This is a genomic window from Hymenobacter rubidus (genome assembly GCF_016734815.1).
Taxonomy (GTDB): Bacteria; Bacteroidota; Bacteroidia; order Cytophagales; family Hymenobacteraceae; genus Hymenobacter; species Hymenobacter rubidus.
Genome location: NZ_JAERQF010000023.1, coordinates 1 through 57,062 on the forward strand (window position 1 = coordinate 1; position 57,062 = coordinate 57,062).

Here is a 57,062-nt window from a genome sequence, read left to right on the forward strand (position 1 = left end):
CGGGCACGAACTCGCGTCCTTACTCACCCTCCACTTTCACCTGCTCGATTCGCAACCCACTTCGTGACGGGTATAATATGCTTTGCTTAATGAAGAATGAGGAATGAAGAATTTGGCCGCAACGCCCGAAGGACGGAACATTAGGCGGGCATCTTCCTTATACTCATTCTTCATTCTTCATTCTTCATTCTTCATTCTTCATTAAGCGAAGCGTTCAAATGGAATCTCTGCAAGGAAAAATCGCCCTCGTAACGGGTGCTGGCAAAGGCATTGGCCGGGCCGTGGCCCTGGCCCTCGCGGCCGAAGGCGTGCAAGTAGGCCTGCTGTCGCGCACCGATAGCGACCTGCAAGCCGTGGCCGCCGAAATTATTGCGGCCGGTGGCTCGGCTGCTACAGTGGTGGCTGACGTGGCCGACCGCACGGCCGTGAACGTGGCCGTGGCCAAAATTCACCAAGACCTGGGCCCGATTGACATTCTCATCAACAATGCCGGCATTGGCCATTTTGCCAAGTTTTTGGAGATGGAGCCGGAGCAGTGGGAGCACATCATTCAGGTGAATGTGTTCGGCACGTACTACGCCACGCGGGCCGTGCTGCCTGATATGATTTCGCGCCAGACCGGCGACATCATCAATATTTCTTCTACTTCCGGGCAGCGGGCCGCCGCTGGCACCAGCGCCTACAGCGCCTCCAAATTTGCCCTTATGGGCCTCACCGAGGCGCTGATGCAGGAAGTGCGCAAGCACAACATCCGCGTCACGGCCCTCACGCCCAGCACCGTGGCCACCCCCCTGGCCATTGGCAACGGCCTCACCGACGGCAACCCGGAGAAGGTGATGCAGCCGGAGGACTTGGCTGAAATCATCGTGGCGCAGCTGAAGCTGAACCGACGCATCTTCATCAAAGAAGCCGGTATGTGGTCAACAAACCCGTAATTCGGGCCTGAAACCAAGTTGGAGTGGCCCCGCAGCTTTAATGCGGGGTCGCTCCGGCTACGCCAATGTCACGCCCATGTCAAGCCCGAAAACCCAGGAACAATTAGCTCAGGAAAAACAATTGGTGGCGGCAACGGCTGCCGGCTGGGTGCGCGATGGCATGGTGCTGGGGCTGGGCACGGGCAGCACGGCGGCGCCTTTCATTGAGCTGCTGGGGCAGCGGGTGCGCGAAGAGGGACTGCGTATTCAGGCCACGGCCACGTCCAAAGCCAGCGACGAGCTGGCCCGCCGCGTGGGCATCCCGATGGTGGAGCCCCGGCGCGGCCTGCGCTTCGACCTAACCGTGGACGGGGCCGACGAGTTGGACACCCAACTGCGCCTCATCAAAGGGGGCGGCGGGGCTTTGCTGCGCGAGAAAGTCATTGCTACCGCTTCGGATTATTTGCTCATCGTGGCCGATTCGTCCAAGGCCGTGGCGCAGCTGGGCCGCTTCCCGCTGCCGCTGGAAGTGGTGCCCTTCGCCCTACCCTGGGTGATGGATGCCGTGGCCGCCCTCGGCGGTGCTCCCATAGTGCGGGTAAACAAGCTCAAGCCGGATGAATTGGCCCAATCCGACCAAGGTAACCTGCTGGTCGATTGTCATTTCGAAGCCATTGCCGACCCGCAGGCGTTGGCGCAGCAGCTGCAACCCATCCCCGGCCTGGTAGAGCACGGCCTGTTCCTGGGCCTGGCGCGGGCTGCCGTGGTGGTGCAAGGTGAGGCAGTGCAGGTGCTGCGGCCCGGCTTAGCGGCAGTGGCAGCGACCACCTTTGCCGACCTGCCGTAGCGCCTCAGCCTGATAAGGTCATCCTTTTTCCGATATTTTATGCCCGATGCGGCTCGGTTTTCACTGCCGGCGGTGCCCGCCGTGCTGCTCTCCATTGTGAGCGTGCAGGGCGGGGCCGCCATTGCCAAAGGCTTGTTTCCGCTGCTGGGTGCGGCCGGCACCACCAGCCTGCGCATTGGCTTGTCGGCGCTGGTGTTGCTGGTCGTGGTGCGCCCGCGGCTAGGGGCGTTGCGCCCGGCGCAGTGGCGGGCGGTGGTGCCCTACGGCCTGGCCCTGGGCCTTATGAATTTCCTGTTCTACTGCGCGCTGGCTCGCATCCCGCTGGGTTTGGCCGTAACGCTTGAATTCGTTGGGCCGCTGGGCTTGGCGCTGGCCGGCTCGCGCCGCTGGACCGATGCCGTGTGGGCCGTGCTGGCTGGAGCGGGCATCGCCCTGATTGCGCCCTGGCACGGCCACGGCCTCGATTTGCCGGGCCTCGCCTTTGCCCTGGCCGCCGGTGGCTGCTGGGCCATTTACATTGTGCTGGGTCGGCGCACGGCGGCCGTGCTGCCGGGCCAGCAAGCCGTGGCCATCGGGATGCTGTTTGCGGCTTTGCCGGTGCTGCCGTTCGGAATAGCTAGCGGTAGTTTGCTCGGGCTGACGCCACACTTGCTGCTGTTGGGCGTGCTGCTTGCGTTGTTTTCCAGCGTGCTGCCTTTCTCGCTCGAAATGCAGGCGTTGCGCACGCTGCCCACACGCACGTTTAGCATTCTAATGAGTCTGGAGCCCGTGGCGGCGGCCATTTCCGGCTGGCTGCTGCTGGGCGAGCGGCTGCTTTGGGGCCAGTGGCTGGCCGTTGGCTTTATTGTGGTTGCCAGTGTAGGAGCAACTCTAACAACGAGTAATCAGCCTTCAGCGGTTGCTTCAGTTGATTAAAGCGGTTTCGGGGTCGCAGCAAGTAGCGCGAACTTTGTAGTTCGCGTCGCCGCGCCGTTCGGTTGTCGTTCTGGGACGCGAACTACACAGTTCGCGCTACTGCCGTTGCTTCTGACTGTACACGGGTGCCGAAATCGCCCTAGGCTACATGGTTTGCCAAAAAGCCCCTCATGCTGAGCGCAGCCGAAGCATCTCTACCGAGAGAGTAATTCAATTACTGCTGCGGTAGAGATGCTTCGGCTGCGCTCAGCATGACGTTCCTTCTTTGTAGCGCTAGTGCAGTTCTGCTCCCGCTGCCTTGTCCAAAAACCAGTGCGCCTCGCCCTCGGCGGGTGCGATAAGCTGCGCCGGATACTGCTCAATATCCCGTTCGCCCTTCAGCACACGGCGCACGGCCGCCGCTTTGTCGGCCCCGAAGACGAGGAAGGCCACGGCGCGCGCCTGGTTGATGAGTGGAGCCGTGAGCGTGATGCGTTCGGCGTTTAGCTCTTCTACAAAAACGGCTTCGGCGCTGGCGGTGGCAACGTGCAGCACGGCCGTGTGCGGAAACAGCGAAGCAGTGTGCGAATTATCACCCAACCCCAACAGTATCAGGTCGAAGCGCGCTGCTTCCGGGCCGAAAAAGTTGTTGATGGCCTGGGTGTAGGCCTGGGCGGCCTCCTCGGGTTCGAGCCGGGTGTTTACCGGAAAGACGTTGGCCGACGGAATGTGCAGCGGGTCGAGCAGGGCGGTTTTGGCCATCAGGAAATTGCTCTGTGGGTCATCGGCGGGTACGTCGCGCTCATCGCCGAAAAAGAAAAAGACCTGTGCCCAAGGCACCCGCTCGCGGTAGGCGCCCGAAGCCAGCAGCTCGTACAGTTTTTTGGGCGAGCTGCCGCCGGAAAGGGCCACCGTAAACCGGCCGCGCGCCGCCACCGCCTGGTGGGCCTGCTCCACAAAGAAATCGGCCAAGTGCTGCAATACTTCGGCAACCGAATCGAAAACGTGCTGGGGCATGGCTATTTCTTCCCGTTAAGCGGCAGCGTAAACCAATGGAAGCCGTCGCGGGCCACCAGCGCTTCGGCCACTTCCGGGCCCCACGAGTCGGCCGAATAGTTGGGGAAGCTCATGCTGGGGCGGTTTTGCCAGGACGTGAGGATGGGCATTACCAAATCCCAGGCTTCTTCCACTTGGTCGCCGCGCATAAACAGGGTCTGGTCGCCGAGCATGGTGTCGAGCAGCAGCGTTTCGTAGGCCTCGGGCGTTTCGGTGGTGTAGGTGCCGTCGTAGTCAAACACCATGTCCACAGTGTTCAGCATCATGTCGAGGCCGGGGCGCTTGGCCTGCACTTGCAGGCGGATGCTCATCTCGGGCTGAATGCTGATAATGAGGCGGTTCTTGCGCCAGCCTTCCGCCGTTTCGGCCGGGAAAATAACGTGCGGCACGTCCTTGAACTGGATGGTGATGATGGAGGCCGAGCGGTGCAAACGCTTGCCGGTGCGCACATAAAACGGCACCCCTTGCCAGCGCCAGTTGTCCACAAAAAACTTCACCGCCGCGAAGGTTTCGGTGCTGGACGTGGGGTTGGCGTCGGGCTCTTCGCGGTAGCCGGGCACCTGTTTGCCCTCAATCCAGCCGGGGCCGTACTGCCCGCGCACCGCCGACTCACGCACCATTTCGGGCGTGAAGCGGCGCATGGCCCGCAGCACGTCCACCTTGCGGTTGCGCACCTCATCGGCCGTAAAATTCACAGGCGGCTCCATAGCCACCAGGCACAGCAGCTGCAGCAGGTGGTTCTGAATCATGTCGCGCAGAGCGCCGGAGCCGTCATAATAGCCCGTGCGCTCGCCCACGCCCAACTGCTCGGTCACCGAAATCTGGACGTGCTCGATGGTGTTGCGGTTCCAGAGCGGCTCCATGATGGCGTTGGCGAAGCGGAAGGCCATGATGTTCTGCACCGTTTCCTTGCCCAGGTAGTGGTCGATGCGGTAAATCTGCCGTTCCTCGTAGTGCTCGGCCAATAGCTGGTTCAGGGCCCGCGCCGACTTCAAATCGTGCCCAAACGGCTTTTCAATCACAATGCGCACGCGGGACGGGTCGTCCTCGGTGTGGCTTTTGGCAATGCCGGTGGCAATGATGGGGAAGAATTCCGGCGCCACGGCCAGGTAGTAAATGACGTTGGCCGGAGTGGCCCATTCCTGCTCAAAAGCGGCAATGCGCTGGCCAAATTCCTCGTAAGCGGCCGGCGTTTTCACGTCGGCCACCTGGTAGAATATGTGGGGCGCAAATTTCTCCCAGGCATCTTTTTGGGCCTTGCCGCTGCGCGAAAACTGGTTGATATCGGCCTGCAGCTTGGCCCTGAATTCCTCGTCGGTGAGCTTGGTGCGGCCCGTGCCGATGATGGCAAACTGCGCGGGCAGCCAGCCATCGAGGAACAAATTATACAGCGCCGGCGAGAGCTTGCGGGCGTTCAGGTCCCCGGTGCCGCCAAAAATGACGAATACGGTGGGGGGAATAGTCGTTTTGGTACTCATTGCGTTAGGAGCGGCGTAAGGAGAGATGATGGCAGGGTATGTAGAAGGCAAAAGAACGTCATGCAGAGCGCCGCGAAGCATCTCGCATGGGATAGTAATTTAAGTCGTCTGTCATCCTGAGCTTGCGAAGGACCTTTTCACCGTAGAACGATTTACAGTAATTCAAACGGCGCTAACAGGATAAGGTCCTTCGCTGCGCTCAGGATGACACACGGCGCACGCGAGATGCTTCGCGGCGCTCTGTATGACGTTCTTTTCTTAGTTGCGAAAGGCTAGCTGTTGGGCTTCACCGGCTCTTTGGTCGAGCCGTGCTCTTCCACTTGCGCATTTTGCTTGTTGGCGGCGTCCTCGTGCTCGGGCGTCCATTGGGTATGGAATACGCCTTCCTTGCCAATCAATTCGTAGGTGTGCGCGCCAAAATAGTCGCGTTGGGCTTGAATCAAATTCGAAGGCATACGGGCGGTGCGGAAGGTATCGAAGTAGCTCAGCGACGCGGCGTAGGCCGGCAGGGCCAGGCCCGCTGTGACTGCGGCGGCCACCACGGCGCGGGCACCGGGCACGGCTTCGTTCACCAGTTTTTGCACCTGGCCGTCCAGCAGCAGGTGGGCCAGGTCGGGCGTTTGCTGGTAGGCATTGAAAATCTCATTCAAAAAGCCCGAGCGGATGATGCAGCCGCCACGCCAGATTTTAGCAATTTCGGCCAGCTGCAATTCATACGAATAATCCTTAGATGCCTTGGCCAGCAGGTGCATCCCTTGGGCGTAGGTGATGACCATGCTGAAGTAGAACGCCTGCTCCAGCTGCGCCAAAAACGCCTCGCGCTCCACCGGGAGCGCGCCGGCCTCGGGGCCGTACAGGCCCGCCAGTTGCCCGCGCAAGGCCTTGTATTTGGATAAGTCGCGCATGGCCACAGCCGTGTCCACGGTCGGGAGGGGTACTTCCAGGTCCATGGCTACCTGCGAAGTCCATTTGCCCGTGCCCTTGGCGCGGGCTTCGTCCTTGATGTCGTCGAGCAGCAGGTGGTCGGTATTGGGCGCGATGAAGCCAAAAATGTCCTTCGTAATATCGAGTAGGAAAGACTGCAGGCGGCCCGCGTTCCATTGCGTGAATACCTGGCCGATGGCGGCGTTGTCCAAGCCCAGGCCGGTTTTCAGCACGGCGTAGGTTTCGGCAATGAGCTGCATCAGGCCGTACTCGATGCCGTTGTGCACCATTTTCACGAAGTGGCCGGCTGCGCCGGGGCCAATGTAGGTCACGCAGGGCTGGCCATCCACCTGCGCGGCAATGGCCTCAAACATGGGCTGCATCACCGCGTAGGCCTGCTTATCGCCGCCGGGCATCATGCTCGGGCCAAAGCGGGCCCCTTCCTCACCGCCGCTCACGCCCATGCCGAAGAAGTGAAAGCCAGCGGCTTCCACCGCTTTGGCCCGCCGCTCGGTGTCGGTGAAATGCGAGTTGCCGCCGTCGATGATGATATCGCCGGGGGCGAGTAGTGGCTCTAGCTCCGCAATCACGCTGTCCACAATGGGGCCGGCAGGCACCAGCATCATCACCGCGCGCGGGGTCCTGATGCTAGCCAGGAAGCCGGCCAGGTCCGGAAACCCTTCGGCGGGCTTGCCGGCGCCTTCTTTGGCCAGGAGGCCGATTTTGTTGGGGTCTTTGTCGTAGCCCGCTACGGAGAAGCCGTGGTCGGCCAGGTTCAGCAGCAGGTTGCGGCCCATGGTGCCGAGGCCAATCATGCCAAAAGAATGATTCGGGGAAGTTGTGCTCATCAGAAAAGAGGAAGTGTTAGAAGCAAGGTTCAGGTCAGCCAAACGAGTTACGGCAAAAAAAGGAGAAACCGATGCAAAAGTTTCGGCAAGGTCGGGATTGGAGAGCAGTAAAGAGTTAGTACCTTGACGCATGGTGCCGGCCCGCAGAGGTATTGCCGCCGCTGACAATGCCTGCAACCAGACGATATGGAAACCGCCGCTTTGCAAACGATTTTGCCCAGGGCTAGTTTGCAGGAGTGCGTGCGCGAGTACCAAGTGTTCCGGTTCGTGTTCGACAAGGGAACCACGCCGCCGCCCAAGCTGCACGCGCCCCGCCCTGAGCACTGCCTGACTTTTTATGCGCGGGAGGGCCAAAAATTCAGCAGCTTAGCGGGAGACGATATTAGGGAATACCCGCCGTGCGTGGTGAGTGGCCTGCTGAACCGCCCGATTTATCGGTATGGCGCCCACGATTTTTGGGCCATCAAAGTGGTGTTGCGTCCCGGTGCGTTTTTCCGGCTGCTCCACATTCCCGCTACCCACCTTACCAACACATTTATCAACGCCGAAGACGTGTGGGGAACACCGGTAAGACGCGTGTGCGAGCGGGTGGCCAATAGCACCAACCTGGCGGAGATGCTGGCCATTATCGAGGTTTTTTTGGAGTCACTGGCTCGAAAAACCCTGGCCTCGCCGCAACCTATTGATAGGGCGGTGATGAGCCTGGCTGGCGTTGGGGCCGCCCATTCCGTCGAAACCTTGGCCAATCAAGCCTGCCTGAGCCTGCGGCAATTCATCCGGAAATTTGAAGAGCGCATCGGCGTAAGCGCCACCACCTATCAGCGCATCGTGCGCTTCGATAAGGCCTTTCGCTTAAAAAACAACCGGCCGACTGCCGACTGGCTGTCCGTTGCGTTGGCCACGGGCTATTGCGATTACCAGCATCTGGCCAAGGATTTTAAAGCGTTTACCACCTTTACGCCCCCAGCGTTCTACGAAATCGAGCAAACTTCGCCGGAGCGAAAGTTCGGGCTGCACGAGGGGTGAGAATGTCACTTTTGTACCACCAGCGGGCGGCGGGCGGGGCCTAGTTTTGTTGCCATTACCTCACTTACTTATGGCAACGACATGGAACGCAGAAACTTTTTGGCTGCTGGATTGCTCGGCGGGGCAACTATGCTAAGCGCGCCTCCCACGGTTTGGGCCAGCGGCCCCGAAACCGACCCGCCGGCCGCGCCTTTTTACATCGCGCCCCGCGCCCCGCTGGCCGCTGGCCCAGGCAACGTGGACGTACGCACGCTGGTGCACGCCGTCCAAACCAACGGTCAGTTTTCGAACGTGGAAGTGGCCGTAGGGCCGAAGCAGATGGGGCCCGCCCCGCATTTGCACCACCACCTAGACGAGTTAATGTACGTGGTGGAAGGCACGGCCACGGTGATGATTGGAACCGAGATATACGAGGTTCAAGCCGGTGGCTGGAACTTTCGGCCGCGTGGCGTGCCGCACACGTTCTGGAACGCCACGAACGGTACTCTACGCTTCATTGACTGTTTTTTTAATCAAAATTTCGAGGAATACCTCGACGAGCTGTTCCACCGCATCATCCCCGACATGTTGCGGAAAAAGCTCACCCCCGCTGCCCCCGAAATAGCTGCCAGGCTAACTGCGCTGGACGAGAAATTCGGCGTAAAATGGTTTCCCGAACAGCGCCAGCATTTGGTAGACAAGTATGGCCTGAAGGCGTAGCGGCGGCCCCGCCGGGTGCCAAACGCCTACAAAATGCTGCACCACCCAGGCATCCGGTTGTATTTAGGCACGCTGTTGGCGCGGCCTGACTTAAAATGCCTTTATAGCTTATCAAAAGGGAAATCCTGAATCCGATATGATTGCCAGCCCTTAAAGTCGAAATGCCACCATTCGGCTGGCAGCACTGTGAAGCCGTGGGCTTCCATGAGGCGGCGGAGCAGGTCGCGGTGCTCGCGTTGTTCGGCCGTGCCGCCCGCGTAGGTGGGGTAAGAGCGGAAACTCATTTCGTCGTAGTCGCCCGGCATGGGCACCTCCCGGTTCGCGGCAATATCCCACAGGCTCACGTCGACGGCGCAGCCCCGGTTGTGGCGCGAGCCGAGCTGCGGGTCGGCCACGAACTCGTGCTTTTCCGGTGGGGTGCTGTCCCACATCTGCTTGGTGATGCGCCAGGGCCGGTAGCCGTCGAACACCAGCAGCCAGTAGCCCAGCGGCTTCAGCTCCGCATTCACCTGCACCAGCGCCTCGGCGGCCGGGCGTTGCAAAAAGGCCCGCGCCTGCGAGTAGAGTGGCCGGCCCATGAAATTGTGCGGGGTAGCGTAGCGAATATCCAGTTGCAGCGTGGGGTCGAGCGTGGTCAGCTCCACCAACTCAGAGGGTTTGAAGCTGCCGGTTTCGTGCGGCGGTTGCGCCGCGCAGCTACTGACAAACAGCGTTGTGCAAAGCGCCCAGCATTGTATGAAACCCACTTGTTCGATGCGAAGCATAGATTTCTTGTGCTATGAACTGCAAAATGCCCCAGCAATGTACATTGCTGGGGCATTTTGTTTGACATTCCGTTAGCTAATGACTCAGTTCGTGAGCCTAAGCGGACATTCTCGATTCTTTCGTTTCGGTGATTTCCGAACCTGCCGAGGTTTTGGGCGCGCGAATGCGGATAGTTTCCATTGGAGGTGCACCGGCATAAACAGGAGATACGTCGGCTGTGACAAAGGCACGTTTTTTTATAACGCCTGCTTTGGCCGTTGCAGCAGCACGGGTGCGCTCAGCAGCGGCATCCAGTTTCGCAACTAGTTCGTCGCGGTTTCGCTCGTAGCTCTTGCGCGAACGACCGAAAACAACAACCAGCGCTGGGTCGTGAATGGAAACTACAGTTTTCGGATTACGTGGCATCAGAAGGAGAAACAAGGTCAGGGTTGCGACGACACCAAGTTAGCAAAACTACGTCACTCAGTACGTGGCATGATTCGATAACGCAACGCCGCCCGTAGAGTTCAGTAGTGTACGCGACAATTACATAGTACCGTTTTTTGAATGCGAAAAAGCCCAAAACCCGGGTATGGGTTTCCGGCGTTTGGTACTCCCTGTCGCGAATGAAATAGGCAGTGTACGCACGCTGCTCAATCTCCAACAAGGAAATCATGTGCGAATGATGCGATTCCCGGTTGATAATGTGCTGCGCATTGGCCGCAATCCAAAACAACTCGTAACCTGGACCTGTGCGCTCAAGTCGGATTTTACGATTGTGACTGCGGTACATGAGCAGCTAAGGGAAGCAGAAAATTGCGCTACAAAATCCCACTCACAAAGCCCGGCGCAATGCCCAGCACAATAGTCAGCACCGCCAGTACCACCAGCGTCACCGCCTGGATGCCATCGACCGGCACGGACGTGGCATCGTCGGGTGCGGGCTGCATGTACATGGCAATGAGCGGGCGCAGGTAGTAATACAAACCTACCATGCTCATAATCACCGCAAACACTACGAGGCCGATGTAGCCCTGACCCACAGCGGCGGCCAGCAGGAAAAACTTGCCGAAGAAGCCGCCCGTGAGCGGAATGCCGGCCAGTGAGAGCATGGCCACCGTCATCACAAACGCCAGCAGCGGGTTGGTCTTACCCAGGCCGTTGAGGCCGGCGTAGGAGTCGTTTTGGCGGTGGTCGGTCACCAGTTTCAGCACACCGAAGGCTGCTACCGTGGCAATAGAATACGCCAGCGAGTAGAAGAAGATGGCGCTGGCGGCATCGCCGGTGAGGATGCCCTTGCTGGCTACGAGGCCGATGAGCAGGTAGCCGGCATGGCTCACGCTGGAGTAGGCCAGCATGCGCTTGGTGTTGGATTGAGCGGCCGCACCAACGTTGCCAAGCAGCAGCGTGAGGGCGCACATAGCCTGAATGGTCGGCATCCAGAAGCCCTGGGCGGCGGGCAGGGCCACGGCCAGCAGCTTGAGGAAGGCCGCGAAGCCAGCTGTTTTCACCACCGTGCTCATGAAGGCGGTGAAGAAGGTAGGCGTGCCCTCGTACACGTCGGGCGTCCAGAAGTGGAACGGCGCGGCCGATACCTTGAAGCCGATGCCAATAATCATCATCAGAATCCCGATGTAGAGCATCGGTTGCAGGCTGGCATTGGCGGGAGCGGCTACGGCGGTGGCAAGTTGCGAGAGGGCGAACGTGCCAGTAGCGCCGTAGAGCAGGGCAATACCGAAAAGCAGAATGCCTGTGGCAAACGCACCCATCAGGAAGTATTTCAGGGCAGCTTCGTTGCTGCGCGAGTCGCGCTTGCTGCTGCCGGCCAGCACATACATGCTGATGCTCAGGATTTCAATGCCCACAAACAGCATCAGCAGGTGGTCGTAGCCAATCATCATGATGGCGCCTACCAGCGAGAAGAGCAGCAGCGCGTAGTATTCAGCCAGGTTGGGCTCGCCGCTGGTTACATAGCTGCGCGAGAAAGGCAGCAGCAGGATGGTAGTGAGCAGCACGATGCCGGTGAAGGCCACCGTGTAGTTGTCCACCACCAGCATGTTGTTGAAGTAGGGGGCGTGCACGACGTTCCAGTCGGCATAGTTGGCCCCGAACACGGCCAGCAGCAGCAGCATGGCGCCGGGCAGCAGCACCTTGTTCGAGCGCAGAAAGCCCAAGAACAGGTTGAGGATGCCGAAGACGGAGAGGAGAATGATGGAGGTCATGGGCTTGCTTGGAGTCGGAACAACAGCGAGGAGCTGTCATCCTGAGCTTGCGAAGGACCTTATCAGGGCCGCTTCGTTGGGTTACTACTTCAAATCTGCGCGGGCGTGGTAAGGTCCTTCGCTGCGCTCAGGATGACAAATCCGTCATCCCGCAAAAAAACTACCGGCCGACCAGTGCCAGAATATTGGTTACGGCCGGCTCTGAGATGTGCAGGAACGAACCGGGGAATAGGCCCAGCCAGAACACCAGCGCGATGAGCGGCACCAGAATCAGCAGCTCGCCGCCGGTGAGGTCGGTGATGGTTTCTGAAAACGACGAGTCAGGACCGAGCATCACGCGCTGGAACATGCGCAACAGGTACACCGCCGAGAAAATGATGGTGAGGCCGGCCACCGCGCCCACCCAGGCATTGTACTGATATACGCCGGCTAGCAGCAGGAATTCGCCCACAAAACCGCCTGTGAGGGGCAACGCTACGGTGCTGAGCAGCATCACCAAAAAGCACACCGAGAGGATGGGCGTGCGACGGGTAAGGCCGCCCAAATCCGGAATAAAACGGGTACCGGTCCGGCGCTCAATGGCATCGGCGATGAAGAACATGCCCACTACGTTCACACCGTGGGCCAGCATCTGGATAACGGCGCCTTGCAGGCCAATTTGGGTGAGCGAGAAGACGCCGGCCGCCATCAGGCCTACGTGCGAGAGGGAAGAGTAGGCGATGAGGCGCTTCACGTCGCGCTGCCGAATGGCGATGATGGCGCCGTAGATGATGCCGATGACGGAGAGGACGATAACCGGCTTCTGCCACTGGCTCACGCCGAGTGGCACCACCGGCAGCAGCCAGCGCATGGTACCGTAGATGCCCATTTTCAGCATAATGCCCGAGAGCAGCATGGTGGCCGGGGCAGGCGCTTCGGTGTAGGTATCGGGCTGCCAGGTGTGGAAGGGAAAGATGGGCATCTTCACGGCGAAGGCAGCGAAGATGAGCCAGAACAGCCACGACTGCTCCGAGGCACTCAGTTTCAGATTATAGAAAGCGGTGAGTTCCGACGAATGCTGGGCCAGCGAGCCGGCGGCGGGGCCGGTTTGTAGATAGAGGTACACGAAGCCGGCCAGCATCAGCAGCGAGCCGACGACGGTGTAGAGGAAAAATTTGAGGGTGACGGCCACGCGGCGCTCGCCGCCCCAGGCGCCGGCCAGGAAATAAATCGGAATCAGGGCCACTTCCCAGAAGAAGTAGAACAGAAAGGCATCGAGCGAAGTGAAGACGCCGATGAGGCCCGTCTGCATAAACAGCACCAGGGCGTAGAACGTCGACGGGTTGTCGAAATCGCGCTTGAACGCACTCAGTAGGATGAGCGGCACCAGAAAAGTGGTGAGCAGCACCAGCAACAGGCTCAGGCCATCGAGCCCGAGGTGAAAGTTGATGCCCGCCGACGGAATCCAGTTATAATCGAGGTTGTAGGCGGCCGAGCCGTGGGCTTTGAAGTCGAAAGCGACAAAGGCCGCTAAAGCGAATTCAACGAGCGAGGCCCCGAAAGCGAGGGCGCGGGCGGCGGCTCCCTTAACGAATAGCAGCAGCAGCGCGGCGGCCAAAGGGAGAAAAAGCAGTACAGCAGTCAGCATCAGCAGGCGGATTGGGCGCGTTGCGGCGTGGGGAACCCACCCGCAAATTGTGCGCAAACTTACGCACTGACTAGGAAGGCACCACCGTTTTCGTGCAACTTCTGCTAATGGGCCACTTTGCGGCGCATCAGCACGCGTCCATTGGCGTCCAGCCACTGTGCTGTGTAAAGGCCCGGAGCCAGGGCGACCATCGAAACCGAAGTTTCGCTGCCGACCGTGGGCTGGCGCAGCACTTCGCGCCCCAACGCATCGAGCAGGCACACGCGGGCAGCCGTTTTATCGGGCTGGTGCAGGGTGAGGGTTTCGGTGGCCGGATTGGGGAAAGCCAGAAAACCGGCGGCTTCGGCAACGGCGGCCGTTGCGGTAGGGCGGCAGAACACGGCCATGATTTTCGTCCAGAGCTCGGTGTCAAAAGAAGACGCGGCGAGGCGGCTAGCCCCGGCAGTATTGCCCTGGCGCACCACTACAAGGCCCAGGCTGGGCACCACGTAAATTTTCTGGTCGTTTTTGCCAAGAGCGGCAAACAGGTCGGAGGGAGCCGAGGGAATGAGCGGGCCCGGCAGGGTGAGTTGCGAGCCGGGCAGCTTATAGCTGGGTTGGCCGTTCAGCCACCAGAGGTAGCCGTAGCTGCGGTTTAGGGTTTGGCTGGGCGTGGTCATGCGCCGGAAGTAGGCTGTGTCGGTCATGATTTGGGTGCCGTTCCAGGCGCCCCGCGCCAGAATGAACAAGCCGAAGCGGGCCATGCTGCGGGCTTTGCTGTAGAATACGTCGCTGGCCCACAGGCCCGTCATGCCGATGCGGGCACCCAGGCGCTGGTTGGTGTAGGCGGTAATGTTTGAAACGCCGCTGGCCTGCACCAGCACGTCCTGCAGGGTGCGGTAGGCGCCGGTGTGGTAGGCCCAGCGCGTGGCGGGCGTGGTGAGGTAGAGCAGGCAGGAAGGCGTGGTGCTTTCGTTGTCGCAGGGTGCGGGCGGCGAGTCATCGAGCCCGGTGGTCATGGTGAGCTGGTGGCGCAGCAGAATCTGGCGCTGCTGCGGGCGCGTGGCGCTGGTCCAGCGGCCAATGTAGCGCGAGGTGCTGTCGTTGAGGCTCAGGATGCCATCCTGCTGCGCCAAGCCCACGAGCGTGGCCGTGAGCGACTTGCCCGCCGAGGCCCAGTACCAGGCTGAGTCGGCGGTGTAGGTGCCGTAGTAATGCTCGACCACCATGCGGCCGTCTTTCAGAATAAGCAGCGACTTGCTGCTTTTGCGGCCCGCAAAGGCAATGAGCGAATCCAGTTGCGGCTGGCACCAGCCCAGGCTGGCCGGTGTGGCAGTGGCCCAGGTAGTGCCCGTGAGGGGCGGGAAGTACAGCGAGGAAGTCTGGGCCTGGGCGGTGCTTGTTTCAAGCAGTAGTGCCACCACAAACCCCAACAATAGTAAAGCGTTTTTCATCAGCACAAAGGTCTTAAGTAAGAGAGGTGTTTAGGCTAGACCTGTGGCGGTGCACTGCGGTTTAATGCAACGGGCAAATTGTGCGTTTACTTTTATTTCTTTTCCTGAGTAGCATGAATATTCCTGTTTTGCGGGTGGCGCGCCCGTCCGACAACCTGCCGGCCCTGCTCCGTTTCTATTGCGACGGCCTGGGAATGCATCAACTGGCGTCTTTCACTGCGCACAACGGTTTCGATGGCGTGATGCTGGGCCACCCACAGGCACCCTACCACCTGGAGTTCACGCACCAGCCCGGCCATGCCGTGGGCCGCGCACCCACTGCCGACAACCTGTTGGTTTTCTATCTGCCCGATGCCGCCGAATGGCAACGTGCCGTGCGGCGCATGGAGGCTGCCGGCTTTGCGCCCGTGCCGGCCTACAACCCGTACTGGGACCAGCTGGGCCGCACCTTCGAAGACCCCGACGGCTACCGCGTGGTGCTGCAACAGGCCGCCTGGACGCTGTAGAAACGTTAGGATGCTGTTTGAGTTAGTCGAAAACATTCCAGCCCGTCCTGCTGAGCGCAGTCGAAGCATCTCTACCGCAACAGTAAATGAATGAGTCCCCCGGTATAGATGCTTCGACAAGCTCAGCATGACCGTTTTTGGTTAACTCAAACAGCTTCGTAAGATGCCAGCCTTACAAATGCCTGCTCCGCCGCCTGTTGTTTCGCGCCTGGCGCCCACGCCCAGCGGCCACCTGCACCTCGGCAACGCCGTGAACTTCGTGCTCACCTGGCTGCTCACGCGGCGAGCCGGCGGCGTGCTGCACCTGCGCATCGACGACCTGGACCGCGCCCGCCTGCGTCCGGCCTACCTCGACAATATTTTTCGCGTCATCGACTGGCTGGGTATCGATTACGACCACGGCCCCACCAGCCCCAACGACTTCCTGCGCCATTATTCGCAGCTGTTGCACCTATCTGACTACAACCGTGTGCTGCGCCGACTGGCTTTGCAGCCCGGCTTGGTGCAGGCCAGCACCCGCTCGCGCACCAATGGCACGGAGGCCGCCGTGCCGCTCGAAACGCCGGGAGCGGCGTGGCGGGCGCACGTCCCCGCCGGCACCGAAATCAATTTTCCCGATGCCTGGCAGGGCGAAACCGCCGTGCCGCTCGGCCGGCTGATGCCAGACTTTGTCGTCCGTAAAAAAGATGGGGTCGCGGCCTACCAAGTGGCTTCGATAGTTGATGACTTGCGGCTTGGTAGCACCCTGATTGTGCGCGGGCTGGACTTGCAGCCCAGCACGGCCGCGCAGCTGTGGCTGGCTGGCCAACTGTCGGAAACGGCGGCTTTCAACGCCGAGCGGATTCGGTTTTGCCATCATCCGCTGCTGACCGATGCCGCAGGCCAAAAACTCTCCAAGTCGCAGCAACTGCCGCTGGATGCTGGCGTGCTGGCGCAGCAGCAAGAGCAAGGCAAGCAAGCCGTTTTTCAGTCCGTGGCCGGGTTGCTGAAGCTGCCAAGCGACGCCGGCGAAACCTTGGCCTCGCTCCATCAAGCCTTCCACTCGGCAGACGTTTAGATTTCCAAACTGTTTAGAAAGTCTAATTTGCCTACACGTCTGTCATCCTGAGCGCAGCGAGGGACCTTATCCCGTCAAAATAGGCGTTGTTCTGACGTGATAAGGTCCTTCGCTGCGCTCAGGATGACAACGATTTTGACTTTCTAAACAGCTTCTTCTTTTTCAGCGATTGAAACCTGAAGCAAAATTCGCTACCGTACCTCTTTCTTGAACTGCTCGGCCCAGTGGTCAGCCAACCGGGTGGGCTCCGGCAGCTTGTAGCCGCGCAGGCAGGCCAGCGTCAGGCGCGTGGCGGTGGCTTGGTCGCAGCGGTGGCCGGGGCTCACGAACAGCGGCAGCACCTTGTCTTTGCTCCGAATAACTTCCCCAATTAGCTCGCCGGTTTTGGCATCGAGCAGTTCCGAAATATTGCCGCGCTCGATTCCCGGCTCCTGGAAAACGCCGGTTAGCTTCTGCTTGGCCACCCCGAAGGTAGGCATATCGAGCAGCACGCCCAGGTGCGCGGCAATGCCCATGCGGCGCGGGTGCGCAATGCCCTGGCCATCGACCATGATAACATCGGGTTTGGTTGAGAGCTTGGCGAAGGCGTGAATGACATTGGGCGCTTCGCGGAAGGAGAGGAAGCCGGGCACGTAAGGCATGTCGACGGGGCCGTAGTTGTACACTTTTTCCACCAGCTCCAGCGAAGGAAATTTCAGCACCACGAACACCGACAAAATGGTGTCGGGCGTGGGAAAGGACGAGTCGCAGCCCGCAATGAGGCGCGGTTCCTGCGCCAGCGGCTCGTGGCGCACCCGCAGCCGCATTTCCTGCTGTTGCTGGGTGAGGCTGCGCACAAGAACGGGGTCGGGTGGGGGGCCGGGCGGGCGGTAATAGGCCATGGGGAAGAAGGAAAGTCGAACGAAAGACCCAACAGTAGCATCTTAAGCTAGCCGGGGGCGTACTAAGGGCCATACGTTTCTTCGCTCGCTATGTCTGATTCCTCATCGCACACCCAGGCCGAACAGCCCGCCTCCACCGGCTCCGGGCCGCTGCTGGAGCGCCGCTATTTCATCGATGTGGCCCGGCCGCAGCACCCACCGGCCCAACTCATGGCGCAGGTGCAGGCCGACGTGCCGCATTTCTCGCCCGATGCGCTGGCGAATTTCAAGAAAAAAGAAGGCTCGGACGGCCTCCTGAAGGTGGGCGACGAATTCAGCATCACCATTCTGGGCCCGTGGGATGGCTGCGTGCGCGTGACCGAAGTCAGTGCCACTTCCTTCGAATTTATTACCCTGGAGGGCCACCCCGAAGCCGGGCGTATTCGGTTCGAAGCACATTTGCTGGACGAGCGCCCCGATGTGTTGCGGTTTGAAATCCGCTCCTGGGCCCGTTCCCGCGATGGCCTTGTAGCCTTTGCTTACGACACCCTGGGCGGCGGTAAGCTGCTGCAGGAAGCCACCTGGGTCGAGTTTTGCCAGCGCGTGGCCCAGGCCTGCGGTGGCCAGGCATTGGGCGAGGTGGTGGTCGAAACCTTCCGCCACGACGAATCCGGCCACACCGACCATATCCGCCATGACTAGTCCATCTGCCGCGGCCCCGCGCGCCGCTACGCCGCCCCTCTGGGAGCAGTACCGCGCCCGCCTCGACGCCTACACCAACGCCAAGGTCAACTACGATTTTTCGCGGCAGAGCGAGTACACCAGCGCCACCGGCTGGCGCCTCGACGACTACGCCACCGACCTGCCCGCCGAAACCCCCGGCCCGCCCGAAGCTGCCGACTCCTTCGCCGCCGCCCAGGATGTGCTGCGCCGCTACGCCTTCCCGCCGCCCGACCTCATCACCGGCATTTTTAACCCCGACGGCCCGCTCGAAAACCGCATTATGGTGCTGCGGGCGCAGTTTCTGTTCTTTAAATTCTACTTCGGGGTGCGCGTGAGCGAGGTGACCGACGAGCAGGCTCGCGATACTCCCAACGGCCCCGAGCGGGTGTGGGGCTACGGCTACCGCACCCTCGAAGGCCACTTCGAGCGCGGCCAGATTGACTTCACCATTCACAAAAACCTGAACTCCGGCGCGGTGCAGTTTCGCATCCATGCCGTGTCGCAGCCCGGCCGCATCCGTAACCCGTTTTATTGGGTGGGCTTCAAGCTTTTCGGCCGCCGGCTCCAGCGCAAATTTGCCCGCGAGTCGTTGCGAAGGATGAAGGAATTAGTGGCCGCTAAGCTGGCCGGAAAGCCTTTGCCGAAAACCTTGCCCGCACCGGCCGGTTAACATCCAACGCAGAACGTCATGCTGAGCGCAGCCGAAGCATCTTGCGTGCCATAGTAATTCTCTTATTCAACAATTGAGTTACTCCTGCACGCGAGATGCTTCGGCTGCGCTCAGCATGACGTTCTAATTTTTATTCAACCCCCAATAATCCCCAAGATGCTTCCAACGAAAGCCTACGCCGCCCCCGCCGCTAATGTCCCTTTAGAACCCTTCAATTTCGAGCGCCGCGAAGTTGGCCCGCACGACGTACTGATTGATATTCAATTCTGTGGCGTGTGCCACTCCGACCTGCACCAAATCCGGGACGAGTGGGGCGGCTCCATCTTCCCGATGGTGCCCGGCCACGAAATCGTAGGCCGCATCACGCAGGTGGGCGCCCACGTCAAAAACTTCAAAGTAGGCGACCTGGCCGGTGTGGGCTGCATGGTCGATTCCTGTCGCACCTGTCCCAGCTGCCAGGAAGGCTTGGAGCAATACTGCGAAACCACCGGCATGGTGGGCACCTACAACAGCCGTGAAATAGGCAGCGGCGCGCCCACCTACGGCGGCTATTCCAGCCAGATTGTGGTCGATGAAAAGTACACTCTCAAAGTGTCGGAGAAGCTCGACCTGGCCCGTGTGGCCCCGCTGCTGTGCGCCGGCATCACCACCTACTCGCCGCTGCGGCAGTGGAAAGTGGGCCCCGGCCACCGCGTAGGCGTGATGGGCCTCGGCGGCCTGGGCCACATGGCCGTGAAACTGGCCGTGGCCATGGGCGCCGAAGTAACCGTGCTCAGCACTTCGCCCAATAAGGAAGCTGATGCCAAGGAACTGGGAGCCCACAAGTTTGTGGTAACCAAAGACGATGCCCAGCTGAAGTCGGTGCGCAATTACTTCGACTTCATTATCAACACCGTATCGGCTCAGCTCGACCTGGCTACCTACGTGAACCTGCTGCGCCGCGACGGCACCATGATTCTGCTGGGCGTGCCAACCGAAGCGCCGCACATCCACGCCTTCAACCTCATCAGCAACCGCCGCCGCATCGCCGGCTCGCTCATCGGCGGCATTGCCGAAACCCAGGAAATGCTGGACTTCTGCGCCGAGCACAACATCATGTCCGACATCGAAATCATCGACATGAAGGACATCAACGCCTCGTACGAGCGTATGCTGAAAGGCGACGTGAAATACCGCTTCGTGATTGACTTGGCCACGCTGAACAATTAAGCGCCGCTGATGGCCTGAAAACGTCATGCTGAGCTTGTCGAAGCATCTCTACCGCGCAACTAATTCTATCGATTGGATTACTGCTGCGGTAGAGATGCTTCGACTTCGCTCAGCATGACGTTTTGGTTTTAAAATTAACCAATTGATTTACTGCTTGCTGAACACGTACGGGTCCTGCTCCAACCCATCATTTACCCGAATTTCCAGCGTCTTCACCTGCCCGTTCTCCACGGTGAAGGGGGCCGGGAAAATCCCATACGCCGCGTTGGAAAAGGTGCTGCGGAAGGTGTCGCCATCCATGTAATCCAGGGTGGTGGTGAGGGCGGGGTGGGGCGAAAAGCGCACGAGCAGCTGCTTGCCCTTCGGCTCCACCGTGATGGTGCCGTAGACGGGGTGCGTGTAGGTGCCGGCGTAGTCTTTCAGGTTGCGGGCTGGCTTGTTCTTCCTGGCTACGCGGGCGGCTAGCTCGGCCACGTTTTTGGCGGTTTCGGCGTTGCCGCCTTTCGCAAAGCCGTAGAGCTGGCGGCTGCGGTCTACGTAGGGCACGCCCAGGTAGGCGTCGAGCAGCTGGTAGCGCAGGGCTTCGAAGAAACTTTGGTTGTCCTGGTTGGTGAGCACGGCAATGCCCAGGTTTTCCTCGGGCACGAAGCACACGTTGGTTACGAAGCCGTTGGCGCCGCCGGTGTGCCAGTAAATCTGGCGGGCGTTGTAATCGGCTGAGAACACACCCAGGCCATAGGTGCGGAAGTGCATCGGGAAAATGGGTGACTTGCTGCTGGTCACCAGCGTATTGCCTTCGCGGGTGCGGCGCAGCGTAGCCCAGGGCAGTACGCGCTGGCCATTGTATTTGCCGCTGTCGAGCTGGAAGCGCAGCCAGTGGGCGAGGTCGTTGGTGCAGGAAACCAGGCTGGCGGCCGGCCCGAAATTATCAACCACATCGAACGGCACCGCCGTGAGCGGGCCAAAAGCCGTGGTGTAAGGCTGCGCGATATTAGGGCGCTGGCTGGCGCCGGTCGAATTGGGGTAGGTATTGGTCATGCCCAGCGGGGTAAGCAGGCGCTGTTGCACAAAATCCTGCCAGGTGGTGCCGCCGGTGGCTACCGGAATGATTTCGCCCGCCGCCAAGAAGCCATAGTTGCTGTAGCCGTAGTTCTGCCGGAATGGGTTGCCGGGCTTCAGGTAGCGCACTTTTTGCAGGATTTCGGCCCGGCTCAGGTTGGAATCCCAGAAAGTGAAGTCGCCCTGAAACGTCTTAGTACCGAAATGGTGGCTCATCAGGTCGCGCACCGTGAGCAGCCTCGTGCTGGTGGAATCGTAGAGCCGGAAATCGGGCAGGTACTGCCGCGCCGGGTCGTCGAGCTTCAGCTTTTTCTCCTCCACCAGCTGCGAAATGGCCGTGCCCGTGAAAAGCTTGGAATTGGAAGCAATGAGGAACAGCGTGTTACCGTCCACCGGCTCGGGCTTGCCTACGGCCTTCACGCCGAATCCCTGCGAGGTCACCACTTTGCCGTCCTTCACCACCACCACGGCCAGGCCGGGAATGTTCCACAGCTTGAGGCCGCGCTTCACGTAGCTGGCCAGGCTGTCGCGCACGAAGGCATTGCCGACGGCAGTAGTAACCGCAGCGGGCGCCTGAGCGCGAGTAGCAAGCGAAAAAACCGTGGCCGAAGCCAGCGCAAACAGGAAAAGCGGGGAGCGCATAGAATGAGGGAAAATTTAAAAGAAAGCCGGCCTGCGCACTCGGCATACCTGTGCAAAAGCTGTTTAAAAAATCAGGGTGATACAAAACGGAATGCTGAGCTTGCCGCGTCATCTCTCCCGCAACTGCAAAGCAGGAGGCTGATAAGAGCAGAGCTTCGGCAAGCGCAGCAAGTTGGCTATTTGAACACGCTTATGGGCACGCTTAGCCACCTCAGCAAAAAGCTGCCTGCTGCCTCCAATAGCTTATTCCACTACCAGGCGCTGCCAGCTCTGGCCGGTGGCCATCGGGATGCTAAGCATGTACACGCCGGGCGCCAGGCCGGCCACCGAAATGCCCGCGGCGGCTTGGGCCGGTGGCCAGCGCCGCACCAGCCGGCCCTGCAGGTCGGTGAGAGTGAGGGCGCCGGTGGCCGGGGCAGGAAGGCGCAGCTGCAATTGGTCGTGGGCGGGGTTGGGGAAAGCTTCGGCCAGCGGGGCATCAGCCCCTTGGCGCACGGCCAGCGCTGTGTTCACGAGGCGGGCCAACCCGAAGCGTGGCTGCCCGGCCACGCTGGTGAAATCGCCGCTGAGCAAAATGGCGTTGGTGCTGGGCTGCAGGCTGACCACGGCCCACGCGGGCGAAAACGACTCGTTGCCCACCGTCACGGCCTGAAAGCCCGCATCGAGGCTGCCCGAGGTGCTGAGGCGCACCAGGCGCTCGGTTTGCGACGTGGCGCCTGGGGCCACCACCAGCAGCTTGCCATCGGGCTGCTCGGCCACCGCATTGGCGGCGCTGGCGGCCGTGAAGCCGGGGTCGGGTGCGCCACTGGGGAGCAGGCGCAGCAGGCCGTAAGGCGCGGCCTGGCCATTGAACGTCGTAAAGCTGCCACTAACCAAAATGTTGCCGCTGGCCAAGGCTTGGATGCTGAACAAGGCGTTGGGGCCGCCGCCCGTGCCAATCGAAAACGTGTTGTCGATGGTGCCGTCCGGGTTCAGGCGGTCCACGTAGCTGCGGGTGACGTCGTTCCACACCACCAGGGTCTTGCCATTGGGCAGGCCCACGGCATACCGGAAGCCGGCCGTGTTGCCCACGCCCACGCTGGGCACCTGCCACATGGCGGCGGGTGGGGCAAACTGGGTGTCGAGCGCACCGTTGGCCAGCAGCCGCGCCAGCGTCCTGCGGGGCTGGCCGTTCACCTTATCGGCAGAGCTGACCACCAGCAACCCGCCGCCGGGATGCACGGTAATATTCGCCCCGAGAGCAACCGGTGGATACGGACGGCTCCAGCGAAGCTCGGTCGCGGCAAAGGCTGCATCGAGCGTCCCGTTGGCTAGCACATGGCGCACCACTACCGTGCTGTCGCTATTTTGGTATGTGGCGTAGAACGTACCGTCGGCCTGTGGGAAAACGTTGTAGAAATAGTCGCCGCCATTGGGCCGGGGAAAAGCCGGCGGGAAGGTGATGAGCGAGTTATAGCTGCCGTTGGCGTTGATGCGGTGGTAGCGGGGGTAACTCTGGCCGCCCACCGCCTGGCCGTTAAAGAAGGTAAGCTGTGAAGCACTCAGCACGAGTTGTCCGTTGTTTTGCGGGATTAGCAGGCCATGGCCTACCAGTTCCAGCAATAGGTTGTAGCTCGTGTCGAGGGTTCCGCTGGCCAGTAGGCGCACCAGGCCGCTGCTGCTCTGCCCGCTGAATTCACTGAAAAAGCCGGCGGCCAGGTATTGGCCATTGGTCAGCTCCACCAGGCTCATCAGGGTGGAGGGCGCCCCGCCGGTGGCCGCAAAAGCTGCATCGACGGCTCCGGTCGAACTCAGGCGGGCCAAGCCTTGGCGACTGCTGCCGCCCAGCGCAGAGAATCCACCCGCCACCAGAATGCTGCCATCGGTGCGCAGGTTGAGGCCGAACACGACCCCGTTGGCCGCAACGGTGGCAAACGCTGGGTCCAGGGCCCCGGTGGGCAGCAGGCGCACCACCACGGGCGCGTTGGCCGAGTTCATGAGCGTGGTGCCCCCGAGGACGATTTTGCCGTCGGGCTGCCGCACCATGTCGAACACAAACGTGTAGCTGCTGTTCAGCGCCGACACAAACGACGCGTCGCGGCTGCCAGTAGGCGTGAGGCGAACGATGCCCCGGCTGGCCTGCCCGCCCACCGTTTCGAACTGCCCGGCCGCCAGAATATTGCCATCGGGCTGCACGATAATGCGGCGAACCTGGCCATAGCCGCCCGAGTTGACAAAGCCGCTGCCCGTTGAGAAGCTGGCATCCAGCCGGCCCGTGGGCAGCAGCCGCACCAGCCCGTTGGTGGGCTGCCCGTTGAAGGTGGAATTCAGTTCGCCGCCTACCAGAATTTTGCCATCGGCCTGCACGGCAAGGCCGTAGATGCCCCCGCTCCACCCGGTGCCGCCCGAGCCGAATGAGGCATCGAAGCTGCCGTCGGGGTTGAGCCGCAGGATTTGTTGCGCCGGCGCTCCGCCGTAGCCGGTGAGGTAGTACTCGGCGCCGAGGATGATTTTGCCGTCGGGCTGCAGCGCCATAGCGGTGATGTTGCCGTTGGGGCCGCTCCCGGCCTGGGCCCGGAACGTGAGGTCGGGGCTGCCATCGGCGTTGAGCCGGGCCACGCGCGGCGATGCCTGCCCGTTCATCAGCTGGAAGTTGCCGGTGATGAGCACCTTGCCATCGGGCTGCTTGAGGGTGGTGAAGATGCCGCCGCCGGGCGATGTAAGCACGCTGGGCGCGAAACTAGGGTCGAGGCCCTGCCCTAAAGCAGCCAACCTGGAGCCGAGCAGCAGGACAACACTCACCAGGAAAAGGTAGAAAAAACGCATGTAGGGGAAAAAGTGGAGGGGATAAAAAGGGAAAAGCTGGTTAGAATAATCAATGAGTCATTCAGAACGTGTGGGCCCGTCCTGCTGAGCTTGTCGAAGCAGCTTTACCACTCCGTCAGGCTCCCTTCTTCTTTTCGGAGAGGGGCCGGTGGTGAGGCGCCCCATGAGCGGCAACGAAGCGGTAAAGCTGCTTCGACAAGCTCAGCAGGACCGGTTGCTTTGTGCATTTCGTTCGCCCGGCGCTACACTGCCCGCCGCATGGGCACCGTTGCCTCGTCGGCGTACACCACGTGCTCGTCGCGAAAAGGTTCTTCACCCCGGAATTTCTGGAGGATGCGGGCCGTGGTGATGATGTCCTTCTGGCAGTACTTGGCAATGCGGGCCAGGTCGTTTTCCTCCCAATACACCCGCGCCACGTCGGCCCCGGTGATGTCGTCTTTGGGCGTGGGAATGCCGAAGATGGCGGCCAGCAGGTTGAGCGAGGTGTATGATTTGTGGTCGCCGAATTTCCACAGCTCCATGGTGTCGTGGTGGGGCACTTCCCAGGGCTTTTTGCCGGCCAGGTCGAGCTGGGCCGGTAGCTTCAGGCCGTTGATGAGCAGGCGCCGGCCGAGGTAGGGAAAGTCGAATTCCTTGCCGTTGTGGGCACAGAGCACGAAGTGAGGCCGCTGCGCGAGCAGGCCCGCAAAGTCGCGCAGGAGCTGCTTCTCGTCGTGGTCGGCAAAGCTTTTCACGCGGAAGCGGGTAATTTCTTCCTGTTTGTCGTGCACGAAATACCCCACCGACACGCACACCACCTTGCCGAATTCGGCGTAAATGCCGGCCTGCTCAAACAGCGTGGCGGCGCTTAAGTGGTCGGGGAGGGGCTCCGAGGCTTGGGGCCGGCCGGTGTAGCCCTGCTGGCGGCGCAGGCTCTCGCTTTTGTGGTCCCACAGCAGGCGCAGCATCTCGTCGAGGCTGTCGTGGCAATCCACGCAGGGCACGGTTTCAATGTCGATGACGAACAGCTGGTCGAGCGGGGTGCGGTGGAGGTGCTGCATGGCAGAAGAAGCAAAAGCAATTCAGGTACCCGAAGATACACGGCCCAGCACCACAATGGAAGGGGGCCACACGGATAACAATTGCCGCGCAAAAGCGGATTAACCGAAAGCGGGCAGTGCGGGTTGGCTGCTCTGGGCTTCTCACCGTATGTTCGTCGCTATGTTGTTCACCTTCGGTCCGCGTAGCTCCTTGCTGTTGTCCTTTGTGGTGCCGGGCGCGGTGGCCACGCTGTGGCTGCTGGGCCGGGCCTGGCGGCGCGGCAGTGCTTCCGATGCCCTGCTGGCCTTGCTGCTGCTGGTGCCCACCCTCAGCGTGAGCCAGTGGATGCTGGGCTACGCGGGGTGGTTCGATAGCCACGACCGTCATTCCACGGTGATGTTCTACGTGCCCTGGCGGGCCAATATGCTGCTGGGCGGGGCCTACTACCTGTATTTCCGCAGCCTCACCAACCAGGATTTCCGCTGGCGCCCGGCCTTCAAGCACCTGCTGCCGGGCCTGCTGGAATGGGGGGCTTTCGCCGCCGTCGCGGCCTACGACCTGCTCTGGTACCGGGGCGTGCTGGGCCGGTCCCTGCCCGATTTTTATGGCACCAAGGGCAGCGCCGCCACTGCTTTCGATGAGTTGGCGCTGCCGGGTGCCCTGCTGGGCTCAGCATTGCTGCTGGTGTATGGCCTGCGCGTGCTGGCCGACTACCGCCGCTACGCTCGCTACCTCAACGACAACTTTTCGGACCCCGAGCGGCTGCGCTTTGCGGGCCTGCGACAGCTGCTGGTCCTGCAAGCCCTGGTGCTGCTGCTGAGCTTGGTGTTCACGGCGCTTAACCAGGTGTACGACTTCAGCTACGATGCGGCCTGGTACTTTTTTGCCCTGCGCGGCGTGCTGATTTACGGGCTGATTGTGGTGGGCATTCAGGCCAACTACGCGGCCGCCACCAGCTCGCTGCGCTTCGAAACGGTGCCGTCCGAGGCGCCGGCCATCGCCGAGGTGCTACCACAAGCAGCTACGCCTGCGCCGTTGATTGCCGAAGCGCGGGCGGTCGTGACCGTCGAAACCGCGACTGTGGCCGAACCGGCCGCCGAAGCCAGTCCGCCCGTCGAACTGGCCCCGGAGCTGCATCCCTGGCGCGACAAGCTTCTGCGCCTCATGGCCGACGAGCAGCCCTGGCTGGAGCCCGAGCTCACCCTCACCGAGCTGGCGCACCGCCTGCGCACCAACTCGGCGCTGCTGTCCAAAGTCATTAACGCGGGCTGCGGACAGAACTTTAATGACTTCGTGAACACCTACCGCGTGGCCGAGGCCCGCCGCAAGCTGGCCGACCCGCGCTTCGGGCACTACTCGCTGGTGGGAGTGGCGCTGGAAAGCGGATTCAACTCAAAATCAACGTTTAACCGCGTGTTCAAGAAACTGCTGGGCCAGGCCCCCAGCGAGGTGATGCGGCCTAAATCATAAGTTGGGACGGGCCAGATTATGGCTTGAAGCGCCGGCCGGGGAGTGGGACAGGACCTTTGACGCAGTCTTCACCCAATCTCATTTCGGCCATGAAAAAATGCGTGGTACTCCCTCGGCTGGCAAGCGCCTCCATCGTCGCATCGGGCCCGCTGGCACCAGCCTTCGGGCGAATAAGTGCAAATAATAAGGCGGTTTGTAACGTTAGGCGCCGCGGGCGGGTAGCCAGGCTGCTGTGTGAAGTTATTGCTGCGGCAAGCAACTCATTCGGCATTCCGGCCATCTATACCCGCAAACCTTCCTTTTTACTGCGCATGAACATATCTACCTACTGCCTTAGCGTTGGGCTATTGAGCCTGCTTAGCTTGGCCACAACGCTACCCGTTGCCGCCCAGGTACCTGCTCCGGCGGCTCCGGCCGTCGTTGGCACCGGCTCACTTACCGGTGTGGTGCTCGACTCGCTCAAGAAGGAGCCGGTGCCCTACGCCACAGTGGTGCTGCTGCACCCGGCCCCCGACGATAAGCCGATTACGGGTGTGGCGGCCGACGACAACGGCCGGTTTTCCCTCACCAAGCTCACGCCCGGCCCGGCCCGCCTGCGGGTGAGCTACGTGGGCTACGGCACCCAAACGCGCAATGTGACCATCACGGCCGGCGCGACGGATGCAGGGGCATTTCGGCTGCCGGTGGCAGGCACGGCGCTGGCCGAAGCCGTGGTGGTGGGCACCAAGCCGGTGGTAGAAGTGCGGCCCGACCGCCTGGTGTACAACGCCGACCAGGACGTGACCAACTCCGGGGGCACCGCCGCCGATGTGCTGCGCAAAGCCCCGCTGCTGGCCGTGGACGGCGAAGGCAAAGTGACCATGCGCGGCTCCGGCAATTTCAAGGTGCTGGTGAACAACAAGCCTTCGCCCACCATGGCCAGCAACCTGGCCGAAGCCCTGAAAAGCATCCCCGCCGACCAGATTAAGAGCGTCGAAGTCATTACCACGCCGCCGGCCAAATACGATGGCGAAGGCACGGCCGGCATCATCAACATCATGCTGAAAAAGGGTTCGGAACAGGGCCTCAACGGCCGGGTGAGCGCCTCGGGCGGCAACCGCAATACCAGCGTGGGTACGTCGCTCAATTTTAAGAAGCGCAAGTTCAACTTCACCTCTTCGGTCAATACGGGCACTTGGTTTAATCGGAATGTATTTGAGCGGGAACGGTTTGATAAGGTGAGTCTTAGCAGCCTGAACCAGAACAGCTCGGGTAGCAGCAATGGCCGCTGGTACTACGGCACGCTGGGCATGGACTACGACCTGAGCGACAAGCAGAGCCTGTCCCTCGCCGGCTCAATCAATGGCTACAGCGGCGACGATACCAGCAATTTGTTCAGCACGTTCACGAGCCCGGTGGCAGGCAGTAATGCGCTGTTCAGCCGCGACACGAAGACTATTTTCAGTGGCTTCAACGGCGAGCTGACTGGTACTTACACCAAGACTTTCGCCCAGGCCCGCCGCGAGTGGAGCATTATTGCCCAGTACGCCAACAACAGCGGCACGTTTGGCTACGATTACGACCAGTTTCAGAATTCCTACAATACCCTGGAGCATGGCCAGGCCAGCTACCGCGAACACAGCCGGGGCCGCACGCCTGGCCATGAATACACGTTCCAAACCGATTTCACGCAGCCCTTCGGGGAGAAGCAAACCCTCGAAACCGGGCTCAAAGCTATTTGGCGGCACACCGGCTCCGTGGCCGACGTATCGGGTCTGACGCTGGGCCAGAGCCTCGATTTTGTGCCGCTGCCCGACCGCGCCACCGATTTTAGCTACGACCAGAACGTGCAGGCGGGCTACGCAACCTACTCCTTTGCCCCCAGCAAGAAGCTGAGTGTGAGCCTGGGCAGCCGCCTGGAGCGCACCGCCCTCAGCGCCGATTTCCAGACCACCGGCTCGGACATTCCGCCCCGCAGCTACACCACGCTGCTGCCCAATGGTAACGCCCAGTATTCGTTCAGCGACAACAACAGCCTGCGCCTGGCTTACAGCCGCCGCATCACCCGGCCCTACATCGACTACCTGAACCCCTTCGTGAACCGCTCCGACCCGCAGAATATTTCCTACGGCAAACCCGACCTCGACCCCGAGCTGACGGACTCGTACGAGCTGAGCTTCAACACCAACGGGAAGGCCGGCTCGCTCAATATTTCGGCCTCGGCCCGGCGCACCGGCAATGCCATTGAGCAGGTGCGGCTGGCCACTGGCACGGCCGGCGTCACGGAGCAAACCTTCCGCAACGTGGCGGCCAATGCGTACTACCAGCTCAACTTCTACGGCTCGGCCAAGCCGGCCAAAGGCTGGGACATCAGCGGCGGCCCCGATGTGCAGTACATTGTGCGCCGCAGCCCCACGCTGGGCATCGAGCGGCGCGGCTTCACGGCCGGCATGAACTTCAACACCTCCTACAAACTGCCCAAAAGCTTCACCCTTCAGGCGTTTCTGTTTGGCTCGCTGCCCCAGCCCGATTTGCAGGGCACCGGCCCGGCTAACCTCTACTACCAGATGGGCGCCAAAAAAACGTTCTTCAAGGATAAAGCCGACCTGGTGGTCAATTTCGGCTCGCCATTCAACAATACCTGGGCCTACCGCAGCACCACCACTACGCCTTCCTTCGACGAAACCAGCACCTACCGGGCCTACCAGCGCAGCTTCCGCATCAGTTTCGGCTACCGTTTCGGCCAGGCCCAGCAAACCAAGCAGCGCAAGTCCATCTCGAACGACGATGTGAAGGGCGGCGGCAGCAAGCAAGGCGGGCAGTAGGAACGCAAAAGTCGGAACGTCATGCAGAGGCGGAGCCGAAGCATCTTGCGTGCAGCAGTAACTCAATCGATTGGTTTACTGCTGCACGCGAGATGCTTCGGCTGCGCCTCTGCATGACGGGCTTTCGATTGACAATAAGCACCCCAGGCAACCTTGCCGCTCCACTGTGCATCTGCCGCCACAGCAGCTCTAATGCCGCGCCGCCTTTGGCGATTCTCGTGGCGCACAGTACCTTCCGGTTCACCTATCTTACTTTCTGCAAGAAAACAATGGCCCTTACCATTACCAACCTTTCCAAAACCTACGCCAACGGGGTGCAAGCCCTCAAAAACGTCAGCCTCGATATTCCGACGGGCATGTTTGGCCTGCTCGGGCCCAACGGCGCCGGCAAAAGCAGCCTGATGCGCACCATTGCCACCCTGCAGGACGCCGATTCCGGCTCCATCATGCTCGATGAGTTGGATGTGCTGAAGGACAAAGACGGCGTGCGGCGCATTCTGGGCTACTTGCCGCAGGAATTTGGCGTGTACCCGCGCGTGACAGCCGAAGAATTACTCGACCATCTGGCCGTGCTCAAAGGCATCGGCAACGGCAAAGAGCGCAAGGAAATAGTAGAAGCCCTGCTGCAGCAAACCAATCTGTGGAACGCCCGCAAGAAGAACCTGGGCGGCTATTCCGGCGGCATGAAGCAGCGCTTCGGCATTGCCCAGGCCCTGCTCGGCAACCCGCGCCTCATCATCGTGGACGAGCCCACCGCCGGCCTCGACCCGGCCGAACGGAACCGCTTCCACAACCTGCTGAGCGAGATTGGCGAGCACATCATCATCATCCTGAGCACGCACATCGTGAGCGACGTGACGGATTTGTGCCGCAACATGGCCATCATCAGCCAGGGCCAGGTGCGCCTCACCGGCGACCCGCTCACGGTGGTGGAGCAACTGCGCGGCCAGGTGTGGCGCAAACTGGTGAGCAAAGACGAAGTAGCCGCCACCCAAGCCGAGCACCACGTCATCAGCACCCGCCTCTTTGCCGGCAAAACCATCGTGCATGTCCTGAGCGACGGCCGGCCGGATGCCTCCTTCGAGGAAATAAACCCGGATTTGGAGGACGTGTATTTCTCGCAAATCAGCGAGAAGTCGGCGGCTAAAGCCGTGATGCTATAAGAACGTCATGCAGAGCGCAGCGAAGCATCTTTACCGTGGAAGTAAATCAATCGATTGGATTACTTGAGCACGCGAGATGCTTCGCTGCGCTCTGCATGACGGGCTGAATTTTCTCTGCAATTCCGTTCGCCTCACCTTTCTGCAATCATGTTCCTCGCCATATTTCTTTTCGAGTTGAAATACCGCCTGCGCCGTCCGGCCACGTGGATTTACTTTGTTATTCTGGTCCTCATGGGCGGGCTGCTGGCGGCGGCGGCCGGCGGCATTTTTGGCTCGGGGGCCAATGTGAGCATCGGCGGCGACGGCGGCCGGGTGCACGTCAATTCGCCCCATTCCATCAGTGGCGCCGTGGCCCTGATGAGCTTTTTCGGGCTGCTCATTACATCAGCCATCATGGGCAACCCGGTGTACCGGGACTTCGAGCACCGCACGTATTCGCTGTTTTTTACCAAGCCCATCAGCAAGCTGGGCTATCTGGGCGGCCGGTTTTGGGGTTCATTCGTGGTGTGCGTGCTGGTGTTCAGCGGCATTGGTCTGGGCATGTGGCTGGGTGGCCTGCTGCCGGGAGTGGAGGCCGACAAGTTCGGAGTCAACCATTTGAGCTACTATGTGTGGCCCTACGTGGTTTTTATTCTGCCCAACCTGTTTTTCACGGGGGCCATTTTCTTCACCATGGCCACGCTCACGCGCAACATCCTGAGCACCTACATCGGCTCGGTGCTGCTGTTGGTGGGCTACCTCATTGCCCAGTCGCTGCTGCGCGATTTGGATAACATCGACCTGGCTTCCATGCTCGATGCCTTCGGCGGCAGCGCCAGCCGCTTCACCACCCGCTACTGGACACCGGCCGAAAAAAACACCCAGCTGCTGCCCCTCAGCCGCTATCTGGTGGTGAACCGCGCCCTGTGGCTGGGCGTGGGCGTGGCGCTGCTGGGGCTGTGCTACGCGCGGTTTCACTTCTCCGCCTTTGCCTCCGATAAGGCGCCCTCAAAGCGCAAGCGCCTGGCCGCGGCCCTGGCCGAGGTGGCCGCGGCACCCATGGGCGGGCGGCTGGTGCTGCCCCGCGTCACGCAGTTTTTCACCAGCGGCATGAACCTGCGCCAGTACTGGAGCCTCACCAAGCTGGAGTTTCGGGGCATCGTGCGCAGCGTGTATTTCGTGGCTATTGTGGCGGCGGGCGTCATCTTTTTGCTTGTAAGCGGCTGGCAGGTGGGGAAGATTTACGACACCGTCACCTACCCCGTCACTGCCGAGATGGTGGAGCTGCTGAGCGGCACGTTTGCCCTGTTCATTCTCATCATCATCACTTACTACTCCGGCGAGCTGGTGTGGCGCGAACGCGACGCCGGGGTGGCCCAGATTACCGACGCCCTGCCCGTGCCCAACTGGGTGCCGTTTTTGAGCAAGCTCAGCGCGTTAGGCCTTATCCAAGTGGTTCTGCTGGCCGTGGTGATGGCCTGCGGCATCTTGCTCCAAACCGCCAAAGGCTACTTTCACTACGAGCCGGGTCTCTACATTGAAACCCTGTTCGGACTTAAACTGATTGACTACCTGCTGCTGTGCGTGCTGGCCATGCTGGTGCAGGTGGTGGTGAATAACAAGTTTCTTGGCCATTTCGTGATGGTGCTGTACTACCTGGGCAGCATTTTCCAGGGCCAGCTGGGCATCAACCACAAGCTGTTCGACTACGCCGGCAACACCGAAACACCCTATTCCGACATGAACGGGTACGGGCATTTCGTGGCCGGCTTCAGCTGGTTTAAGTTGTATTGGGCGGCGGGCGCCCTGCTGTTGGCCCTGGCCGCCAACATTTTCTGGGTGCGCGGCACCGATGCGGCCTTTGTGCGGCGCCGTGCCGAAGCCAGTCGCCGCTGGGGCCGCCCCGCCTGGACGGCCCTCGCCCTGGGCCTGCTCGTGATGCTGGGTGCCGGTAGCTTCATTTTCTACAACACCAACATCGAAAACCAGTACCGTGCGCCCAAGGAAATCGAAAAGCTGACCGCCGGCTACGAGAAAACCTACCGCCGCTACAAAGACCTCGCCCAGCCCCGCCTCGTGGCGGTGAATCTGAAAACCGACCTCTACCCGGCCACCCGCACGGTGCACATCGAGGGCAGCTTCTGGCTGAAGAACCGCCACACCGCGCCGCTGGACACCATCATCATCAACGTGCCTTCGCGGGCTCGGGTGCGCAAGCTGGCCCTCGGCCGCCCGGCCACGCTGGTGCTCAACGACACCACCGTCAACCTCCGTTTCTACCGCCTCGCCCAGCCCCTGGCCCCCGGCGATTCCGTGGAAATGACCACCGTGCTCGACTATGGGGAGAAAGGCTTCCCCAACTCCGGTTCCAACACCGACATCGTGCAGAATGGCATCTTCATGAACAGCCAGAGCTACCTGCCCGGCATTGGCTACAGCGAGCAGGGCGAGTTGAGCGAAGACGACGTGCGCAAGCGCAACGGCCTCCAGCCCAAGGAGCGGCAAGCGCCCGCCACCGATATGAAAGCCCGGCAGAACACCGGCCTCGCGGCCGATGCCGACTGGATTCGTTTCGAAATTGTGCTCAGCACCAGCGCCGACCAACTGGCCGTGGCGCCCGGCCGCCTGCTCAAGGACTGGACCCAGGGCAACCGCCGCTACTTCCACTACAAGATGGAGCAGCCCATGCTCAACTTCTACACCTTCCTCTCGGCCCGCTACAAGGTGTATAAGGATGCGTGGCAGGACTCGGCCGGCCACCGCGTGGTGCCCATCGAAATATATTACCAGCCCGGCCACGAGTACAACCTCAAGCGCATGGCGCAGGCCGTGAAGGAGTCGTTTGCCTACTACACCAAGCACTTCGGGCCCTACCAACACACGCAGGTACGCATCCTGGAATTTCCCAAGTACCAGAGCTTTGCCCAGAGTTTTGCTGGCACCATTCCCTTCTCCGAAAGCATTGGCTTTATCGCCAAAGTCGACCCCAACGACCCCGAGGACGTGGACTACCCGTTCTACGTGACGGCCCACGAAGTAGCGCACCAGTGGTGGGGCCACCAGATTGTGGGCGGCAACGTGCAGGGCGAAACCATGCTCATCGAAACCATGGCCCAATACTCGGCCCTGATGGTGATGAAACACCATTACGGCGCCTACACCATGGAAAAATTCCTGAAATACGAGCTGAACAGCTACCTCAACGGCCGCGCTTTCGAGCGTAAAAAGGAAGTGCCGCTGGCCAAGGTGGAAAACCAGGGCTACATTCACTACCGCAAAGGCTCGGTGGTGATGTATGCCCTGCAGGACTACATCGGCGAAGCCAACGTGAACACGGCCCTGCACCGCTTTCTGGAGCAGCACAAGTACGAAACCGCGCCCTACAGCACCGCCCCGGAACTGGTGGCCGAATTCCGCGAGGTGACGCCCGATTCGCTCCAGAACATGGTCACGGACCTGTTCGACCGCATCACGCTCTACGAAAACCGCCTCACCGATGCTTCGGTGAAAAAGCTGCCCAACGGTAAATTCCAGGTAAATCTGACCGTGGAAAGCAAGAAGCTGGTGGCCGACAGCCTCGGCACCGAGCGCCCCAGCCCCGAAAACGACTACCTGCCCGTGGCCGTGTTCCCCGCCCAGGGCGACCACAAGCTGCCTGTGCCGCCGCTGCTGCTGGTGAAGCGCCGCTTCCACGCTGGCACCAATAAGCTGGAGTTCGTTGTGGCAAAAGAGCCTGCCAAAGTCGTCATCGACCCCTACCACGAATTCGTCGACCGGGTGCAGGACGATAACGTCAAGCAGGTAAAGCTATAGTTCGGCTCCCGGTACGATGCACCAGACGCAAAAATCCCCGGCCTTTTGGTCGGGGATTTTTTGCGTCTGGACGATAAAATTTGTTTAACAGCTTAGCCGCGGGCTTTTCTCAGCTCGCGCTTCACTTGCTTATGAGCCGTCTTGAGGTATTTTTTCAGCTGCTGCTTGCGCGATATCACAATGACGCGGGCATTGGCCAGGGTCACCGTCGATTCGCCGGCCGCTGCATTCAGGGTCATGTTCTCGTCGGCGTAGCCAGCGTACGTCACGCGGGCTTGCAGCGGCCCGGCATTGGCCGGTACCGTGAATTCGAACTCACCATTGGCATTGGTTACCGCCATTTCCTTGGTGCCGGTCAGAAAAACAACAGCGCCTGGCAGTGGCCCAGCGGGGCTGGTAATCTTGCCGGACAGCACCACCTTTTCCGTCGAAACCGCTGAGCGGTCAGGGGTAGTCTTGCCGTCGGTGTTGGCCGAGCCAAACGTTGCATTGCTCGCAAAAACACTTTGAGCGCGGGCGGTGCTGAGGCTGAGAGCCCCGGTGAGAACAGAAGCGAGGAGAAGGGCGGAGAGGCGCATAAGTAAAAAGCGAGATGCAGTTAAGGTGGGTCGTTTTTGAATGATACAAATGTACCCTTGCACCTTAGCCAGATTAGGCCGGCTTCGTCCAACTGTGGGAATCAGCCGGCCAATGGAAGCTTTTGCCAAAGCAAACGGAAAGTATTGCCCCTTGCGTCAGCCATGTAAAGCAAAAAACCCTGACCGTTCACGGTCAGGGTTTTTTCGGCTGGTTGGAAATAATTGCAGAAAGCAAGGTGTGGAATCAGAGAGTATAGCCGAACTATGTAGTTAGGTAATCTTTTATTTGCTACCGGCTTGCACGGTATCGGCATTTTTGGTGCGTAGCAGGTATATAGAGCCCATGGCTTGCGCCGGCGCGAAGCGTACCACCTCCTCCTGCAAGCCGCCGTAGCCGCAGGTCAATTCCACCACTTTGGTGTTGGCAGGCACGCTCAGCTCAAATTCGCCTTCTGAGTTGGTTACTACTATTGTGCGGGTGCCGTGCAGCCACACGGTAGCGCCGGGCAGCACCCCCTGCTTGCCTTGTACCACACCGTGCACTTTTTTATCGGGGGTGTTATTGGGGGTTTCTTCCGTGTCAGTTCCCGTGCTTGCTACCACCGGGGCCTCCACCCGCGTGTAGGCATATTGTGCATGGCTGGCGGTGCCACTGAGTAGCAGCCCGAAAGCAACAATAACAGAGGTAAGGGGCGAGGCCATATAGAATAGAGTATGACGAAGAGTGGTTTTTATTAGACAATACAAACATACAATCAGGGTAGACCTTTTTGCAAGTTTTCATCAAAATAAATTCACCTTTATTCTAGGATAAACGCAATGATTGTACTTATCGGAAAGCTATATCATACAAAAAGCCCCCTGGCGTCACGCAGAGGGCTTTTTGCGAAAGCTGAACTATGAAATAGTCAATATGACTGCATTTAGAATGCTTATTATCAGTTGTATGCGATGATTTTTATGAGGGTAATATCAGCCGATATGCTTAGGCGGCAAAGCGGTCAAGACCGATGGGATGGTAGTTGCGCCCCAGCAGCCATGGGGCTGGCAATGGCCATGCAGAGCTAAGCGGCTTTCCGTAATTGCTCTTCTTGGCGAAAAAGGAAGTAGGAGTATGCGTAGCTAAACAGGGCCGTGGCCAGCGTAAAGCCTACAAGTATCCAATGGGTCCAGGCCACCGGAACCACCAGGGCCAGGGCGGCAATCAGGAGCCCCGCTATGCAAAACACAAAGCCGCCCACCCGATGCGTACGCGCCCAAACGGTGGGGCTTTCCAAGGTCCAGGGAGTGCGAATGCCCACAAAATAGTTCGGCTGCACCGTGGTCAGGTAGTTGCCCAGGAAGGCAAAGAATAAACCCAGCACTACTACCACGCCCCGTCCACTGGTGCTGGCCGGGTGCACGGCCGCGTGCAGACTGTAGCAGGCCAAGCCGCCCAGCAGGGCCACCACGGCCAGCCGCAGCTTCTGAAAGTTGACGCTGTCGCCGTCGAGGCGGCGCTTGGGGTCGAGGCGCGGCAGGATGCTGAAAAACAGTGCCATGCCCAGCGGCAGCCCCAAGGTGAGAAGCCACATGTTGGCGCGGTCGGTGTAGCCGTTGGGCTGGCCATCGGTGCCAAAATGGGTAGGAATTTGGGCGGGCAGTTGGGGCCACAAGTAAGCCAGGTACAGCGACGGGGCCAGCACCACCGCCAGCGTGAGCAATTGCCAGGGCAACAGGTTCTTTTTCATGACGCGGAATTGAAAATTGGAAAGAAAAAATCAGGATTTGAACTGATACAGCCAGCCGAGCAATTCGTCAAAAACAGTCATGTTCAGCGTGTAGACCACAAATTGGCCCTGTTTCTGGCTCGTGACGAGGTCGGCCTGGCGCAGCAGGTCGAGGTGGTGGCTGATGGTGGGGGCGGAGAATTGGAATTGTTCGGCAATGGCCCCGGCCGTGGCGGGCCCGTTGCGCAGCCGCTCCAGAATGGCGCGCCGGGTGGGGTCGTTCAGGGCTTTGAAGAGGGCATTCATTCGGGTGATTCAATGTTTAGGCAAATGTCTAAATAAAATGGATATAAAAAAGCGCGGCCCCTCAAAATGGAGCCGCGCCGATAAAATATTTCGAATACTATTTATAAAAGGCTGTTAGGCAGGTTGCTGGGCGGGAGATTCAGCAGCCTTTTCTGAAGCACGGCCCCAGGCGCTGCAGCGGCTACGCATTTGCTGGCGGAATTTTTCGCGGGCCTCGGGGCTGAGGTGTTCCATGCGGCCGGCCATGCGCTGCTGCCACTCGCGCCGCTTGCGGGCCCAGGCGGCCGACTTATTGCCCCCCGGCTTGAAGCCGAACAGAATGCGGCTCAGCAGCAGCAGGCCGTAGGTCTGCGGCAGGTTGATGCTTGGGAGATGGAATAGCTCCGGCATCAGCCAGTTCCAGAGGGCCTGGGTAACGAAGCCAATGACCACGAGGAAAAGCGCGGCAAAAAGAAAAAAACGGAGGCCGCGGAGCAGCCAGAATTTACGGTCCATGATAAGGGCGAAAATAACGGGAGGGAATTAGTCGGTGAATAGCTCAGTGTAGAGCGTCTGCAGGCGCTTGCGCAGGTGCAACACGGCGTAGTGCTTGCGCGAAATCAGCGTTTTGAGCGGGACGCCGGTTTCTTCTTCCATTTCACGGAAGGTTTTGTCTTCCAGTTCGTGCCACACAAACACTTCGCGTTGGGCCACGGGCAGCTCGGCCAGCGCGTCGCTCAGGGCTTCCATGAGGGTTTCGCGCAACAGGCGGTTTTCGGGCGAGTCGTCGGGAGCGGGCAGCAGGTCGGCCAGCAGCAGGCCTTCGCCGTCGTCCGAAGCTTCGGCCGCGCCGAAAGCTTCTTCCAGACTCACCGGCCGCTTGCGGCGGTACAGGTCGGTGATGCGGTTGCGGGCCACCCGAAAGAGCCAGGCCGCCGCCTGCTCCACGGGCTTGAGCAGCCGGTAGCTTTCCACTAGCTCGGCGAAGACATCCTGCAGGAGGTCTTCGGCCTCGGCTTCATCGGGAATGCGGCGCCGGATGAACTGCAGCAGCCGGGGCCGCTGCTGCTGCACAGCTTCGGCAATCTGGCGGTCTTGCTGCGAAGCCGACATCGGCAGGAGGGGAGTAGGGAGCGAAAGTGCCATGGTAGTCATTCTGAGCAATCAGACGCCGGGCGCTCGAAAATACTTTAAGAATTTTTGGGCGAGCATCTAAAGAACGGTCATGCTGAGCGCAGCCGAAGCATCTCTACTGCGCAACTAATCCTATTGATTGGATTACTGCTGCGGGAGAGATGCTTCGACTGCGCTCAGCATGACGTTCTAAATCATGTGTTGCTCGCAAAAATCAAACCCTGATTTTTCGTTTTTCAGGGTACCTTTGCCAGCCGGCCGGCTGCCTAATGCCCATTCGCCGGTTCTTCTGCATGGACCCAACCGTTTCCCAGACCATTCCCGAAGTCATTCGGACCGTTCCGCTTCAGTACTACGTTTTCTTCGCCTCGGCCTTGTTTGCCATCGGCGTTACGGGCGTGCTGGTTCGGCGCAATGCCATCATTATTTTCATGTGCGTCGAGCTGATGCTCAACGCGGTGAACATTCTGCTGACGGCCTTCTCGGCCTACCGCGCCGACCCCAACGGGCAGGTTTTCGTGTTCTTCATCATGGCCGTGGCCGCCGCCGAGGTATCGGTCGGGCTGGGCATCATCGTCATGATTTACCGCAACTTCCAAACCACCGACGTCAACCTTTTGAGCCGCCTGAAGTGGTAATGCCAAGTTATAAAAGGCCGTCATGCTGAGCGCAGCCGAAGCATCTCTACTGCGCAAGTAAATGAATTACTGTTGCACGCGAGATGCTTCGGCTGCGCTCAGCATGACGTTCAGTTTGTTAGCATAAATAACTCCATGCAAGAAACCGTTCTCCCCGGCGCCAACGCCCCATATTCCACGTTTCTCTACGTCCTGATTCCGTTGCTGCCCTTCCTGGGCTTTCTGCTAAACGGACTGCTGAACAAGAAGCTGTCGGGCACCGTGGCCGGCCTCATTGGCAGCGCCACCGTGCTGGGCTCGTTCCTGATTTCGGTGATGCTGTTCCTGAATTTCCAGTACCAGTACACGGTGCAGCTGTTCGACTGGATTTCGGTGGGCTCGCTGCAGATTCCCTTTCAGTATCAGATTGACCAGCTCAGCCTGATAATGCTGCTGCTCGTGACGGGCGTAGGCTTCCTCATCCACGTCTACAGCATCGGCTACATGCACCACGACGAGAACGTGGGCAAGTTCTTCAGCTTTCTGAACCTGTTCATTTTCAGCATGCTGCTGCTGGTGATGGGGGCCAACTTCGTCATCCTCTTCATCGGTTGGGAAGGCGTGGGCTTGTGCTCCTACTTGCTCATCGGCTTCTGGAACAAGAACACCAGCTACAACAACGCCGCCAAGAAAGCCTTCATCATCAACCGCGTGGGTGACCTGGGCTTCCTGCTGGGCATCTTCCTGATTTACCTCACCTTCAACTCGGTGCAGTACGCCGAAGTGTTCCAGAAAGCCTCGCTGGGGCAGTTTGGCCTGATGGGTGTGGGCGTTTGTACCTACATCACGCTGCTGCTGTTTGTGGGCGCCATGGGCAAGTCGGCCCAATTGCCGCTCTACACCTGGCTGCCCGACGCCATGGCCGGCCCCACGCCGGTTTCGGCCCTCATCCACGCCGCTACCATGGTAACGGCCGGCATTTACATGGTGCTGCGGGCCAACGTGCTGTTCACCTTATCGCCCGATACACTGCAGGTGGTGGCCATTGTGGGCGCGGCCACGGCGCTGTTTGCCGCCACCATCGGCTTGGCGCAGAACGATATCAAGAAAGTGCTGGCCTATTCCACGGTGTCGCAGCTGGGCTATATGTTTCTGGCATTGGGTGTGATGGGCTACTCCACGGCCCTGTTCCACGTCCTCACCCACGCCTTCTTCAAGGCGCTGATGTTCCTTGGCGCGGGCTCGGTTATTCACGCCATGAGCAACGAGCAGGACCTGCGCCGCATGGGCGGCCTGCGCAAAGCCCTGCCTATCACGTTCCTCACGTTCCTCATCGGCTGCCTGGCCATTTCGGGCATTCCGCCGTTCTCGGGCTTCTTCTCCAAAGACGAAATCCTGGCGCATGCCTTCGAGCACAATAAGGTGCTGTGGGCCATGGGCTTGCTCACGGCGTTCCTGACGGCGTTCTACATGTTCCGCCTGCTGTTTCTGGCGTTCTTTGGCGAGTTCCGGGGCACCGAGGAGCAGAAGCACCACCTGCACGAATCGCCCGCTTCGATGACGTTCCCGCTCATCGTGCTGGCCATTCTGGCGGCCGTGGGCGGCTTCATGGGCGCGCCGATGTTCACGGGCGGCCACCACTACCTGGCCGAATACCTGGCTCCGATTTTCACGTACTCGCAGCGCCTGCGGCCGGAAGTTTTCGCGGCCGAGCCGGATAAAAATACCGAATTGATGCTGATGGGCTTGTCGGTTGCGGCGGGCGTGTTGGGCATCATCCTGGCCTATGTGATGTACGTAGCCCGCGCGGCGCGTCCGGCCGAGGACGAAGCCCAGCGGTCGGCTCCCGAAAGCTTGGTGTACCACAAATATTACATCGATGAGCTGTACAACACGGTGTTTGTGAAGCCGGTAATGGCGCTGTCAACCGGCCTCTACAAATTCGTGGAAAACGGCGTTATCAATCCCGCAGTGGGCGTGTTTGGCCGGGCCGTGAATGGCGGCGGGCAACTGCTGCGCTACGTGCAGACCGGTGCCGTGGAAACCTACCTGATTTTGATGGTCATTGGCATTGTGCTAATTCTGGGCCTGAATTTCGGGCGGTTGTAAACCGATTCGTGCTGCCCCGTCTCACCAAAAGAAAACGCCACCCGCCGAATGCGGGTGGCGTTTTCTTTTGGCGGCTATTTCTTCACTGCCGTTCCAAAACGGTGCCCTATCTAAAACGCGAGTAGAATGAGCCAACCACCTTGCTGACCCATCAATTGCAGTGAGATAAATCGCATCAGTTATTTCTTATAAATAACTGATTAACAGATTTTTAATTAAATAAATTTATAAAACCAGTAACTGGAGACAGCAACTTTTTTAGGTAGGAGGGGTATAGGAGCACATCCAAAACAGGACTCCTGACCTGCGAGGACTTGTGCATCTATTCCCACCATCTCATAAGAAATATGTCTTTAAAACCTCAACTCCTTCAGGGCTTGGCGTTGGCAACTGTTGTGCTTAGTAGCACGGCGCCTTCGGCTCAGGCCCAAACGGCTGACAAAAAAACTGCTCTTAGCGGCTGGGTCAGCTCCTTGCAATACGCCGGTAACCAAGGCTCCGACTTCTGGAACCGCAGCGGCGTCGATATTGAAGTTGGGGGCGGCGGCGGCATCACGCGCTACCTCTCGCCATCGTTCGACCTGGGCGTGTACGGCAACTACGAGACGTACAAGTTTTCCGGCAGCTTCAACAGCACCCCCGCCAACTTCGAAGCGCGGACTGGCATGATTGACCTGGGGCTGAAGCTGAAGCTGAACAACGGTAAAATCCTCAAGGAAAATTCGTTCATCCAGCCCTACCTGATGGCCGGCCCGGGCCTGTTTCTAACGAACAGCACCGGTACGGTGAAAGCCCCTGGCCAGGCCGTATCGACTCCTTTCTTCCGGCAGATTCGGCGGGGCGAAGTGTATGGCGCCGCCGGCCTGCGCTTCCGCTTGTCGCCCTCGGTGTTTGCCGACTTGCAGACCGGCTACCACTACCCCTTCAGCGACGAGGTGGACGGCGTGGTGCAAAACGAGTCGGATAGCCGCAACGACCGGTTCTTACTGCACCAGGTAGGCATTACGGTGGCCTTTGGGCAGATGAAGGACGAGGACAAAGACGGCGTTTCGGACAAGAAGGACAAATGCCCCGGCACCCCGGCTGGCGTGGCCGTGGACCCCAACGGCTGCCCGCTGGATAAGGACGGCGACGGCGTGCCCGACTACCAGGATAAGTGCCCCGACGTGAAAGGCGTGGCTGCCCTGCAGGGCTGCCCCGACCGCGACGGTGACGGCGTAACCGATGCCGACGACGCTTGCCCCGACACCCCCGGCAAGGCCGAGCTACGCGGCTGCCCCGACGCCGACAACGACGGCGTGATTGACCAGAACGATAAGTGCCCCGGCACCCCCGCCGGCGTGCGCGTCGATGCCAGCGGCTGCCCGCTCGACCGCGACGGTGACGGCGTCCCCGACTACCAGGACCGTTGCCCCGACCGCGCCGGCCCGGCCAGCAACAAAGGCTGCCCGGAGGTGAAAGCCGAAACCAAAAAGCGCCTGCAAGAAGCCACGAAGTACATCAACTTCGAGTTCAACAAGGCCGTGCTGTTGCCCAGCTCGTACCCCACGCTGAAGGACCTGGCCGCCGTAATGACTGAGTACCCCGACTACACGCTGAGCATTGCCGGCCACACCGACAGCAAAGGCGACGACAACTACAACCTGCGCCTCTCCGACGACCGCGCGGCTTCGGCCCGTACCTACATGCTGAGCCAGGCCGTGCCCGCTGACCGCATTGTGTCGCATGGTTTCGGCGAAACCAAGCCGATTGCCGACAACGCCACCGATGCCGGCCGCGCCGTGAACCGTCGCGTGGAATTCGACCTCTACCTCACCGGCGACCCCAACTCGGCCGAAGTGAAGTACGGCCCGGCCCCGACCATCCAGCCCGAACCGGTGAAAGCCGCCCCGGTGAAAAAGGCTCCGGCCAAGAAAGCCCCGGCGCGCAAGGCGCCGGTGAAAAAAGCCCCCGCCAAGCGCAAGTAGCCGACGAGCCTAAACAAGCAAAAAGGCCTGCTCTCAACGAGCAGGCCTTTTTTGTGTCCACTGGCTGCGTTCCATCGCGCCCCGTCCGCCAGCACTTGGCGTTTAAAATGCCGAATACGTTACGGCCAGGTAATACAGCCCGCCCACGCTCGGCCCACCGAGGTAGGACACATAGTAGTTATTGAGCACGTTGCTGGCACCCAGCTTGAAGCGCACCTGCGCAACGGGCACGGCGTAGCTCAGCTGAGCATCGAGCGTATGATAACCGGGTACGTCGCCATTCACCAGAAAGGTCTGGGAATAGTAGCCCTGCTGCCAGCGGTAATGGAGGCCAAATCCGAAGTTGCGGTAGGCGTTTTCATTGCCCAGACTCAGGTTGTAGGCCCAGCGCGGAGTATTGAACCCGTCTTCTAGGCCGTCGCCGTTTTCGGTGCGGTCGAGGCGGGTGTAGGTGGTATTGGCCCCAATGAGGTAGCCGCGGCCCACCTCATAGCGCAGGCCGGCCGAGCCGCCGTAGTTGTACACCTGGCTTTGCGAGTTGGTCCAGAGGCGGTAGCGGGCCTGGCCGGTGCGGGCATTCAGGGCCGTGGCAATGGAGTTGAGGTCGGTGCCGGTGTTGAGGGGCTGGCCGGCGGTGGTTTGCGGCACGTAGGCCTCCACTTGGGCAATAAAGTCGCGGTAGGAATTGTAGTAGAAATCCACATCGAACACCAGCCGACCAGTGGGGCCAAAAGCCGCCTTGTAGCCGATTTCAAACGAGCGGATGTACTCCGGTTTGAGGTAGGTGTAAGGGTTTTTGACCAGCATATTCTGATTCTGGGCAATGGCCTGCTGGCGCTTCTGGGCTGCCGTGGCCGAGGAGGTATTAGCGTTGATGCTGGCCGTAACGGCGTTATTGAACGCATCAATACTCGTGCGCAAATAGCTGTTCTCAAACACCCCATCCGACATCACGCGCAGCCCGCCGATGCGTTTCACCTGCCCGCTGTTTACGTTCGAGAAGCCCTCGAACAAGCTCGGGAAACGGTAGCCGCTCTGGTAGCTGACGCGGAAATTCTGCCGCTGCGTGGGCGAGAAAACGGCCGTGAAGCGCGGGTTGAATTGGGTAGCGAAGTAGTCGTTTTTGTCGATTCGCAGCGTGGCGGTGAAGCGCAGCTTGTCGGCCAGAAACCGGCCACCGGCCTGCACGAAACCGCCCGTTTTCGAGTAAGTCAGGTTGTCGGTGAGCGGGTCTTTGCCGGGGTTGGGGTTGATGAAATAGTTGCCGTCGGGCACCACAATGTAGGTGCGGTGGTCGGCGCCGGCCAGCAGGTCGAGGCTGGCGGGCAGGGCGCGGCCGCTGCGGCGTAGCGCCTCGGCAATGTTCACCTGGGCCTCGCCGTGGAGCAGGTCGGCGCGCACGCGCAGGGCCGCGCCCACGTCCCAGTTGTTGATGCCCTGCAGCTCACTCAGGCGCTGGTTGAAGGCGTCGGTACCGGGCTGCGGGCGGCCGGCGTCGGCGGCGGTGCGGGCGGTGGCGTGGGCGGTGGCCACGGGCTGGCCAGCGGCTACGGCGGCGTTCCAGGCCCCCGCATAGTCGGTGTTCCACTGCGCGTCGGGCTTGAAGCTGCGGTCGATGTTCTCGCCCATCGAGCGCAGGTTGTAGCTCTGGCCGGTGTTTTCCTGGGTGAGGTAGGCGCGGGCCTGCACCACGGGCGTGGTGAGCGTGAGGGCGTGCTGCTGCAGGCGGTAGTCCTGCAGGCGGAAGCGGTTTGAGCGCTGGTACACGTTGCCGAACCCGGCCACGCGGTAGGTATAGGTCAGCTCCGTGCCGGGCCGGAAGCGGTAGTGCAGCGCCGCATCAGCCTTAAGGCTCTTGAGGGTATAATCCACCAAGTCCCGCTCGTCGTAGCCGGTGCGCGCCACCGAATACTGCTTGCCGCCCAGCGTGAGCGTGCTCCGGTCCGACGACTCGTTGCCGTAGCGGTTCACCTGGTCCGGGGCCGGGTTGTCGGCCCCGAACAAGCCGGTCGTGGCGTTGCCGTTGGCGTTGAGGTCGGTCTGGTCGTTGGCAATCCAGTCGTAGGCCCGCAGGTACGTGGCGTTGATTTTAAAAGCGAGCTTATTGGCCACCAGTACCTTGGCGTAGCGCAAGCTGGTTTCGGAATAGATTTTTTCCGGCGAGCTGCCCGCTCCAAACGGCTTTACATTCGGGTCGTTCATGTGGTTGATGCCGGTTTGCTGCCGCACGCTCAGCCCCTGCGAATTGAACGGGTTTTTCGTCTGAAAATTCGCCAGCCCGTTGATGGCGTTCAGCCCGTATAGCGCCGAGGCCGTGCCCGGCACAATTTCTACCGAGCCAATGTCCAAATCGCTCGGTCCGAGCATATTCCCAATTGGCCCGCCGATGTGCGGCGCCTGATTGTCAACCCCGTCCACCAGCTGGGCAAAGCGCACGTTGGTGGTGTTGGTAAAGCCCCGGGCGTTAATTACCTTGAAACCCAGGCTGGGCGTAATCACCTGTACGCCCTTCAGGTGCTCAATGGCATCGAAGAACGACGGCGCGGGCGTGAGCCGCAGGGCGCGCGGGTTGAGCTTTTCCACCGTCACCGGCGACTGCAAAAAGCTTTCCTCTGCCCGCGATGCCGACACGACGACTTCTTCCAAACCCACGTTTTTGCGGGTGGTGTCCGCCGGGGCAGTGGGTTGGGCCCCGGCGATTTGGGGCCGGCCTAGCACTGCCAGTGAAACTACTGAGAGGCAGAAGCCGCGGCGGGCAGCGGGAGGAGCAGGAAGTTTCAAACGGGCAAAAGTGAAGTTTCGTTGTATTGGCGAAGATATAACGCTTCGCGGCTTACTCAACTTCCTTGCAGATGCTTTGTTTCGAGCGCCATAAATTCCTGAAACCGCGCCTGTAGGGCTTTAAACGCCACAACAGCTTCCTGCCCGGCCTCCGTTACAGCGGCCCCGCCGCCTTTGCTGCCGCCGGTTTGGGTGGCGACCAGTGGGCTGGCGGCCTGCGCATTCATGGAGCTCACCAGGTCCCAGGCCCGCTTGTAAGACATGCCCATGGCCTGCGCCGCCTTCGAGATGGAGCCCAGCGCGGCAATCTGTTCCAGTAGCTCCAGCCGCCCAATGCCGAGGAAGCGGCCGTCCTCGGTTTCGAGCCACAAGCGGCCGTTGAGGCGGTAGGTTTTGGTGGGCAGGAGCAAGGTTTTCATGGGGCAAGTATACGCGTAGCGCGGACTCGTGGGAGTCCGCGCATTGATGCACCATTCGCCCAGGCGCGGACGCGCAGAGTCCACGCTACACCATCTGCTGCATCTGGCGGGCGTTTTCGACGCCCACGGCCCCGATGCCATTGTTGAAAAACAGGTACACTGCGCGCACGTTTTGAGCGGCCTTGATTTCGGCGGCAATGCGGGCCAGAAATCCCGGACTATAAGGCGATTTATACAGCTCCGGCACGCCGTGGAAGCGGTAATACACCGTGTCGGTATTGGCCACTACCTCATCGGGCAGCTCCAGGGGCGGCGGGTAGCTCTGGCCCACGAACGCAATGCCGTGCCGGGCCAGGATGCGCTGCACCTCGCCATCCCACCAGCTGGGGTGGCGAAACTCGACCACGTTTTGGAACGCCGGGTCGAGGCTGTCGAGCAGGCGGTGGAGCAGTTCGTCGGTGTAGGCGGCTTTGGGCGGAAGCTGGAAGAGCACGGGGCCCAGTTTTTCCTTCAGCCCCTCGGCCACGGTGCCGTAAAAATCGGCCAGAATGGGCTGGGCTTCGGCGTTGAATTTCTTGTAATGCGTCACCTGGCGCGGCGCTTTCACGGCGAAGCGAAAGCCAGGCGGACTCTGCGCGTACCAGGTTTCGAAGGCCTTCAGTTCCGGCATGCGGTAGAAGGTCACGTTCAGCTCCAGCGTGTTAAACTGGGTGCAGTAGTAGGCAAACCACTTGCGCGGCGGCAAGTCGGCAGGGTAAAAAATGCCTTTCCAGTCGCGGAAGGAAAACCCGGAACAGCCGATGTATATAGCCACGTTCATAGCTTGTAAAATGAAAAATGCAGACCAGCAGCCATACGTGCAAAGGCGCCGAAGCGACGCTGCCGCTGCTGCTGCGCCGGGAGCAGCCGTGGCACGGCTTTTTTGGCTCGTTCAATTTTCTGTTTCAATTTACTTACCTGGGGCGGGCCGTCGAGTTTTTCGTGGGGGCGGCACTGGCCGGGCTGCTGCCGCGTGGGCTGCCCGTAGCCCCGCCGCACGGCCCGACCTACGCCGGCCTGGCGGGCATGCTGCTGTGCCTGGGCGGCCTGAGCTTGCTGCACGGCCCAGCCATTGGGGCGTTCGGGGTGCTGACTCCGGCGGGCATGTTGCTCAACAGCGTGGCCCTGCCGCTGCTGGGCAGGCCGCCGCTGGTGCTGCTGGGCAAAAGCTCCTACGCGTTCTACCTCATCCACATGGGCGTGGGGCAGCAGTTGCTGCGCGGACACCTGCCCAATCCCGTGCTGCCCCTGCTGCTCCTCTATGGCGCGTCCATCCTGTTATATTGGCTGGTAGAAGAACCGCTCAACAAGTGGTTCCGGCGCGTGCTGGGCCGGGCCCGGCCAACTCCGCTACGGGCCAATTCGCCGCTGGGCAGTTGAAAGTTAACAGTGAAAGCAACCGGGATTGTTAACTTTTAACTGTCCTCAAAAGCCATACAAAACCGAAAATAGCCTTGCGTTATGATTGATAAGATTGCCTGGCTGCACCTGCGCAATGGCCACGTGCTGAGCACCCGCAGCCGGGGCAAAGACCGGTTCTACTTTCCCGGTGGCAAGCGCGAAGCCGGCGAAACCGATGCGCAGACCCTGCTGCGTGAAATCGAAGAAGAGCTAACCGTGGCCCTCGACCCGGCCAGCCTGCAATTGGCCGGGGTGTGGGAGGCGCCCGCCCACGGCCACCCGGCGGGCGTGCTTGTGCGCATGACGTGCTACTACGCCCGCTACACCGGCCGGCTGCAGCCCGCCGCCGAAATCGAAGAAGTGGCGTGGCTCACCTACCGGCACCGGGAGCAGGTGTCCGCCGTCGACCAGCTGATTTTTGACTGGCTGCGGGGACAACAGTTGCTGGCCGACTAACCGGCCGGGCCGCCGACGTTCCCACCCACAACTTGCATCGGCCGAAAGGAGTACATAGCGGTGGGCAGCCAGCGAAACGCTGCCCCTACCGTTTATGGATGCACTACGCACATTTACCGGCAACACGGAGGCCGAAATCTGGCAGCAGGTAGCCGCCGATATGGCTCAGCGGGGAGAGTGGTTTGAGTACGAAGCCGTGCTGCAGCAAGGCGGGTACGAGGTGTATGTCGCCGTGGACATCGACCTGGGCGGCGGCTTCGAAAGCGGCAGCGAGTCGACGACCATGACGGCGCGCCTGCCCCGGCCGGTGCCTTTGCGCTTTGCCCTGCACGAGCAGGATTGGGTGCACGAACTGGGCAAGCTCCTGGGCCTGACCGATATTGAGCTGGGCGACCCCGAAATTGATGCTGCCTTCATCATCACCACCAACGAGCCGGCCACCCTGCACGACTTGCTGGCCGACCCCGACCTGCGCCATACCTTGCTCCGCTACCGCGACCTGCGCCTGGTGCTGAAGCCCACCGGCTCGGCGCCCGACGAGGAAGCAGTGCTGGAATTCAGCAAAGACACGGCCCTGACCGACCCGGCACAACTCCAGGACGTGTACCACCTGCTGCTGACCTTGCTCCAGAAACTGGCGCCCCTGCCGGCTTCAACGGCTGCCTCGCTTTAATCAAGGCGCAGGACAGTTAGGGCGCGGCAGCCAGCCGGGTTGCTGCCGGCCGCAACAATCTTCAGAATAAGTCTTAAATGCCTGTCTTACAGCGGCAATAATAGGAGCCGCTGACTACCATTTCTTTGCCCGTATGTCAACTTACTCTGCGCTACCCCTGGCCGCCTTGGCCCTGCTGGTGGGCTGCGGTGGCCCCAGCAACCAGGAAAAACAGGAAGCCGCCGCCAACACTCCGGCCCAAACCCTGACCACACCCGCCGCCGAACCCGTGCATCTGCCGGCTCCCTACGCCACCAAATCGGTCACCCACCGGGTCAACATCCAGCCCTGGCCGGCCGGCCGCACGCCAACGGCGCCCCCTGGCTTCAGCGTGGCCGAGTACGCGGGCAACCTGGACAGCCCGCGCTGGTTCTACGTGGCCCCCAACGGCGACGTGCTGGTGGCCGAGGCCAGCACCATCCCGATGACGATGACCAAAAAAGTGGCCGCCGAGCTAAAGCTGGACAAATCCCGCTCGCTGCGCGACCACAGCGCCAACCGCATCACGCTGTTCCGCGACACCAACCAGGACGGCAAGCCTGACCTGCGCACCACCTTCCTCGCCAACCTCAGCCAGCCCTTCGGCATGCTGATTGTGGGCAATGCCTTCTACGTGGCCAACACCGATGGCGTGCTGCGCTTTCCTTACCAGCCCGGCGCTACCAAAATTGCGGGCTCCGGCCAGCGCATGCTCGACCTACCCAAAGGCGGCTACAACAACCACTGGACCCGCAACCTGCTGGCCAGTGCCGACGGCTCCAAAATCTACGTCACCGTGGGCTCCGGCTCCAACGTGCAGGAACACGGGGCCGAAAACGAGGTGCGCCGCGCCAACATTCTCGAAATAAACCCCGACGGCACCGGCGAGAAAATTTATGCCAGCGGCCTGCGCAACCCCATTGGCCTGCAGTGGCAGCCCGGCACCGGCAAGCTATGGGCCGTGGTGAACGAGCGCGACGAGTTGGGCGATGAGCTGGTGCCGGACTACTTCACCAGCGTGAAAGAAGGCGGTTTCTACGGCTGGCCCTACTCGTACTACGGCCAGAACGAAGAGCCCCGCCGCAAAAATGAGCGGCCCGACCTCGTCAAGAAAGCCCTGGTGCCTGACGTGCCCCTCGGGGCCCACGTAGCGGCCCTGGGCCTCACGTTTTATGACAAGGATGCGTTTCCGGCCAAGTACCGCCACGGGGCCTTCATCGGCGAGCACGGCTCTTGGAACCGCTCGCAGTACGCGGGCTACAAAGTGGTGTTCGTGCCCTTCGCCAACGGCCAGCCCAGCGGCCCGCCCGAGGACTTCCTCACCGGCTTCCTGGCCGGCGGCGACTCGAAGGATGCCTACGGCCGGCCGGTGGGCGTAACCACCCTGCCCGACGGCTCCCTGCTGGTAGCCGACGACGCAGGCGATAAAATATGGCGGGTGAGCGCCGTGCACTAGCAAGGCTGTTTGGGTATGTATACGTTAGGCCGTCATGCAGGGTGTTTAACGGTCATGCAGAGCGTAGCGAAGCATCTTTACCGCACAACGCGACCGCAACGATTGGTTTACTATTGAGGTAAAGATGCTTCGCTACGCTCTGCATGACGGGTGAGCAAACACCAGTCGAACGCTCTGCTTGGCTGAGTTTGATGGGAAGTATGGTAGAAAACAGGTTCTGTCTTACCTTTCTGGCTATCACGCCCACCAAATAGCAACCGATGAGAAAAATCTCCGCTCTGCTGGCAGCGCTGGCCGTTGGCAGCCAGGCCCTGGCCCAAACGCCCATCAAAACGCTGCCTTATCCGCAGCCCAAGAAGGTGGATACCGTCACTACTTATTTCGGCACCAAGGTGCCCGACCCGTACCGCTGGCTCGAAAACGACCAGGCGCCCGACACGAAGGCCTGGGTGCAGGACGAAAACAAGGTGACGCAGAACTACCTCAGCCAGATTCCGTTCCGCGAAACCATTCGCAAGCGGTTGGAAACGCTGTGGAACTACGAGAAATACACGGCCCCGCAGAAGGAAGGTAAGTACACCTACTTCTCGAAAAACACCGGTTTGCAAAGCCAATTCGTGCTATATCGGCAGTTGGGTGCCGAGGGCAAGCCGGAAGTATTCCTCGACCCCAACACCTTCTCAAAAGACGGTACTACCTCGCTGGCCGGCATCAGCTTCACCAAGGATGGCAGCCTGGCCGCCTACCAGATTTCGGAAGGCGGCTCCGACTGGCGCAAAGTCATCGTGCTGCGTGCGGCCGACAAAACCATCGTAGGCGATACGCTGAAGGACGTAAAATTCTCGGGCCTGGCCTGGCACGGCAACGACGGCTTCTACTACAGCAGCTACGACAAGCCCAAGGCGGGCAGCCAACTGGCCGGCAAAACCCAGATTCACAAGCTGTACTACCACAAGCTGGGCACCAAGCAAAGCACCGATAAGTTGGTGTTTGGCGGCGAGAAAGTGCCGCGCCGCTACATCGGCGCTTCCGTATCGGAGGACCAACGTTTCCTGGTCATTAACGCCGCCAACACCACCACCGGTAATGAGCTGTACATCCAGGATTTGAGCAAGCCGGGCGGCGCCATTGTGCAGGTGGTGGATAATGAGAAAAGCAACGTGGGGGTGCTTGACAACGTGGGCAGCAAGCTCTACATCGAAACCAACTACAACGCCCCCAACAACCGCGTGGTAACCGTGGACGCCGCCAACCCCAAACCCGCCAACTGGAAAGACCTCATTCCCGAAACCGCAAACGTGCTGAACGCCAGCACTGGCGGCGGCAAAATCTTCGCCAATTACCTCAAAGACGCCACCTCGCTCATTGAGCAGTACGACATGAGCGGCAAGAAGGAGCGGAGCATCACGCTGCCCTCCGTGGGCACGGCCAGCGGCTTCGGCACCAAAAAAGAGGAGAAGGAAACCTACTACACCTTCACGTCCTACATCTACCCGCCCACCATCTTCAAGTACGACATTGCCACCGGCAAGTCCACGGTGTTTAAGAAGGCCGGCGTGCAGTTCGACCCCACCAAGTTTGAGTCGAAGCAGGTGTTCTACAACTCGAAAGACGGCACCCGCGTGCCCATGATTATCACCTACAAAAAAGGCACCGTGCTGAACGGCAAAAACCCCACGCTGCTCTACGCCTACGGCGGCTTCAATGCCAGCTCCACGCCGGGCTTCAGCACGTCCAACATCGTGCTGCTGGAAAACGGCGGCGTATACGCCGTGGCCAACATCCGGGGCGGCGGCGAGTACGGCGAAAAGTGGCACCTGGCCGGCACCAAGCTCCAAAAGCAGAACGTGTTCGACGACTTCATCGCCGCCGCCGAGTACCTGAAAACCAACAAATACACCGACACCGACCACCTCGCCGTCTCGGGCGCTTCCAACGGCGGCCTGCTGGTAGGCGCCACCATTACCCAGCGCCCCGACCTGTGCAAAGTGGCCTTCCCGGCCGTGGGCGTGATGGACATGCTGCGCTACAACCAGTTCACGGCCGGCGCCGGCTGGGCCTACGACTACGGCACGGCCCAGGACTCGCCCGAGATGTTCCAGTACCTCTACAAGTATTCGCCCTACCACGCCATCAAGCCGGCCCGCTACCCCGCCACCATGGTCACCACCGCCGACCACGACGACCGGGTGGTGCCCGCACACTCCTTCAAGTTTGGCCAGCGCCTGCAGGACTCGCAGCAGGGCCCGGCGCCCGTGCTCATCCGCATCGAAACCAAAGCCGGTCACGGCGCGGGCCGCTCCACGGCCCAGGTCATCGGCGAGCAGACCGATAAATGGGCCTTCATGTTCCAGAATATGGGCCTGGTGCCCTACCAGGCCAATTAAATTTCATTTGGTTTTGCAAAAAAGCCTGCCGTCCCAATGGGGGCGGCAGGCTTTTTGGTGGTCGGGGAATCGGGTGTTTAGCGCAGCGCAGAGGCGGGCGGGCTCCCTTTGTGGGCTTAGGAACTGCACGAGAGCGTGGCCGACCCCGGTTTGTCACGGGCCCAGTCGGGGCGTTTGGCCGCCAGGGCCGCGTGGTCCGGGTGTTCGTCAAACGGCGTTTTGAGAACGTGCATGAGGGTTTCCAGCGCGGTTAGGTCACCGGTTTGGGCGGCTTCGATGGCTTGCTGGGCGAGGTAGTTGCGCAGCACGTATTTCGGGTTGGCTGCCAACATGGTGGTGCGGGTTTCTTCCCCGCTGGCGGCCTCCTGCCGCAGGCGCGTAGCATACTGCCGCAGCCATTGCAGCAGGTTGCGGTCCTCGTTGGGTGCTGCCGAATAGGCCGCAGCTGCAATCAGTTCCTGAAACAGGGCCGCCTCATTATCCGGCGCAGCCATCAGCGCGGGAGCCAGGTGCGAGAGCTGCCGGAAAAACAGCGTCATGTCAATCTCAGGCTCCGACAAGGCCTGGGGCAGGGCTTCGGTCAGGGCGCGGTCCTCGTCGGGCATCAGGGGCGTCAGGCCCAGTTTGCGCAGCAGGAGCGTGTGCTGCGTGCTGGCCAGGGTGCTGGCGTACTCGTTCAGGCCACTGCGTAGTGCCTGGGCATCGGGCACCAGGGGCGTCAGGGCTTGGGCCAGGGCCATCAGGTTCCACAGGGCCACGCGGGGCTGCTGGCCAAAGGCATAGCGCCGCGAGCCGAAGTCGGTGGTGTTGGGCGTCCAGTCGGGGTCGTATGGTTCCAGCCAGCCGTAGGGGCCGTAGTCGACGGTGAGGCCCAGAATGGACATGTTGTCGGTGTTCATCACGCCGTGCACAAAGCCCACGGTCATCCAGTGCGCAATCATCACGGCCGTGCGCCGGCTCACTTCCTCAAACCAGCGCAGGTACGTTTCGGGCGAGGGCGGGCCCAGCTCGGGGTAGTGGTGGCGCAGGGTGTAGTCGGCCAGGGCCCGCAGGTTGTCGATTTCGCCCTGCGCCGTCATCAGCTGGAAGTTGCCAAACCGGATGAAGGTGGGTGCCACCCGCGCCACAATGGCGCCCGGCTCAGCCTGGGCGTTGCCGTTGTAGAACATGTCGCGCACCACTTCGTCGCCGGTGCCTACCAAGCTCAGGGCGCGGGTGGTGGGCACGCCGAGGTGGTGCATGGCCTCGCTGCACAAAAACTCCCGCAGCGAAGAGCGCAGCACCGCCCGGCCATCGGCGCGGCGCGAGTAGGGCGTGGGGCCGGCGCCCTTCAGCTGGATTTCCCAGCGCGACCCGTCTACGGCCACCGCCTGGCCCAGCGAAATGGCGCGGCCGTCGCCCAGCTGCCCGGCCCAGTTGCCGAACTGGTGCCCGCCGTAGCGCGCCGCAAAGGGCTTCATGCTGGCCGTGACGAGGTTGCCAGCCAGCGCATCCACCGCCGGGCCGCGCTCGGTGGGCTTGGCCAGCCCGAGAAAGTCGCCCATCTCCTCGGACCAAGCCAACAAGTGCGGACTTTCCACGGGCGTGGGCTGCACCAGCGAGTAGCAGTAGCCGGGCACCTGCCGCGAGCCTTTGTTGCCGGATGTTTCGCCCCGCAGCTCGTCCACAAAAGGGTTTTGGAAGGAAATTTGGTCAACGGGAGAGGCATTCATGGCAGCGCAGTTTTGGGGTGGCAAAGCCAAGTACGCAGCACCCCAATGGCGCGGCGACTGGCCTTGTCCAAACGGCCCGCAGGCCCGCATGTTTTGGCTGAGCTTTACGGCGCAAGGCACTACGGTGCCTGGTGGCTGGGCATCAGGGCGGTTGCTAAGAGGCTTCTCCCCAAGAATGATATATCCAATTCAGACCCGTCCTGCTGAGCTTGTCGAAGCATCTCTACCGCGCAAGTAATCCTTCGGTTGAATTTACTGCTGCAGTAGAGATGCTTCGACTGCACTCAGCAGGACGGGTCTGACGGCCATCTAATGGCTGCTAAGACAACGCCTGTGGAGGCGGCGATGAGCCCGTGCCCGCCGGGCGGGTGCGGTCTTGCGGCAGCGGCACAAATTCCGTGTTGTCGTTCGGGGGCAAGGCAATGCGGCCGGCTTGCCAGTCGGCTTTGGCCTGCTCAATCCGCTCGCGGCGCGACGACACGAAGTTCCACCAGATGAACCGCTCGCCCAGCGGCTCGCCGCCCAGCAGCAGCAGCGTGCTCGGCTCGTGGGCCACCAGCACGGGGTCGAGGCCGGGCGTGAAAACCAGCAACTGGCCCGGCGTGTAGGCGCGGCCGCTCACTTCCACACGGCCCTTGGCCACGTAGGCGCCGCGCTCGGGGTAGCCGCGGGGCAGGCCGAAGCGGGCGCCCGCCTGCAACACCACGTGCAGGTAAAACAGCGGCGAATGGTTTTTGACGTCATTTTTCAGCCCGAAGGCGTCGCCCGCAATGAGCCGCATCCACACGCCGGTATCGGTGAAGATGGGTAGTTGCTGCGGCTGGTAGTTGGCGAAGGTGGGCGCCTGTTCCTCGTCGGCTTCTGGCAGCGCCACCCAGGTCTGAATCATTTCCAGGGCGCCGCCGGCCAGCGCGGCCGGGTCCTCAAACCGCTCGGAATGCGCAATGCCGGCGCCGGCCGTCATCCAGTTCACCTCGCCGGGCCGGATGAGCTGCTCCACGCCCAGGCTGTCGCGGTGCGTCACCTGCCCGCCAAACAGGTAGCTCACCGTGCTCAGGCCGATGTGCGGATGCGGCAGCACGTCGAGACTTGACATCTGCGTCGGGGCTACGCTCACCGGCCCGGCGTGGTCCATGAATATGAACGGGCCCAGCATGCGCCGCAGCCGGTAGGGGAGGATGCGTTGCACCGCGAAACCAGGCATAATGGCGGCCGGGCGGGCATCAATCACAAGGTCGAGCATGACGTGCGCTATTTACGGACCGCGTTATAGGCTGCGGCTGATGCCCATTTCCAGGCCGCGCAGCTCGGCCAGGCCGCGCAGGCGGCCGATGGCCGAGTAGCCGGGGTTGGTTTTCTTGTGCAGGTCGTCGAGCATCTGGTGGCCGTGGTCGGGGCGCATGGGCAGGCTCACGTTGCGCTGGCGCATCACCTGCACCAGCGCGCGCATCACGGCATACATGTCCACGTCGCCTTCCAGGTGGTTGGCTTCGTAGAAATTGCCCTCGGCATCGCGCTGGGTGCTGCGCAGGTGAATGAAGTGAATGCGCTCGGCAAACTGCTGCACCATGGCCGGCAGGTCGTTGTCGGCCCGCACGCCGAAGGAGCCGGTGCAGAAGCACAAGCCGTTGCTGCGCGAAGGCACGGCGGCCGCCAGCGCGGCCACGTCCTCGGCGGTGCTCACCACGCGGGGCAGACCCAGGATGGCGTAGGGCGGGTCGTCGGGGTGGATGGCCAGGTTGATGCCCACCGACTCGGCCACGGGCACCACGGCCTGCAAAAACAGAATCAGGTGCTCGCGCAGCTTGGCCGCGTCGATGCCTTCGTAGGCGTCGAGCGCCTGCTGGAATTGCCCCAGCGTGAAGCTTTCCTCGCTGCCCGGCAGGCCGGCAATGATGTTTCGTTGCAGCAGCTGCTTCTCGTCGTCGCTCATCGCCGCGAAGCGGGCTTCGGCTTTGCGCAGCTCCTCGGGCGTATAGTCCTGGGCGGCGTTCTGGCGCTTCAGCAGCAGCGTATCGAAAGCCACGAAGGCAGCTTTCTCGAAGCGCAGGGCTTTGGAGCCGTCTTCTACTTCGTAGGCTAGGTCGGTGCGCGTCCAGTCGAGGACGGGCATGAAATTGTAGGTGACCGTGAAGATGCCGCAGGCGGCCAGGTTGCGCAGCGACTCCTGGTAGTTGGTGATGTATTGCTGGAAGTTGCCAGTGCGGGTTTTGATGTTTTCGTGCACGGGCACGCTTTCCACCACGCTCCACGTGAGGCCGGCGGCGCGCACGATTTCCTGGCGCTTTTTGATTTCCTCCACGGTCCAGACCTGGCCGTTGGGGATGTGGTGCAGGGCCGAAACCACGTCGGTAGCGCCGGCCTGGCGGATGTCGGCGAGACCTACAGGGTCATTGGGGCCGTACCAGCGCCAGCTTTGGATGATGGGCATTTTTTCTAGGGTTTTGTTCTGCCGAAGCGCCTCACCCCCGGCCCCCTCTCCGAAAAGGAGAGGGGGAGCCACGGTAGTGCGGGCGTCGTGTTCAATAGTTGTGTTCAATAATAAGCAAACGTTGTCGACTGGCTCCTCCTCTCCTTTTCGGAGAGGGGGCCGGGGGGGGAGGCGCCTCGGCAGAACAACTAAAGTTTTTACACGCCGCTATAAGCATTAAAACCACCATCGACCACCACCGTTTCGCCATTCACGAAGCGCGAGGCGCTGCTGAGCAAGTAAATCAGCGTCCCCGTCAGTTCCTCGGGCTCGCCGAAGCGGCCGAAGGGCGTATTCGCGATAAACTTGCGGGCGCGGTCGGTGTGCGAGCCGTCGGCTTCGAGCATCAGACTGCGGTT

The 57,062-nt window shown here is 60.9% G+C and carries 47 protein-coding genes (1 of these 47 running past the window's edge); 22 read left to right on the top strand and 25 right to left on the bottom strand.

The window, feature by feature from the left end; all coding sequences use genetic code 11:
* Nucleotides 1-218 precede the first annotated feature (218 nt).
* From JKL48_RS15150 to JKL48_RS15160, 3 genes are all read left to right on the top strand, one after another.
* Nucleotides 219-935, top strand: coding sequence for a 3-ketoacyl-ACP reductase (locus JKL48_RS15150; RefSeq protein WP_201983962.1), 717 nt, complete (start codon nt 219-221; stop codon nt 933-935).
* A 76-nt stretch (nt 936-1,011) separates the two neighbouring features.
* Nucleotides 1,012-1,761, top strand: coding sequence for a ribose-5-phosphate isomerase RpiA (gene rpiA / locus JKL48_RS15155; RefSeq protein ID WP_201983964.1), 750 nt, complete (start codon nt 1,012-1,014; stop codon nt 1,759-1,761).
* A gap of 39 nt (nt 1,762-1,800) precedes the next feature.
* The gene (locus tag JKL48_RS15160; RefSeq protein ID WP_201983965.1) at nt 1,801-2,676 is read left to right on the top strand and encodes an EamA family transporter; all 876 of its coding nucleotides are present in this window, start codon (nt 1,801-1,803) and stop codon (nt 2,674-2,676) included.
* A gap of 273 nt (nt 2,677-2,949) precedes the next feature.
* Here the strand turns inward: JKL48_RS15160 and pgl are convergent, their stop codons facing one another.
* From pgl to gndA, 3 genes are all read right to left on the bottom strand, one after another.
* Nucleotides 2,950-3,672, bottom strand: a complete 723-nt coding sequence (gene pgl / locus JKL48_RS15165) for a 6-phosphogluconolactonase (protein ID WP_201983967.1) — start codon at nt 3,670-3,672, stop codon at nt 2,950-2,952.
* 2 nt (nt 3,673-3,674) lie between these two features.
* Nucleotides 3,675-5,189, bottom strand: coding sequence for a glucose-6-phosphate dehydrogenase (zwf, locus tag JKL48_RS15170; RefSeq protein WP_201983969.1), 1,515 nt, complete (start codon nt 5,187-5,189; stop codon nt 3,675-3,677).
* A gap of 272 nt (nt 5,190-5,461) precedes the next feature.
* On the bottom strand, nt 5,462-6,961 hold the full coding sequence (gndA, locus tag JKL48_RS15175) for an NADP-dependent phosphogluconate dehydrogenase (protein WP_236668832.1): 1,500 nt from the start codon (nt 6,959-6,961) through the stop codon (nt 5,462-5,464).
* Nucleotides 6,962-7,147: 186 nt separating this feature from the next.
* Between gndA and JKL48_RS15180 the strand changes: the two genes are divergently transcribed.
* Both JKL48_RS15180 and JKL48_RS15185 read left to right on the top strand, forming a co-directional pair.
* Nucleotides 7,148-7,987: a helix-turn-helix domain-containing protein gene (locus JKL48_RS15180; RefSeq protein ID WP_201983970.1), complete on the top strand. Its 840-nt coding sequence runs from the start codon at nt 7,148-7,150 to the stop codon at nt 7,985-7,987.
* Nucleotides 7,988-8,116: 129 nt separating this feature from the next.
* The gene (locus JKL48_RS15185; protein WP_236668833.1) at nt 8,117-8,686 is read left to right on the top strand and encodes a cupin domain-containing protein; all 570 of its coding nucleotides are present in this window, start codon (nt 8,117-8,119) and stop codon (nt 8,684-8,686) included.
* Nucleotides 8,687-8,787: 101 nt separating this feature from the next.
* Here the strand turns inward: JKL48_RS15185 and JKL48_RS15190 are convergent, their stop codons facing one another.
* The 5 genes from JKL48_RS15190 to JKL48_RS15210 form a co-directional block, all read right to left on the bottom strand.
* Nucleotides 8,788-9,330 carry a M15 family metallopeptidase gene (locus tag JKL48_RS15190; protein ID WP_201983972.1) on the bottom strand — a complete coding sequence of 181 codons (543 nt, stop codon included), beginning with the start codon at nt 9,328-9,330 and terminating at the stop codon, nt 8,788-8,790.
* A 217-nt stretch (nt 9,331-9,547) separates the two neighbouring features.
* Nucleotides 9,548-9,871 carry a hypothetical protein gene (locus tag JKL48_RS15195; RefSeq protein WP_201983974.1) on the bottom strand — a complete coding sequence of 108 codons (324 nt, stop codon included), beginning with the start codon at nt 9,869-9,871 and terminating at the stop codon, nt 9,548-9,550.
* 380 nt (nt 9,872-10,251) lie between these two features.
* Nucleotides 10,252-11,652: an NADH-quinone oxidoreductase subunit N gene (locus JKL48_RS15200; RefSeq protein WP_201983975.1), complete on the bottom strand. Its 1,401-nt coding sequence runs from the start codon at nt 11,650-11,652 to the stop codon at nt 10,252-10,254.
* Between the two features lie 160 nt (nt 11,653-11,812).
* Nucleotides 11,813-13,279, bottom strand: coding sequence for a complex I subunit 4 family protein (locus tag JKL48_RS15205; RefSeq protein WP_201983976.1), 1,467 nt, complete (start codon nt 13,277-13,279; stop codon nt 11,813-11,815).
* Between the two features lie 104 nt (nt 13,280-13,383).
* Nucleotides 13,384-14,712 carry a serine hydrolase gene (locus JKL48_RS15210; protein ID WP_201983978.1) on the bottom strand — a complete coding sequence of 443 codons (1,329 nt, stop codon included), beginning with the start codon at nt 14,710-14,712 and terminating at the stop codon, nt 13,384-13,386.
* Between the two features lie 113 nt (nt 14,713-14,825).
* Between JKL48_RS15210 and JKL48_RS15215 the strand changes: the two genes are divergently transcribed.
* Nucleotides 14,826-15,218: a VOC family protein gene (locus JKL48_RS15215; RefSeq protein WP_201983979.1), complete on the top strand. Its 393-nt coding sequence runs from the start codon at nt 14,826-14,828 to the stop codon at nt 15,216-15,218.
* 178 nt (nt 15,219-15,396) lie between these two features.
* Nucleotides 15,397-16,275: a glutamate--tRNA ligase family protein gene (locus JKL48_RS15220; protein ID WP_201983980.1), complete on the top strand. Its 879-nt coding sequence runs from the start codon at nt 15,397-15,399 to the stop codon at nt 16,273-16,275.
* Nucleotides 16,276-16,466: 191 nt separating this feature from the next.
* Here the strand turns inward: JKL48_RS15220 and nfi are convergent, their stop codons facing one another.
* Nucleotides 16,467-17,156 carry a deoxyribonuclease V gene (gene nfi / locus JKL48_RS15225; RefSeq protein WP_201983981.1) on the bottom strand — a complete coding sequence of 230 codons (690 nt, stop codon included), beginning with the start codon at nt 17,154-17,156 and terminating at the stop codon, nt 16,467-16,469.
* Between the two features lie 90 nt (nt 17,157-17,246).
* Here nfi and JKL48_RS15230 point away from each other — a divergent pair, with 90 nt between their 5' ends.
* The 3 genes from JKL48_RS15230 (at nt 17,247) to JKL48_RS15240 (ending at nt 19,737) form a co-directional block, all read left to right on the top strand.
* Complete coding sequence (locus tag JKL48_RS15230; RefSeq protein WP_201983982.1) at nt 17,247-17,837, top strand: DUF1990 family protein; 591 nt, start codon at nt 17,247-17,249, stop codon at nt 17,835-17,837.
* Entirely contained in the window at nt 17,830-18,528 is a 699-nt protein-coding gene (locus tag JKL48_RS15235; protein WP_201983984.1) for a DUF1990 domain-containing protein, read from the top strand. Before JKL48_RS15230 ends, JKL48_RS15235 begins: the two co-directional genes overlap by 8 nt.
* Before the next feature lie 156 nt (nt 18,529-18,684).
* A complete protein-coding gene (locus JKL48_RS15240) occupies nt 18,685-19,737 on the top strand; it encodes an NAD(P)-dependent alcohol dehydrogenase (protein WP_201983986.1) in 1,053 nt (350 codons plus the stop codon).
* 147 nt (nt 19,738-19,884) lie between these two features.
* Here the strand turns inward: JKL48_RS15240 and JKL48_RS15245 are convergent, their stop codons facing one another.
* The 3 genes from JKL48_RS15245 to JKL48_RS15255 all read right to left on the bottom strand — a co-directional run bounded on the left by JKL48_RS15245 (nt 19,885) and on the right by JKL48_RS15255 (nt 25,283).
* A complete protein-coding gene (locus tag JKL48_RS15245; protein WP_201983988.1) occupies nt 19,885-21,438 on the bottom strand; it encodes a serine hydrolase in 1,554 nt (517 codons plus the stop codon).
* Nucleotides 21,439-21,681: 243 nt separating this feature from the next.
* On the bottom strand, nt 21,682-24,243 hold the full coding sequence (locus tag JKL48_RS15250) for a T9SS type A sorting domain-containing protein (protein WP_201983991.1): 2,562 nt from the start codon (nt 24,241-24,243) through the stop codon (nt 21,682-21,684).
* Nucleotides 24,244-24,485: 242 nt separating this feature from the next.
* Entirely contained in the window at nt 24,486-25,283 is a 798-nt protein-coding gene (locus tag JKL48_RS15255) for a 3'-5' exonuclease (RefSeq protein WP_201983992.1), read from the bottom strand.
* Between the two features lie 160 nt (nt 25,284-25,443).
* On the opposite strand from JKL48_RS15255, the gene JKL48_RS15260 reads away from it, so the two are divergent.
* The 4 genes from JKL48_RS15260 (at nt 25,444) to JKL48_RS15275 (ending at nt 34,492) form a co-directional block, all read left to right on the top strand.
* Nucleotides 25,444-26,733, top strand: a complete 1,290-nt coding sequence (locus JKL48_RS15260) for a helix-turn-helix domain-containing protein (RefSeq protein ID WP_201983993.1) — start codon at nt 25,444-25,446, stop codon at nt 26,731-26,733.
* A 311-nt stretch (nt 26,734-27,044) separates the two neighbouring features.
* Nucleotides 27,045-29,537, top strand: coding sequence for a TonB-dependent receptor domain-containing protein (locus JKL48_RS15265; RefSeq protein WP_201983995.1), 2,493 nt, complete (start codon nt 27,045-27,047; stop codon nt 29,535-29,537).
* A 269-nt stretch (nt 29,538-29,806) separates the two neighbouring features.
* Entirely contained in the window at nt 29,807-30,700 is an 894-nt protein-coding gene (locus JKL48_RS15270) for an ABC transporter ATP-binding protein (RefSeq protein ID WP_201983996.1), read from the top strand.
* 147 nt (nt 30,701-30,847) lie between these two features.
* Entirely contained in the window at nt 30,848-34,492 is a 3,645-nt protein-coding gene (locus JKL48_RS15275) for an ABC transporter permease/M1 family aminopeptidase (protein WP_201983997.1), read from the top strand.
* A 92-nt stretch (nt 34,493-34,584) separates the two neighbouring features.
* On the opposite strand, the gene JKL48_RS15280 is transcribed toward JKL48_RS15275, so the two are convergent.
* From JKL48_RS15280 to JKL48_RS15305, 6 genes are all read right to left on the bottom strand, one after another.
* The gene (locus tag JKL48_RS15280) at nt 34,585-35,070 is read right to left on the bottom strand and encodes a carboxypeptidase regulatory-like domain-containing protein (protein WP_201983998.1); all 486 of its coding nucleotides are present in this window, start codon (nt 35,068-35,070) and stop codon (nt 34,585-34,587) included.
* A 282-nt stretch (nt 35,071-35,352) separates the two neighbouring features.
* Entirely contained in the window at nt 35,353-35,772 is a 420-nt protein-coding gene (locus JKL48_RS15285) for a peptidase associated/transthyretin-like domain-containing protein (RefSeq protein WP_201984000.1), read from the bottom strand.
* 362 nt (nt 35,773-36,134) lie between these two features.
* Nucleotides 36,135-36,800: an SdpI family protein gene (locus tag JKL48_RS15290; RefSeq protein WP_201984003.1), complete on the bottom strand. Its 666-nt coding sequence runs from the start codon at nt 36,798-36,800 to the stop codon at nt 36,135-36,137.
* A 30-nt stretch (nt 36,801-36,830) separates the two neighbouring features.
* Nucleotides 36,831-37,085, bottom strand: a complete 255-nt coding sequence (locus JKL48_RS15295; protein WP_201984004.1) for an autorepressor SdpR family transcription factor — start codon at nt 37,083-37,085, stop codon at nt 36,831-36,833.
* Between the two features lie 114 nt (nt 37,086-37,199).
* The gene (locus JKL48_RS15300; protein WP_201984006.1) at nt 37,200-37,580 is read right to left on the bottom strand and encodes a hypothetical protein; all 381 of its coding nucleotides are present in this window, start codon (nt 37,578-37,580) and stop codon (nt 37,200-37,202) included.
* 27 nt (nt 37,581-37,607) lie between these two features.
* Entirely contained in the window at nt 37,608-38,210 is a 603-nt protein-coding gene (locus JKL48_RS15305) for an RNA polymerase sigma factor (RefSeq protein ID WP_236668834.1), read from the bottom strand.
* A 281-nt stretch (nt 38,211-38,491) separates the two neighbouring features.
* Between JKL48_RS15305 and nuoK the strand changes: the two genes are divergently transcribed.
* The 3 genes from nuoK (at nt 38,492) to JKL48_RS23595 (ending at nt 42,891) form a co-directional block, all read left to right on the top strand.
* Nucleotides 38,492-38,836: an NADH-quinone oxidoreductase subunit NuoK gene (nuoK, locus tag JKL48_RS15310; RefSeq protein ID WP_201984007.1), complete on the top strand. Its 345-nt coding sequence runs from the start codon at nt 38,492-38,494 to the stop codon at nt 38,834-38,836.
* A gap of 135 nt (nt 38,837-38,971) precedes the next feature.
* Nucleotides 38,972-40,924, top strand: coding sequence for an NADH-quinone oxidoreductase subunit L (gene nuoL, locus JKL48_RS15315; protein ID WP_201984011.1), 1,953 nt, complete (start codon nt 38,972-38,974; stop codon nt 40,922-40,924).
* Between the two features lie 347 nt (nt 40,925-41,271).
* The gene (locus JKL48_RS23595; protein WP_201984012.1) at nt 41,272-42,891 is read left to right on the top strand and encodes an OmpA family protein; all 1,620 of its coding nucleotides are present in this window, start codon (nt 41,272-41,274) and stop codon (nt 42,889-42,891) included.
* Nucleotides 42,892-42,993: 102 nt separating this feature from the next.
* Here JKL48_RS23595 and JKL48_RS15325 read toward each other — a convergent pair whose 3' ends face one another.
* The 3 genes from JKL48_RS15325 to JKL48_RS15335 form a co-directional block, all read right to left on the bottom strand.
* A complete protein-coding gene (locus JKL48_RS15325) occupies nt 42,994-45,672 on the bottom strand; it encodes a TonB-dependent receptor (RefSeq protein WP_201984015.1) in 2,679 nt (892 codons plus the stop codon).
* A gap of 56 nt (nt 45,673-45,728) precedes the next feature.
* Entirely contained in the window at nt 45,729-46,091 is a 363-nt protein-coding gene (locus tag JKL48_RS15330) for a winged helix-turn-helix domain-containing protein (protein WP_201984018.1), read from the bottom strand.
* Between the two features lie 85 nt (nt 46,092-46,176).
* Complete coding sequence (locus JKL48_RS15335; protein ID WP_201984019.1) at nt 46,177-46,911, bottom strand: DUF72 domain-containing protein; 735 nt, start codon at nt 46,909-46,911, stop codon at nt 46,177-46,179.
* Nucleotides 46,912-46,928: 17 nt separating this feature from the next.
* On the opposite strand from JKL48_RS15335, the gene JKL48_RS15340 reads away from it, so the two are divergent.
* The 5 genes from JKL48_RS15340 to JKL48_RS15360 all read left to right on the top strand — a co-directional run bounded on the left by JKL48_RS15340 (nt 46,929) and on the right by JKL48_RS15360 (nt 52,521).
* A complete protein-coding gene (locus JKL48_RS15340; protein ID WP_201984020.1) occupies nt 46,929-47,510 on the top strand; it encodes an acyltransferase family protein in 582 nt (193 codons plus the stop codon).
* Nucleotides 47,511-47,591: 81 nt separating this feature from the next.
* Nucleotides 47,592-47,987 (top strand): NUDIX hydrolase, encoded by a 396-nt coding sequence (locus tag JKL48_RS15345; protein WP_201984021.1) that lies wholly within the window; start codon nt 47,592-47,594, stop codon nt 47,985-47,987.
* A 94-nt stretch (nt 47,988-48,081) separates the two neighbouring features.
* Nucleotides 48,082-48,660 (top strand): hypothetical protein, encoded by a 579-nt coding sequence (locus JKL48_RS15350; protein WP_201984022.1) that lies wholly within the window; start codon nt 48,082-48,084, stop codon nt 48,658-48,660.
* Between the two features lie 133 nt (nt 48,661-48,793).
* On the top strand, nt 48,794-50,134 hold the full coding sequence (locus JKL48_RS15355) for a PQQ-dependent sugar dehydrogenase (RefSeq protein WP_201984023.1): 1,341 nt from the start codon (nt 48,794-48,796) through the stop codon (nt 50,132-50,134).
* A gap of 260 nt (nt 50,135-50,394) precedes the next feature.
* Nucleotides 50,395-52,521 (top strand): prolyl oligopeptidase family serine peptidase, encoded by a 2,127-nt coding sequence (locus JKL48_RS15360; protein ID WP_201984024.1) that lies wholly within the window; start codon nt 50,395-50,397, stop codon nt 52,519-52,521.
* A gap of 116 nt (nt 52,522-52,637) precedes the next feature.
* Here the strand turns inward: JKL48_RS15360 and JKL48_RS15365 are convergent, their stop codons facing one another.
* From JKL48_RS15365 to JKL48_RS15380, 4 genes are all read right to left on the bottom strand, one after another.
* Nucleotides 52,638-54,233 (bottom strand): protein adenylyltransferase SelO, encoded by a 1,596-nt coding sequence (locus JKL48_RS15365; RefSeq protein WP_201984026.1) that lies wholly within the window; start codon nt 54,231-54,233, stop codon nt 52,638-52,640.
* 319 nt (nt 54,234-54,552) lie between these two features.
* Nucleotides 54,553-55,476, bottom strand: a complete 924-nt coding sequence (locus tag JKL48_RS15370) for a pirin family protein (RefSeq protein WP_201984027.1) — start codon at nt 55,474-55,476, stop codon at nt 54,553-54,555.
* 24 nt (nt 55,477-55,500) lie between these two features.
* Complete coding sequence (gene uxuA, locus JKL48_RS15375; RefSeq protein ID WP_201984029.1) at nt 55,501-56,664, bottom strand: mannonate dehydratase; 1,164 nt, start codon at nt 56,662-56,664, stop codon at nt 55,501-55,503.
* Between the two features lie 197 nt (nt 56,665-56,861).
* A protein-coding gene (locus tag JKL48_RS15380) for an SDR family oxidoreductase (protein ID WP_236668835.1) crosses the window boundary here: on the bottom strand, nt 56,862-57,062 show its end. 615 nt of this gene lie beyond the right edge of the window; only the last 201 of its 816 coding nucleotides appear in the window; its start codon lies beyond the right edge, outside the window — the gene reads right to left on this strand; it ends in the stop codon at nt 56,862-56,864.

Excerpts from the sequence above, each read along its gene's own strand:
- JKL48_RS15240 (WP_201983986.1), top strand. The coding sequence starts at position 18,685 with ATGCTTCCAACGAAAGCCTACGCCGCCCCCGCCGCTAATGTCCCTTTA.
- JKL48_RS15270 (WP_201983996.1), top strand. The coding sequence starts at position 29,807 with ATGGCCCTTACCATTACCAACCTTTCCAAAACCTACGCCAACGGGGTG.
- JKL48_RS15365 (WP_201984026.1), bottom strand. The coding sequence starts at position 54,233 with ATGAATGCCTCTCCCGTTGACCAAATTTCCTTCCAAAACCCTTTTGTG.
- rpiA (WP_201983964.1), top strand. The coding sequence starts at position 1,012 with ATGTCAAGCCCGAAAACCCAGGAACAATTAGCTCAGGAAAAACAATTG.
- JKL48_RS15335 (WP_201984019.1), bottom strand. The coding sequence starts at position 46,911 with ATGAACGTGGCTATATACATCGGCTGTTCCGGGTTTTCCTTCCGCGAC.
- JKL48_RS15250 (WP_201983991.1), bottom strand. The coding sequence starts at position 24,243 with ATGCGTTTTTTCTACCTTTTCCTGGTGAGTGTTGTCCTGCTGCTCGGC.
- JKL48_RS15150 (WP_201983962.1), top strand. The coding sequence starts at position 219 with ATGGAATCTCTGCAAGGAAAAATCGCCCTCGTAACGGGTGCTGGCAAA.
- JKL48_RS15350 (WP_201984022.1), top strand. The coding sequence starts at position 48,082 with ATGGATGCACTACGCACATTTACCGGCAACACGGAGGCCGAAATCTGG.
- zwf (WP_201983969.1), bottom strand. The coding sequence starts at position 5,189 with ATGAGTACCAAAACGACTATTCCCCCCACCGTATTCGTCATTTTTGGC.
- JKL48_RS15230 (WP_201983982.1), top strand. The coding sequence starts at position 17,247 with ATGTCTGATTCCTCATCGCACACCCAGGCCGAACAGCCCGCCTCCACC.
- JKL48_RS15200 (WP_201983975.1), bottom strand. The coding sequence starts at position 11,652 with ATGACCTCCATCATTCTCCTCTCCGTCTTCGGCATCCTCAACCTGTTC.
- JKL48_RS15295 (WP_201984004.1), bottom strand. The coding sequence starts at position 37,085 with ATGAATGCCCTCTTCAAAGCCCTGAACGACCCCACCCGGCGCGCCATT.
- pgl (WP_201983967.1), bottom strand. The coding sequence starts at position 3,672 with ATGCCCCAGCACGTTTTCGATTCGGTTGCCGAAGTATTGCAGCACTTG.
- JKL48_RS15355 (WP_201984023.1), top strand. The coding sequence starts at position 48,794 with ATGTCAACTTACTCTGCGCTACCCCTGGCCGCCTTGGCCCTGCTGGTG.
- JKL48_RS15245 (WP_201983988.1), bottom strand. The coding sequence starts at position 21,438 with ATGCGCTCCCCGCTTTTCCTGTTTGCGCTGGCTTCGGCCACGGTTTTT.
- JKL48_RS15160 (WP_201983965.1), top strand. The coding sequence starts at position 1,801 with ATGCCCGATGCGGCTCGGTTTTCACTGCCGGCGGTGCCCGCCGTGCTG.
- gndA (WP_236668832.1), bottom strand. The coding sequence starts at position 6,961 with ATGAGCACAACTTCCCCGAATCATTCTTTTGGCATGATTGGCCTCGGC.
- JKL48_RS15260 (WP_201983993.1), top strand. The coding sequence starts at position 25,444 with ATGTTGTTCACCTTCGGTCCGCGTAGCTCCTTGCTGTTGTCCTTTGTG.
- JKL48_RS15215 (WP_201983979.1), top strand. The coding sequence starts at position 14,826 with ATGAATATTCCTGTTTTGCGGGTGGCGCGCCCGTCCGACAACCTGCCG.
- JKL48_RS15235 (WP_201983984.1), top strand. The coding sequence starts at position 17,830 with ATGACTAGTCCATCTGCCGCGGCCCCGCGCGCCGCTACGCCGCCCCTC.
- JKL48_RS15340 (WP_201984020.1), top strand. The coding sequence starts at position 46,929 with ATGCAGACCAGCAGCCATACGTGCAAAGGCGCCGAAGCGACGCTGCCG.
- JKL48_RS15330 (WP_201984018.1), bottom strand. The coding sequence starts at position 46,091 with ATGAAAACCTTGCTCCTGCCCACCAAAACCTACCGCCTCAACGGCCGC.
- JKL48_RS15275 (WP_201983997.1), top strand. The coding sequence starts at position 30,848 with ATGTTCCTCGCCATATTTCTTTTCGAGTTGAAATACCGCCTGCGCCGT.
- JKL48_RS15285 (WP_201984000.1), bottom strand. The coding sequence starts at position 35,772 with ATGGCCTCGCCCCTTACCTCTGTTATTGTTGCTTTCGGGCTGCTACTC.
- JKL48_RS15180 (WP_201983970.1), top strand. The coding sequence starts at position 7,148 with ATGGAAACCGCCGCTTTGCAAACGATTTTGCCCAGGGCTAGTTTGCAG.
- JKL48_RS15210 (WP_201983978.1), bottom strand. The coding sequence starts at position 14,712 with ATGAAAAACGCTTTACTATTGTTGGGGTTTGTGGTGGCACTACTGCTT.
- JKL48_RS15205 (WP_201983976.1), bottom strand. The coding sequence starts at position 13,279 with ATGCTGACTGCTGTACTGCTTTTTCTCCCTTTGGCCGCCGCGCTGCTG.
- JKL48_RS15345 (WP_201984021.1), top strand. The coding sequence starts at position 47,592 with ATGATTGATAAGATTGCCTGGCTGCACCTGCGCAATGGCCACGTGCTG.
- JKL48_RS23595 (WP_201984012.1), top strand. The coding sequence starts at position 41,272 with ATGTCTTTAAAACCTCAACTCCTTCAGGGCTTGGCGTTGGCAACTGTT.
- JKL48_RS15280 (WP_201983998.1), bottom strand. The coding sequence starts at position 35,070 with ATGCGCCTCTCCGCCCTTCTCCTCGCTTCTGTTCTCACCGGGGCTCTC.
- JKL48_RS15370 (WP_201984027.1), bottom strand. The coding sequence starts at position 55,476 with ATGCTCGACCTTGTGATTGATGCCCGCCCGGCCGCCATTATGCCTGGT.
- JKL48_RS15265 (WP_201983995.1), top strand. The coding sequence starts at position 27,045 with ATGAACATATCTACCTACTGCCTTAGCGTTGGGCTATTGAGCCTGCTT.
- nuoK (WP_201984007.1), top strand. The coding sequence starts at position 38,492 with ATGGACCCAACCGTTTCCCAGACCATTCCCGAAGTCATTCGGACCGTT.
- JKL48_RS15220 (WP_201983980.1), top strand. The coding sequence starts at position 15,397 with ATGCCTGCTCCGCCGCCTGTTGTTTCGCGCCTGGCGCCCACGCCCAGC.
- JKL48_RS15255 (WP_201983992.1), bottom strand. The coding sequence starts at position 25,283 with ATGCAGCACCTCCACCGCACCCCGCTCGACCAGCTGTTCGTCATCGAC.
- JKL48_RS15300 (WP_201984006.1), bottom strand. The coding sequence starts at position 37,580 with ATGGACCGTAAATTCTGGCTGCTCCGCGGCCTCCGTTTTTTTCTTTTT.
- JKL48_RS15185 (WP_236668833.1), top strand. The coding sequence starts at position 8,117 with ATGCTAAGCGCGCCTCCCACGGTTTGGGCCAGCGGCCCCGAAACCGAC.
- JKL48_RS15360 (WP_201984024.1), top strand. The coding sequence starts at position 50,395 with ATGAGAAAAATCTCCGCTCTGCTGGCAGCGCTGGCCGTTGGCAGCCAG.
- JKL48_RS15290 (WP_201984003.1), bottom strand. The coding sequence starts at position 36,800 with ATGAAAAAGAACCTGTTGCCCTGGCAATTGCTCACGCTGGCGGTGGTG.
- JKL48_RS15305 (WP_236668834.1), bottom strand. The coding sequence starts at position 38,210 with ATGGCACTTTCGCTCCCTACTCCCCTCCTGCCGATGTCGGCTTCGCAG.
- uxuA (WP_201984029.1), bottom strand. The coding sequence starts at position 56,664 with ATGCCCATCATCCAAAGCTGGCGCTGGTACGGCCCCAATGACCCTGTA.
- nuoL (WP_201984011.1), top strand. The coding sequence starts at position 38,972 with ATGCAAGAAACCGTTCTCCCCGGCGCCAACGCCCCATATTCCACGTTT.
- nfi (WP_201983981.1), bottom strand. The coding sequence starts at position 17,156 with ATGGCCTATTACCGCCCGCCCGGCCCCCCACCCGACCCCGTTCTTGTG.